General features: G+C 65.5%; 33 protein-coding genes (1 of these 33 running past the window's edge). 22 read left to right on the top strand and 11 right to left on the bottom strand.

Features of this window, described 5'->3' with window-relative positions:
- Positions 1-77: 77 nt before the first annotated feature.
- From MasN3_RS07005 to corA, 4 genes are all read left to right on the top strand, one after another.
- Entirely contained in the window at positions 78-599 is a 522-nt protein-coding gene (locus MasN3_RS07005; protein ID WP_281913216.1) for a DUF4124 domain-containing protein, read from the top strand.
- Positions 596-1,669 carry a nitrogen regulation protein NR(II) gene (gene glnL, locus MasN3_RS07010; protein ID WP_281913217.1) on the top strand — a complete coding sequence of 358 codons (1,074 nt, stop codon included), beginning with the start codon at positions 596-598 and terminating at the stop codon, positions 1,667-1,669. The genes MasN3_RS07005 and glnL overlap by 4 nt, the downstream gene beginning before the upstream one ends.
- 62 nt (positions 1,670-1,731) lie before the next feature.
- Positions 1,732-3,213, top strand: coding sequence for a nitrogen regulation protein NR(I) (gene ntrC / locus MasN3_RS07015; RefSeq protein WP_281913218.1), 1,482 nt, complete (start codon positions 1,732-1,734; stop codon positions 3,211-3,213).
- A 149-nt stretch (positions 3,214-3,362) separates the two neighbouring features.
- Complete coding sequence (gene corA, locus MasN3_RS07020; protein WP_281913220.1) at positions 3,363-4,331, top strand: magnesium/cobalt transporter CorA; 969 nt, start codon at positions 3,363-3,365, stop codon at positions 4,329-4,331.
- Positions 4,332-4,445: 114 nt separating this feature from the next.
- Here the strand turns inward: corA and MasN3_RS07025 are convergent, their stop codons facing one another.
- The gene (locus MasN3_RS07025; protein WP_281914446.1) at positions 4,446-5,246 is read right to left on the bottom strand and encodes an EamA family transporter; all 801 of its coding nucleotides are present in this window, start codon (positions 5,244-5,246) and stop codon (positions 4,446-4,448) included.
- A gap of 65 nt (positions 5,247-5,311) precedes the next feature.
- Positions 5,312-6,928 carry an NAD(P)/FAD-dependent oxidoreductase gene (locus tag MasN3_RS07030; protein WP_281913221.1) on the bottom strand — a complete coding sequence of 539 codons (1,617 nt, stop codon included), beginning with the start codon at positions 6,926-6,928 and terminating at the stop codon, positions 5,312-5,314.
- 860 nt (positions 6,929-7,788) lie between these two features.
- Between MasN3_RS07030 and MasN3_RS07035 the strand changes: the two genes are divergently transcribed.
- Both MasN3_RS07035 and MasN3_RS07040 read left to right on the top strand, forming a co-directional pair.
- Complete coding sequence (locus tag MasN3_RS07035; RefSeq protein WP_281913222.1) at positions 7,789-10,932, top strand: TonB-dependent receptor; 3,144 nt, start codon at positions 7,789-7,791, stop codon at positions 10,930-10,932.
- A gap of 775 nt (positions 10,933-11,707) precedes the next feature.
- Positions 11,708-14,686: a TonB-dependent receptor gene (locus MasN3_RS07040; RefSeq protein ID WP_281913223.1), complete on the top strand. Its 2,979-nt coding sequence runs from the start codon at positions 11,708-11,710 to the stop codon at positions 14,684-14,686.
- A 261-nt stretch (positions 14,687-14,947) separates the two neighbouring features.
- Here MasN3_RS07040 and MasN3_RS07045 read toward each other — a convergent pair whose 3' ends face one another.
- On the bottom strand, positions 14,948-15,673 hold the full coding sequence (locus tag MasN3_RS07045) for a 16S rRNA (uracil(1498)-N(3))-methyltransferase (RefSeq protein ID WP_281913224.1): 726 nt from the start codon (positions 15,671-15,673) through the stop codon (positions 14,948-14,950).
- Between the two features lie 120 nt (positions 15,674-15,793).
- Between MasN3_RS07045 and tkt the strand changes: the two genes are divergently transcribed.
- Both tkt and gap read left to right on the top strand, forming a co-directional pair.
- Complete coding sequence (tkt, locus tag MasN3_RS07050; protein WP_281913226.1) at positions 15,794-17,791, top strand: transketolase; 1,998 nt, start codon at positions 15,794-15,796, stop codon at positions 17,789-17,791.
- An 84-nt stretch (positions 17,792-17,875) separates the two neighbouring features.
- Complete coding sequence (gene gap / locus MasN3_RS07055) at positions 17,876-18,886, top strand: type I glyceraldehyde-3-phosphate dehydrogenase (RefSeq protein ID WP_027866900.1); 1,011 nt, start codon at positions 17,876-17,878, stop codon at positions 18,884-18,886.
- Positions 18,887-19,033: 147 nt separating this feature from the next.
- On the opposite strand, the gene map is transcribed toward gap, so the two are convergent.
- The 4 genes from map to glnE all read right to left on the bottom strand — a co-directional run bounded on the left by map (position 19,034) and on the right by glnE (position 29,119).
- The gene (map, locus tag MasN3_RS07060; protein ID WP_281913228.1) at positions 19,034-19,798 is read right to left on the bottom strand and encodes a type I methionyl aminopeptidase; all 765 of its coding nucleotides are present in this window, start codon (positions 19,796-19,798) and stop codon (positions 19,034-19,036) included.
- Positions 19,799-19,950: 152 nt separating this feature from the next.
- On the bottom strand, positions 19,951-22,866 hold the full coding sequence (locus MasN3_RS07065) for a TonB-dependent receptor domain-containing protein (protein WP_281913229.1): 2,916 nt from the start codon (positions 22,864-22,866) through the stop codon (positions 19,951-19,953).
- Positions 22,867-23,188: 322 nt separating this feature from the next.
- The gene (locus MasN3_RS07070; protein ID WP_281913231.1) at positions 23,189-26,086 is read right to left on the bottom strand and encodes a TonB-dependent receptor domain-containing protein; all 2,898 of its coding nucleotides are present in this window, start codon (positions 26,084-26,086) and stop codon (positions 23,189-23,191) included.
- A gap of 309 nt (positions 26,087-26,395) precedes the next feature.
- Positions 26,396-29,119, bottom strand: coding sequence for a bifunctional [glutamate--ammonia ligase]-adenylyl-L-tyrosine phosphorylase/[glutamate--ammonia-ligase] adenylyltransferase (glnE, locus tag MasN3_RS07075; RefSeq protein ID WP_281913233.1), 2,724 nt, complete (start codon positions 29,117-29,119; stop codon positions 26,396-26,398).
- 158 nt (positions 29,120-29,277) lie between these two features.
- Here glnE and MasN3_RS07080 point away from each other — a divergent pair, with 158 nt between their 5' ends.
- The gene (locus MasN3_RS07080; protein ID WP_307730408.1) at positions 29,278-33,504 is read left to right on the top strand and encodes a YhdP family protein; all 4,227 of its coding nucleotides are present in this window, start codon (positions 29,278-29,280) and stop codon (positions 33,502-33,504) included.
- Positions 33,505-33,511: 7 nt separating this feature from the next.
- Positions 33,512-34,309 carry a carbon-nitrogen hydrolase family protein gene (locus tag MasN3_RS07085; RefSeq protein WP_281913234.1) on the top strand — a complete coding sequence of 266 codons (798 nt, stop codon included), beginning with the start codon at positions 33,512-33,514 and terminating at the stop codon, positions 34,307-34,309.
- Positions 34,310-34,397: 88 nt separating this feature from the next.
- Here the strand turns inward: MasN3_RS07085 and MasN3_RS07090 are convergent, their stop codons facing one another.
- Positions 34,398-34,694, bottom strand: coding sequence for an antibiotic biosynthesis monooxygenase family protein (locus MasN3_RS07090; protein WP_281913235.1), 297 nt, complete (start codon positions 34,692-34,694; stop codon positions 34,398-34,400).
- A 226-nt stretch (positions 34,695-34,920) separates the two neighbouring features.
- Between MasN3_RS07090 and tldD the strand changes: the two genes are divergently transcribed.
- Positions 34,921-36,381, top strand: coding sequence for a metalloprotease TldD (gene tldD, locus MasN3_RS07095; RefSeq protein WP_281913237.1), 1,461 nt, complete (start codon positions 34,921-34,923; stop codon positions 36,379-36,381).
- A 76-nt stretch (positions 36,382-36,457) separates the two neighbouring features.
- Here tldD and MasN3_RS07100 read toward each other — a convergent pair whose 3' ends face one another.
- The 3 genes from MasN3_RS07100 to MasN3_RS07110 form a co-directional block, all read right to left on the bottom strand.
- Complete coding sequence (locus tag MasN3_RS07100) at positions 36,458-38,056, bottom strand: TonB-dependent receptor domain-containing protein (RefSeq protein WP_307730418.1); 1,599 nt, start codon at positions 38,054-38,056, stop codon at positions 36,458-36,460.
- Entirely contained in the window at positions 37,956-39,140 is a 1,185-nt protein-coding gene (locus MasN3_RS07105; RefSeq protein WP_281913239.1) for a TonB-dependent receptor plug domain-containing protein, read from the bottom strand. Before MasN3_RS07105 ends, MasN3_RS07100 begins: the two co-directional genes overlap by 101 nt.
- A gap of 196 nt (positions 39,141-39,336) precedes the next feature.
- Positions 39,337-42,213, bottom strand: coding sequence for a TonB-dependent receptor (locus MasN3_RS07110; protein ID WP_281913240.1), 2,877 nt, complete (start codon positions 42,211-42,213; stop codon positions 39,337-39,339).
- Positions 42,214-42,738: 525 nt separating this feature from the next.
- On the opposite strand from MasN3_RS07110, the gene aroG reads away from it, so the two are divergent.
- The 11 genes from aroG to infB all read left to right on the top strand — a co-directional run.
- Positions 42,739-43,797, top strand: coding sequence for a 3-deoxy-7-phosphoheptulonate synthase AroG (gene aroG / locus MasN3_RS07115; protein ID WP_281913241.1), 1,059 nt, complete (start codon positions 42,739-42,741; stop codon positions 43,795-43,797).
- A 104-nt stretch (positions 43,798-43,901) separates the two neighbouring features.
- On the top strand, positions 43,902-44,840 hold the full coding sequence (locus tag MasN3_RS07120; protein ID WP_281913243.1) for an ABC transporter permease: 939 nt from the start codon (positions 43,902-43,904) through the stop codon (positions 44,838-44,840).
- Positions 44,837-45,847 carry an ABC transporter permease gene (locus MasN3_RS07125; protein WP_281913246.1) on the top strand — a complete coding sequence of 337 codons (1,011 nt, stop codon included), beginning with the start codon at positions 44,837-44,839 and terminating at the stop codon, positions 45,845-45,847. Before MasN3_RS07120 ends, MasN3_RS07125 begins: the two co-directional genes overlap by 4 nt.
- A complete protein-coding gene (locus MasN3_RS07130) occupies positions 45,847-47,535 on the top strand; it encodes an ABC transporter ATP-binding protein (protein ID WP_281914449.1) in 1,689 nt (562 codons plus the stop codon). Before MasN3_RS07125 ends, MasN3_RS07130 begins: the two co-directional genes overlap by 1 nt.
- Positions 47,536-47,764: 229 nt before the next feature.
- Positions 47,765-48,673 (top strand): VTT domain-containing protein, encoded by a 909-nt coding sequence (locus MasN3_RS07135; RefSeq protein WP_281913247.1) that lies wholly within the window; start codon positions 47,765-47,767, stop codon positions 48,671-48,673.
- Positions 48,674-48,815: 142 nt separating this feature from the next.
- Positions 48,816-49,829, top strand: a complete 1,014-nt coding sequence (locus MasN3_RS07140; RefSeq protein WP_281913248.1) for a glucokinase — start codon at positions 48,816-48,818, stop codon at positions 49,827-49,829.
- Positions 49,830-50,175: 346 nt separating this feature from the next.
- On the top strand, positions 50,176-50,922 hold the full coding sequence (gene scpB, locus MasN3_RS07145) for an SMC-Scp complex subunit ScpB (protein WP_281913249.1): 747 nt from the start codon (positions 50,176-50,178) through the stop codon (positions 50,920-50,922).
- Positions 50,909-52,870 (top strand): 23S rRNA pseudouridine(2605) synthase RluB, encoded by a 1,962-nt coding sequence (rluB, locus tag MasN3_RS07150; protein ID WP_281913250.1) that lies wholly within the window; start codon positions 50,909-50,911, stop codon positions 52,868-52,870. The genes scpB and rluB overlap by 14 nt, the downstream gene beginning before the upstream one ends.
- A 348-nt stretch (positions 52,871-53,218) precedes the next feature.
- Positions 53,219-53,707 carry a ribosome maturation factor RimP gene (rimP, locus tag MasN3_RS07155; protein WP_281913251.1) on the top strand — a complete coding sequence of 163 codons (489 nt, stop codon included), beginning with the start codon at positions 53,219-53,221 and terminating at the stop codon, positions 53,705-53,707.
- Positions 53,704-55,269 (top strand): transcription termination factor NusA, encoded by a 1,566-nt coding sequence (gene nusA / locus MasN3_RS07160; RefSeq protein ID WP_281913252.1) that lies wholly within the window; start codon positions 53,704-53,706, stop codon positions 55,267-55,269. The genes rimP and nusA overlap by 4 nt, the downstream gene beginning before the upstream one ends.
- 46 nt (positions 55,270-55,315) lie before the next feature.
- Positions 55,316-57,671: the 5' portion of a translation initiation factor IF-2 gene (infB, locus tag MasN3_RS07165; protein WP_281913254.1), read on the top strand. The gene runs 500 nt beyond the window's last position; 2,356 of the gene's 2,856 nt are visible here — the first part of the coding sequence; the start codon lies at positions 55,316-55,318; the stop codon falls past the right edge of the window.

Consider the following 57,671-nt stretch of genomic DNA (forward strand, 5'->3'; position numbering starts at 1 on the left):
CCCCGCCTTTTTTCATCCTTCCTGTACACTCGCCCGGTCTACAATGCATGCACGTTTATTGTGCAGACTGATTTCTGATGGGAAAGACAACTCACTTCGTCAGCCGCTCCATGATTGTCCTGGCCGCCGCCATGGCGCTCCACAACGGGGCGCAGGCGCAGGGCGCCGTCTATAAATGCGTGGACGACCAGGGCCGCGTGGAATTCACCGACACCGCTCGCCGCGGCTGCAAGGCCCTCGACCTGCCGGGCTATGCACCGGCGCCGGCGCCGCGCGCTTCGGCGCCGATCCCGGCCGTGCGTCCGATGAACGGGGGGGCGGCGCCTGCCGTCAGCCCGGCCAGCTTCCCGCGCGTCGACACGGCCCAGCAGCGGGCGCGCGACGACGACCGCCGCGAGATCCTCAACGACGAGCTGCGCATCGAGCAGAAAAAGCTGCTTGATCTGCGCCGCGACTTCAACAACGGCGAGCCGGAGCGCCAGGGCAACGAGCGCAATTACGCCAAGTACCAGGAGCGGGTGGCCTCGATGCGCGACGAGATCGGCCGCACCGAGCGCAACATCGAAGCGCTGCAGCGCGAGATCAGCAATATCCGATGAGCGCTCCGGCTGCCGCGTCGCGTTTCGCCGGCCTCGACCTGCTGGCCTCGAGCGTGCTGCTGCTCGGACCCGCGGGCGAGGTGCGTTACGCGAACCCGGCCGCCGAGAACCTGCTCGAACTGTCGCTGAAATCGCTGCAGCGCGCGCCGCTGCCCGAACTGTTTACCAACGGCCAGGAGCTGGCCGCACTGTGCGGGCAGGCGCTGGCGCACCAGTACGCCGACCTGCGCCAGGACCTCGTCCTGCAGCGCAATGGGCGCGAGCCGCTGCACGTCAACAGCATCGTCAGCGCCCTGAGCGAGGACGAACTCCTGATCGAACTGCGCGAGAACGTCCAGCAGCTCAAGCTCGACCGCGAGGAACGCATCCTCGACCAGAGCCAGGCCAACAAGGAACTGATCCGCAACCTGGCGCACGAGATCAAGAACCCGCTGGGCGGCATCCGCGGCGCGGCCCAGCTGCTCGAGCTCGAGCTGCCGCCGCATCACCTTGCCGACCTGTCCGAATACACCCAGGTGATCATCAAGGAAGCCGACCGCCTGCAGACCCTGGTCGACCGCCTGCTGGCGCCGCACCGCAAGCCCCACATCGTCGGCGACGTCAACATCCACGAAGTGTGCGAGCGCGTGCGCAGCCTGATCCTGGCCGAGTTCCCCACCGGCCTTGCGATCCGCCGCGACTACGACGCCTCGATCCCCGAGTTCAGGGGCGATATGGAGCAGCTGATCCAGGTGGTGCTCAACATCGCCCACAACGCGGCCCAGGCCCTGCTCAAGCGCATCGCGGCGGGCGATGCCGAGATCGTGCTGCGCACCCGGGTGGCGCGCCAGGTCACCCTGGCCAAGGTCCGCTATGGGCTGGCATTAGATTTGCATATCATCGACAATGGACCGGGCATCGCGCCCGAGATCCGCGACCGCATCTTCTATCCGCTCGTCTCCGGGCGCGAAGGCGGCAGCGGCCTCGGGCTGACGCTGGCGCAGACCTTCGTGCAACAGCACCTGGGTGTGATCGAGTGCGAAAGCCGGCCTGGACTGACGGATTTCCGGATCCTGCTTCCCCTGCCATAAGCAGGCGCAGCAGCGTCCACCGTGAGTCCCCGAATTATCCATATTGCGGGAACCACGAACACATGAAACCAATCTGGATTGTCGACGACGACGCATCGATCCGCTGGGTACTGGAAAAAGCCCTGGCGCGCGAAAGCCTGGAGACCCGCAGCTTCGCCAATGCGCACGACGCGCTGGCCGCTTTCGAGACCGATACGCCGCAGGTGCTGGTGTCGGACATCCGCATGCCGGGCGAATCCGGCATCGAACTCCTCGGCGCCGTCAAGGCGCGCCATCCCGGCCTGCCGGTCATCATCATCACCGCGTTTTCCGACCTCGATTCGGCGGTGGCGTCCTTCCAGGGCGGCGCCTTCGATTATCTGGCGAAGCCCTTCGACATCGACAAGGCGGTGGCCCTGATCCGCCGCGCGCTGGAAGAAAGCCTGCGCGAAGCCAGCGTGGAAGCGGCTCCCGCCGAGACCCCCGAGATCCTCGGCCATGCGCCGGCCATGCAGGAAGTGTTCCGCGCCATCGGCCGCCTGTCGCAGTCGAACGTGACGGTGTTGATCACGGGCGAGAGCGGCACCGGCAAGGAGCTGGTGGCGCGCGCCCTGCACAAGCACAGTCCGCGCGCCCAGCAACCCTTCATCGCGCTGAACACGGCCGCGATCCCCAAGGACCTGCTGGAGTCGGAACTGTTCGGCCACGAGCGCGGCGCCTTCACCGGCGCCCAGGCGATGCGGCGCGGCCGCTTCGAGCAGGCCGAGAACGGCACCCTGTTCCTGGACGAGATCGGCGACATGCCCTTCGATTTGCAGACGCGTCTCCTGCGCGTGCTGTCGGACGGCCACTTCTACCGCGTCGGCGGGCACCAGCCGGTCAAGGCCAATGTGCGCGTGATCGCCGCCACCCACCAGAACCTGGAACAGCGCGTGCGCGATGGCCTGTTCCGCGAAGACCTGTATCACCGCCTCAACGTGATCCGCCTGCGCCTGCCTTCGCTGCGCGAGCGCAGCGAGGACATCCCGGTCCTGGCGCGCCACTTCCTGGTGCAGAGCGCACGGCAACTGGGCGTCGAGCCGAAGCGCCTGTCCGAACAGGCGATGCGCTTCCTGGCCGGACTGGAGTTGCCCGGCAACGTGCGCCAGCTGGAAAACCTGTGCAACTGGATCACCGTGATGGCCCCGGGCCAGACCGTCGAGGTCAAGGACCTGCCGCGCGACCTGACGCAAGTTGCGCCGATCGTGTCGCCGCTGCAGGAGTCGGGGCCGGCCGGGACCGCGCAGGCGCCGGCGCCGGCCGCGGCGGCGGCCACACCAGGCGCGCCGATGTCGCCCGAAGGCTGGATCGCGCTGCTCGAACAGCAGGCCGCCGGCATGCTCAGCGCCGGCCAGACCGACGTGATGGACACGCTCGGACGCCAGTTCGAATCGGCCCTGATCAAGACCGCCCTCAAGCACACGCACGGGCGCAAGAACGACGCCGCGATGCGGCTCGGGATCGGGCGCAATACCATCACGCGCAAGATCGTCGAGCTAGGGATAGATGGCGCACGTGACGAATAGCGCGCCTCACAAAACCCCGATGGCTGCGTTGCATCGTCTCGCCGTACTGGCGTACTGTCTTCGACGATGCGCCTTGCCCTCGGGGTGTTGTGAGGCGCGCAACGGTTGCAATGGTGTAAGCTGCGGCATCATGCACTTACACCATTGCCATGCTGATTAACTGTGTCGCCTACCAGGAAGGCAAGAAGCTCTCCGACATCCCGGTCGAGGACATCAGCGAATACCTGAAGCTGCCCGAGACCTTCGTCTGGGTCGCCCTGCGCGACCCGGATGCCGCGGAAATCGCCACCATGCAGGAGGAGTTCAAGCTGCATGAACTGGCGGTGGAAGACGTCATGCGCGGCCACCAGCGTCCCAAGATGGAGGAGTACGGCGACAGCGTGTTCGTCATCGCCCACATCGTCGAACTGGCCGGCGACGAACTGAACGCCGGCGAGCTGGCCATCTTCGCCGGTCCCAACTACGTGCTGTCGGTGCGGCGCGACGCCAACCAGGGTTTCCTCGGGGTGCGCGCCCGCGCCGAGCGCGAGCCGCACCAGCTCAGGAAGGGCGCCGGTTTCGTGCTGTATGCGCTGGTCGACGCGGTGGTCGACCGTTATTTTCCCGTGGTCGACGCCCTCGAATCCGAGCTCGAATCGATCGAGGAGCATATCTTCGGCCAGCAGGGCGGGCAGCGCGGCAACGTCGAGCGCCTGTATGCGCTCAAGCGCAAGTCGCAGGTGCTGCGCCACGCGGTGATTCCCCTGATGGATGCGGTCGGCCGCCTGCACGGCGGGCGCGTGCCGCCCGTGGTGCGCGAGACCCAGGACTACTTCCGCGACGTCCACGACCACCTGCTGCGCATCCTCGGACGGCTGGACGCGGTGCGCGACACCATCAATACCGCGATCCAGGTGACGCTGTCGATGGTGGCGATCGACGAAAACGACGTCAGCAAGAAGCTCGCGTCCTACGCGGCGATCTTCGCCGTGTTCACGGCCTTTGCCGGCATCTGGGGCATGAACTTCGAATGGATGCCCGAGCTGAAGTGGAAGTACGGCTACCCGGCGGCGCTGTGCGTGATGGCCGGGGTGTGCTTCTATCTGTACCGGCGCTTCAGGAAAGCCGGCTGGCTGTAGGGTGGTCGGCTCTGCCGACCGCGCGTTCAACTCTCGAATGATTTGCTTCGACGCATCCACTGTCTGGACGCGCGGTCGGCGAAGCGTGGTCCAGTCCACTGGACTGGACCACCCCTACGACTTACGCGCGGTGGCCGCGGCCCCGCCGCAGGCCAGGATCACCAGCAGAATCGCGAGCCACTGCATGCCGGTGAGGCGCTCGCCCAGCACTACCCAGCCGGCCAGCGCCGCGAAGGCCGGCCCGGCGCTGACCAGGATGCCGAACACGCGCCGGGGCAGGCGCGCCAGCGCCGCCATCTCGAGCGAATAGGGCAGGGCGCTCGACAGCACCGCCACCGCCAGGCCGCCGGCCAGCACGGTGGGCAGCAGCAGGCTCGCGCCCGCATGGGCGACGCCCACCGGCACCGTGAACAGCGCCGCCGCCAGCATGCCCCAGGCCACGGCGTGCCCGCCGTTCAGGGTCGATACACGCTTGCCGAACACGATGTACATCGCCCAGCAGAAGGCCGCGCCCAGCGCATAGGCCACCCCGGCGGGATCGAGCGGGGCAACGCCCTCGTGCACCGGCGCCAGCAGCCACAGGCCGAATGCGGCCAGCAGCACCCAGGCGACATCGCGCGCGCGGCGCGAGGACAGCACCACCACGGCGAGCGGGCCGACCACTTCGATGGCGACCGCGATGCCGATCGGGATGCGGGCAAAGGCGCCGTAGATCAACAGGTTCATGCAGCCCAGCATCAGGCCGTAGACGAGCAGGTTCAGCGCGTCGCGGCGCGCTGGCAGGCTGCGCCAGGGGCGCACCACGGCCAGCATGATGATCGCCGCCAGGCCGACGCGCACCGCGGTCACGCCCTGGCTGCCGACCAGCGGGAACAGGTGCTTGGCCCAGGCGGCGCCGGCGTTCACCGACACCATCGAGGCCAGGATCGCCAGGCTGGGCCCGAGCGTCCCGCCGCCCGCCTGCGCGCCGGCGCCGCCGTTCACGCGGCCATCGCCAGCGCCACGGCTTCCGCTACGCGGATGCCGTCCACCGCCGCCGACATGATGCCGCCGGCGTAGCCCGCGCCTTCGCCGGCCGGGAACAGGCCGCGCGTGTTCAGGCTTTGCAGGTCGCCGTCGTTGCGCTTGATCCGGATCGGCGACGAGGTGCGGGTCTCGACGCCGGTCAGCACCGCGTCTTCCTTGTAGTAGCCCTTGATCTGCTTGTCGAACGCCACGAAGGCTTCGCGCAGGGCGACAATCGCGTAGTCCGGCAGCGAAGGGGCCAGGTCGGTCAGGTGCACCGCCGGCCTGAAGGACGGGACCACCGCGCCGAATTCTTTCGAAGGGATGCCGCGCACGAAGTCGCCCATCAGCTGGCCCGGCGCGTCATAGTTGCTGCCGCCCAGGACGTAGGCGCGCGATTCCAGTTCGCGCTGGAAGGCGATGCCGGCCAGCGGGTGGCCCGGATAGTCATCGGGCGTGATGCCGACCACGATGGCGCTGTTGGCGTTGCGTTCGTTGCGCGAGTACTGGCTCATGCCGTTGGTGACCACGCGTCCTTCTTCGCTCGACGCCGCCACCACCGTGCCGCCCGGGCACATGCAGAAGCTGTAGACGGAACGGCCGTTGGAGGCGTGGTGCACGATCTTGTAGTCGGCCGCGCCCAGCAGCTTGTTGCCGGCGTTCGGGCCGAAGCGGCAGACGTCGATCAGGGACTGCGGGTGCTCGACGCGGAAGCCGATCGAGAAGGGCTTGGCTTCGACGTAGACGCCGCGCTGGTACAGCAGCTCGAAGGTGTCGCGCGCGCTGTGGCCGATCGCCATCACCAGGTGGCGGGTCGGGATCTCCTCCCCGCTCGACAGGCGCACGCCCTGGACCTGGCGCACGCCGGCCTCGTTGCTGACGTAGATGTCGTCGACCCGGGTCTCGAAGCGGATTTCGCCGCCCAGCGCAATGATCTCCGCGCGGATCTGCTCGACCATCTTCACCAGGCGGAAGGTGCCGATGTGGGGCTTGCTGACATACAGGATCTCTTCGGGCGCGCCGGCCTTGACGAATTCGGTCAGCACCTTGCGGCCGTAGTGCTTCGGGTCCTTGATCTGGCTGTACAGCTTACCGTCCGAAAAGGTGCCGGCACCGCCTTCGCCGAACTGCACGTTCGACTCGGTATTGAGCTTGCGCTTGCGCCAGAAGCCGAAGGTGTCCACGGTGCGCTCGCGCACGACTTTTCCGCGCTCGAGCACCAGGGGATTGAGGCCCATCTGGGCCAGGATCAGGGCCACGAACATGCCGCAGGGCCCCATGCCGACCACGACCGGACGCGGCGTGCCCGGCGCCGGCTTGGCGGCCGGGACGAACTTGTAGCCGGTGTCGGGCGAGGGGAAGACCTGCTGGTCCTTGGCGAGGCGCGCCAGCACGGCGGCCTCGCCGCGCACTTCGGCGTCGATCTGGTAGATCAGCACGATGGCCGATTTCTTGCGCGCGTCGTAGCTGCGCTTGAAGACCGTGAAATCGACCAGGTCGGCGGATGGGATGCCAAGGCGGGCAAGGATGGCTTCGCGCAGGGCGGATTCGGGATGGTCGAGGGGGAGCTTGAGTTCGCTGATTCGGAGCATAGGAGTCGAGAACGTGGTTGCTGGCAATGCAACAATGAAAAGGGAGGGGCCGGGCGCCGGCCAATCCGCTATTTTACCCAAGAGCCGCTCCGCATGAGGGGCCGAGCGATGCTGCCTGATGTTGCATAAAACAAACACTGATCTGCCCTGTCCCCGTCTCTTCAATTCCAGGGCGAATGCACGGTCCGCAAGCTGACGCCGTCCAATCCATGCCCTCAAACGGGGCCCTATCAAAGGGCAGCACCATGAGGATCGCTTAATTGCAGAAGCATACAGCGCTTTAATGAATGAATGATTGACGCACTACCGCAGTGCATAGATGAATTTTTCGTCAGTAGGCTATTCCAGAAAAAATCATTTCATCATTCTCGGACCAAATCCATACCAATTTACATAAATTTCCTGTGGGAATAATTGCTGCGTCTAAAGTTCATAAAATTTGGTATCGCTGCGTTGTCAAGGAGATCATTCTGTAATGACAGTATTTTCCATGCTTTTATCCGGATTTGGTGCTTTTCTTCGCATAATCTATGCTGCAATGCCACATGGGTGGCATTTTCATGCGTCAGGCATAAGGTCTCTACGTGAGTGTTGTAAGTATGCACATTTCCAACAGTTATTATTGACGCCACAACTTTGCCTATGATTCTATGTGGAAGTTGATCTGGCACAACCAGTGAAACGAGGAATGATTATTCTTCTTTTGCCTAATCGGGAGAAGAACTCAGCGAGTCAGGATGCGTGAAGCCAGCGGCAAGCAATGATGTGACTGGCAGCTTGTGACTTGCTGTCGGAGGTGCTCCCCTGTAACAACAATATTTAGGAATAACATGTTGAGAAAAACTGTAGTAGCACGTGCGTTGTCCATCGCTTTCAGTACTGCTGCGCTGACTGTCGCAGTTGTTCCGCCGGCGATGGCGCAGTCGAACGCAACCGGCGTGATCGCTGGCCGCGTGGATGCGGGAGCGGGCGCATCGGTCGTCGTTACCAACGTCGAGACCGGCCTGCGTCGTACCGTGACGGTGGAGACCGGGGGCACCTACCGCGCTACCGCTCTGCCGCCGGGGCGTTACCGCGTCGATCTGGTCCGCGGCGGCAACGTGGCAAACACCTCCGAAGTCGATGTACTCCTGGGCCAGACCGTTGATGCCTCGTTCGGCGGCGTGACCACCGTCCAGGTGACCGGCCGCCGTTCCCGCATCGACGTGACCAACGCCACCAACAGCACCGTGTTCACCGCCAAGGAACTGGCACAACTGCCGGTCCAGCAGAACCTGACCGCAGTCGTCCTGCTCGCACCGAACACCACCCAGGGCGATTCCGCATTCGGCAATACAGCCTCGTTCGGCGGCTCGGGCGTGTCGGAAAACTCGTTCTACCTGAACGGCTTCCCGATCACCAACCCGCTGAGCCAGCTCGGCTCGATGGAACTGCCATTCGGCTCGATCCAGCAGGCATCGGTCATGACCGGCGGCTTCGGCGCTGAATTCGGCCGTTCGATCGGCGGCGTGATGAGCATCACCTCGAAGAGCGGTACCAACACCTGGGAAGCGGGCGCGCTGTACAGCATCACCCCGTCCGAGCTGCGCGAAGACTACCGCAACTCGGTCTATCCGGTCACCGGCTCGAAGGCCAACGCCGGTACCGACGGCAAGCTGCGTATCCGCTACGATAACCGCAGCGTCGAAACCCACCAGTACGGCGCCTACGTCGGCGGCCCGATCATCAAGGACAAGCTGTTCATGTTCCTGTCGGCCGAACGCTATACCACCCGCGACGCCTATGCCGGCATGACCACCGCCGCCAACCCGGTCAACGTCAACCAGAGCGGCTGGAACGTCAACAAGGGCATGGATAACCGCTGGCTGGGCAAGATTGACTGGAACATCACCGACAACCATCGCCTCGAGTTCACGTCGGCCGGCAACGAAAACCGCAAGCGTTACCAGACCTACGGCTATGTGCTGAACCCGAACAATCCGAATGCGCTGGCGCAGATGGACGGCGTCCCGAACAGCCAGATCTACACCTCGGCGCTGACTCGCAACCTGGGCCCGACCGACCCGTCGTACACCGGCACTCCGGGCGCCAAGCTCAACATGGCGCGCTACGTCGGCAACATCACCGACGACCTGACCGTCACCGCCATGTACGGCGAGATGAAGACCGAGCGCGGCACCACCTACGAGAACCTGGGTGCGAACGCGGGCGGCATGGGCGGCCTGCCGGCAGGCGTGGCGTGGACGACCACTGGCCGCTGGCCGGCGATCAACCAGTCCCTGTACCGCCAGTACAACTTCTTCTCGGGCGGCCGCAGCCTGAGCGATGCGTCCGACACGGTGCGTGCCGGCCGTCTGGACATCGAGTACAAGCTGGGTGCCCATACCATCCGTGCCGGTGTCGACTCGGCCGAGCTGGACAGCACCGGCGCGGGCTATTCGACCAGTGGCGGTTCGAGCTGGACCTATCGTAACGTCAACAATCCGAACATCGCGAACCCGCTGTCGGGCGGCCGTACCGCGATCGTCGGGAACTACGGCGGTTCGGGCGCGGCTGGCTACTACGTGCGTCAGCGCGTGTTCAGCTCGATCACCGATGCATCGTCGACCCAGGACGCGGCGTACATCGAAGACCGCTGGCAGGCAACCAAGAACCTGCTGCTGACCATCGGCGTGCGTAGCGATTCCTACACCAACTCGAACGGCGACGGCGAGAAGTTCATCGACATGAACGACCAGATCGCTCCGCGCTTCTCGGCGGCCTGGGACGTGAACGGCGACGCCTCGTTCAAGGTGTTCGGTAGCGCCGGCCGCTACTACCTGCAGCTGCCGACCCAGGTGGCGGCACGCGCGGCTTCGCGCTCGACCTTCACCGACCAGGACTTCACCTACACCGGCGTCGATCCGACCAACGGTTCGCCGCTGGGCCTGCGCGCGATCAACACGCCGTACTCGGCAAACGGCGAATACGGCCAGAAGAAGAACCCGCTGTCGGTGGTGTCCCAGAACCTGAAGCCGAACTACCAGGATGAAATCACCCTGGGCTTCGAACGCGCATGGAGCGCCGACCTGAACTTCGGTGGCCGCCTGACCTATCGCAAACTGGGCGCCGGTATCGACGACAGCTGCGACTGGCGTGTCCTGTATGACCATGCTCGCAGGAACGGCATCCCCGTCGGCGACATGTACGCCATGGGCTGCTTTATCTATAATCCGGGCAAGGATGCTGTCGTCTTTATTGACGGCAATGATGAGTTCGCTCAACCGGTCGTGACCGGCAAGGGTCGCACTGTGACCATCACCGCTGCTGAACTCATGCAGCCGAAAGCCAAGCGTACCTACAAGGCACTCGACCTGTTCCTGGAGCACCCGATGCGCAACGGCTGGTATGGCCGCGTCAACTACACCTGGTCGCGCAGCGAAGGCAACATGGAAGGCCAGACCCGTTCGGATACCGGCCAGTCGGACGTCGGTACCTCGGCAGGTTGGGACTTCCCGGAATTTTCGGTGGGCGCCGACGGCCTGCTGCCGAACGACCGCGAGCACCAGCTCAAGGCATTCGGCTTCTATCAGCTGACTCCGGAAATCACCCTAGGTGCGAACGCGCTGGTCCAGTCCGGCCGTCCGAAGAGCTGCCTGGGCACCAACAATGCCTGGAACGAGGGCACGGATCCGGCATGGCCGCTGGGTTACGAGCTGGGTGGCCCGGGCTATGGTCCTGAGTTCTTCTTCTGCGGTGGCAAGTTCACGCCGCGTGGCTCGCTCGGCCGCATGCCGACCGAGAAACGCCTGGACCTGTCGGCAGCGTACTCGCCGGCACTGCTCAAGGGCCTGCAGATGAAGGTGGACGTGTACAACGTCTTCAACTCGCAGACCCCGCGTTCGCAGACCGCCACCTATGACGCCGGCGATCAGAACCAGGTGTCGCCAACCTACGACATGCTGGGCCAGTTCATGGCGCCGCGTTCGGTGCGCTTCACGGTCGAGTACAACCGCCGCTTCTGATCGGTTCCTGGACCGCCAATCACCGCCTTCAGGCAATGCCAGTCAGTTGAGGCATTGACCTGTCGGCGGCCTGGATGAAACGGATTCACGTTTTGCGTGAATCCGTTTTTTTATTGTCCGTACCAGCTCGACCGGCACGGCGCCAGCGCCTCTCTCTGTATATAACGTCGTCCTTCTTATTTATTGGAGAAAAATTGAACCGATCGCGGATCGTAGATGAATTTTTCGTCAATAAGCGATTGCTGGAAAAATCCATTTGAGGCCTTGCGGCCTCATTCAAACATATTCTTAACTATTTTCTATAGTCAGCATTGACGCGTTATAGCTTCATAAAATTCGGCGGCTCACTATTTTCTCACAAGAAATTTTGTAATTACAAATATTTCCGTATTTTATGTGGTTTCTACCTATTTTGTCGGATAATCTATGTTGAACTGCCATAGAAACTGCAATTTCATGCGGCGTCATGGAAAAGAGCGCAGCAGTGTTGTAAGTGTGCACACCCTCGGAAGTTATTATTGACGCCACAACTTTGCGTATGATTCTATGTGGAAGTTGAGCTGGTTAAACCAGTGAAACGAGGAATATATATTCCTCTTTTGCCAGTCGGGAGAGAAGTCCGATTCCGGGACAGGCAAACGCCGGCCGTGCATGCAACAACGTGGCTGGTGCGTCGGGGCGCTGCGCTTTTACATTGCTCTAATTTTAAAAAATTAGTTTCTATAGGAATGGGAGAGTTATGTTGCATACGGTAAAACAAACCTCGAAGGCGACCATGTTGCGTCGTTCGGCGATTTCGGTGGCGATCGGCATGTGCTTCATGGGCGCCGCCCTGGCAGCTGAAACCGGCGGCCTGCGTATTGCCATTACCGGCGCTGGCGGCAAGCCGGTCGCTGGCGCAACGGTGCGCGTGAGTTCGCCGAGCAGCCTGGTGACCAAGACCGGCACGACCGAAGCGGACGGTACCGTCCGTATCGCCGGCCTCGACCCGGCCACCGACTACAAGGTCGAAGTCGTCGCACCTGGCTATTCGAACTTCTCCGCCACCGGCGTCGCCGTGGTCTCGAACCAGAATCCGCTGGTGAGCTACGCGATCGGCGCAGATGCGGCCACGCAACAGGTCGTCGTGACCGGCTCGCGCCTGGTACAGGTCGACACCACCTCGGCTACCGTGGGCACCATCCTCAACCTGGGCGTCGTGGAATCGCTGCCGACCGGCCGCAGCTACCAGAGCTACCTGCAGCTGGTCCCGGGCGTCAAGCCTTCGGCAGGCGGCAACCCGTCCTCGAAATCCGGCGTGAACTATTCGGACATCGACGGCGCCACCGGCTCCTCGTCCGACAACGTGTACATCCTGGACGGCGTCGACGTCACCGACCCGAGCACCGGCACCTTCGGTTCCAACATCAACTCGGAAATCATCCAGGAACAGCAGATCCTGACCGGTGGCATTCCGGCCGAGTTCGCCGGCGGTTCGGGCCTGGTCTCGAAGGTGATCACCAAGTCGGGCGGTAACGAGTTCCACGGCTCGGTCAACTATTACTTCCAGAACGACAACCTGGTCGCCGACTACAAGAACACCATTGCCTCCGGCTTCTCGACCTATGACGCGGCCGTGACCCTGGGCGGCCCGATCATCAAGGACAAGCTGTGGTTCTTCGGTTCCTACCAGAAGAAGGCGCGCGAGACCGACGTGGTCAACTCCGATACCGGCGACTTCATGCGTACCGTCAACCGCGACGACCGCCTCGGCTTTCTGAAACTGACCTGGCAGGCGACCGAGAACGACCGACTGGTCGCCTCCTTCTTCAACGACCCGACCAAGACCACCGGCAGCACGGACCCGAGCATCCTGAACAACCGCGACCGTCGTCGCAAGCAGGGCGGCGACAACTACAACATCCAGTACTCGCGCGACATGGATAACCTGCGCGTGACCGCGTACGCTTTCCGCCACATCGGTGAAGTGTCGGATTTCGCGACCAGCCCGGAATCCCCGAACACCGTCATCTTCCAGGGCATGAGTCCCACCCTGGCGCAGGTCCAGCTGGGGGGCTATGGCACTGCCTTCATCTCGGAACGCAACCGTGACGAAATCGGCCTGAGCGCGGAGTACTTCCTCGAGACCGCCACCGCCGGCACCCACACCTTCAAGGGCGGCTTCCTGACCTCGAAGAACGAATATTTCGAGGACTCGCGCTACGTCGGTTCGGACAAGTCGCAGTACACCTCGATCAACATCGGCCAGCGCAACGCCACCTACGCCCAGGCCGCCGGCTCGGGCTGGACCAGCCGCCCGATCGTGGCCGGCGACATCCCGCGCGTGATCGACGCCATGAACGCCGCTCCGGCCGCCGACCGCGCCTACTTCTACAACCTGCTCGACACCGACCGCAACGGCGTCATCACCGATCCGGAAGTGCGCGCGCTGCGCTTCAACAGCACCGCCGGCAACCCGGGCGGCCAGATCAACCTGTACCGCGCGCTCGAAACCGTGGTCGCGCCCTACAGCGTGGAAGCCACCGGCAAGGCGGCCTACCTGCAGGACACCTGGACCAAGGACAAGCTGACCATCAATGCCGGTATCCGTGCCGAAGAGTGGGTGCACAAGGATTCGAAGGGCGGCGAGTCGGCCAGGTTCGACTGGAAGATCGCGCCGCGCCTGAGCGTGGTGTACGACCCGACGGGCGAAGGCCGCAGCAAGGTCTGGGGCTTCCTGGGCCGTTACTACGACCCGATCCGCACCAACATGTCCGACTTCGCCGGCAACCTGACCGGTCCGGTGCAGGAAGAGCAGATCTTCGTCGGCGACCGCTGGCTGACCTTCCGTACCCGCGGTGGCGAAAAGACCCCGGATGCGATCTTCTCGCCGTCGACCAAGACGCCGTACACCGACGAGTTCATGCTCGGCTACGCGACCAACATCGGCCGCGACTGGACCGCGTCGATCGCCTACACCAAGCGCCGCACCCGCGACATCCTGGAAGACTACGACCTGCACCTGTACTCGGATCCGAGCAACACGGTTGCCGATGAAGGCTACGCCTCGCCGGGTTCCGCCTTCTACCTGCCGTACTCGTACTTCGGCTTCTCGTCGGCGCCGAACGCCAACTACGTGCTGGGCACGCTGGCCGGCGGCAAGCGCGACTACCAGGGCGTGGAAGTCAGCCTGACCAAGGCCAAGCGCGACAACTGGATGGCGTCGGCGTCGTATACCTGGAACGAAGCCAAGGGCAACACCAACTCGGATAGTAACGCCGACTTCCAGGGCGACTGGATCGCGCTGGATCCGCGTGCGCCGAACGCCTATGGCCCGCAGCCAGGCAACATCAAGCACCAGTTCAAGGGCTACGGCACCTACTACTTCGATAACGGCCTTGAGCTGAGCGGCGTGTTCAACTGGAACAGCGGCCTGCTGTATACCCGTGCGCAGCTGGTCCAGCGCCGCTACCTGCCGGTGATGGACGAGGCCTACGTGTACGGCGGCGTACTGGATACCTGGATCAAGCCGGGCACCATCGGCAGCCAGACCGGTCCGTCGTACTACACCCTGGACATGCGCCTGAAGTACACCTACAAGCTGGCCGGCAGCCAGAAGCTGGAATTCTTCGTCGACCTGTTCAACGTGCTGGACAAGCAGTCGGGTACCGTGGCGCAGGCGCTGGTGGAAACCCCCGGCAAGTACAAGTTCGGCCAGGCCAAGGAGTTCGTCGAGCCACGCCGCCTGTACCTGGGCGCACGCTACTCGTTCTGATCCAGCGAGATTTAAGCGCATGAAACCGGCCCCGCAAGGGGCTAATGCCGTTCAGTTAAGCGTAGGGTGGCCGGGTTTCCCGGCCACGCGTTCAACTCCATTTTGCTCTGCCACAGTGCATTGGTGACTTGGACGCGCGGTCGGCGAAGCCGACCACCCTACATTTTTACGCTAACTGAACGGTATTACCCGCAAGGGGCTGGTTTTTTTTATCTCTCTCTATATAGGTGAGAAAGGCTTTTTTTTACCAAACGGTAAAAACTACATGCCGTTCCAGAGCCCGTTCAGCATCGCCACCGCCGCCAGCGCCGCGGTCTCGGTGCGCAGCACGCGCGGGCCGACCGACAGGGCGATCGCCCCGGCCGCGATGGCCGCGTCTTCCTCCTCGGCGGTGAATCCGCCTTCCGGACCGACCATCAGGGTGAGCGCCTGCGGACCCTGGGCGCGGGCCCAGTCGGCCAGCGAGCCGCCGGCGCGCGGGCTGAGCAGGATGCGCGGCGCGGGGCAGGGCGTGGCGATCCAGCGCCCGACGTCGGTGACCGGCGCCAGCTGCGCCAGCCGGTTGCGCCCGCACTGCTCGGAGGCGGCCACGATCACGCCTTCCCAGTGCAGGTGCCGTTTTTCGGCGCGTTCTCCTTGCAGGCGCACCACGCTGCGGCGCGCGGCCAGCGGTTCGATGCGCGCCACGCCCAGCTCCACCGCCTTCTCGATGATCCAGTCCATTTTCGCGCCTTCCGGCAGGCCCTGGGCCAGGGTGAGGGCATAGGGCAGCTCGACGTCGAGCGGGTCGTGCTCGCCCAGCAGCGCGCTGGCGCGCCGCTTGCCGATGTCGGCCAGGGTGGCGGCATACTGGCCGCCGCGGCCGTCGAACAGGGTGAGGGCGTCGCCCGGCTGCATGCGCAGCACGTGCAGGTGGTGGGCGACGGTCTCGGGCAGGTCGATGCTGGCGCCGGTCGCGAGCGGGGCGGGGCAATAAAAGCGGGGCATGCGGCTCTTTACGGAGAGGGAAAACCTGCATTTTAATTCGGCAGCCCCCTGGTCTGCTAAAATACAGGGTTACGGCCTAGCTGCACGCCACCGCTTTCCAATCCAGACCACCGTAAGCTCATGAAATCTACGCAAACCACCACCCTGATGGCCAACGCGATCCGCGCGCTGGCGATGGACGCTGTCCAGAAAGCCAACTCCGGCCACCCGGGCATGCCGATGGGCATGGCCGAGATCGGCGTCGCGCTGTGGGACAAGCACTACCGCCACAATCCGGCCAATCCGGGCTGGTTCAACCGCGACCGTTTCCTGCTCTCGAACGGCCACGGCTCGATGCTGCACTACGCGATGCTGCACCTGGCCGGCTACGACCTGACGATGGACGACCTGCGCGATTTCCGCCAGCTGCACTCGAAGACCGCCGGCCACCCGGAAGTGGGCATCACCCCGGGCGTGGAAACCACCACCGGCCCGCTGGGCCAGGGCATCGCCAACTCGGTTGGCATGGCGCTGGCCGAATGGCTGCTGGGCTATGAATTCAACCGCCCTGGCTACGACGTGGTCGACCACTACACCTACGCCTTCCTGGGCGACGGCTGCCTGATGGAAGGCATCTCGCACGAAGTGGCCTCGCTGGCCGGCACCCTGCGCCTGAACAAACTGATCTGGCTGTACGACGACAACGGCATCTCGATCGACGGCCGGGTGGAAGGCTGGTTCACCGACGACACCCGCAAGCGCTTCGAAGCCTACGGCTGGAACGTGATCGGCCAGATCGACGGCCACAGCGTCGCCGACGTGTCCGCCGCCATCGAGCAGGCCAAAGGCTCGGACCGTCCGACCCTGATCATGTGCAAGACCATCATCGGCAAGGGCGCCCCGAACCTGGAAGGCGGCGACAAGGTCCACGGCGCCCCGCTGGGCGACAAGGAAATCGCGGCCGTGCGCCAGCACCTGCTGTGGGATCCGATCCCGTTCGACATCCCGGGCGAGATCTACGAAGCCTGGGACGCGAAAGCGCGCGGCGCACAGATGGAAGCCGAATGGAACGCCAAGTTCGCCGAATATCGCGGCGCGCACCCGGAGCTGGCCGCCGAATTCGAGCGCCGCATGCAGGGTGAGCTGCCAGGCAACTTCCAGCAAACCCTGGATGCCGCCATCGCATCCTGCGTGGAAAAGAAGGAAACCATCGCCACCCGCAAGGCCTCGCAGAACGCGATCCAGGCCCTGGCGCCAAGCATGCCGGAATTCCTGGGCGGCTCGGCCGACCTGACCGGCTCGAACCTGACCAACTGGAAGGAATCGGTGGCGGTGCGCTCGGGCATCCCGGGCAACCACATCAACTACGGCGTGCGCGAATTCGGCATGGCCGCGATCCAGAACGGCGTCGCCCTGCACGGCGGCTTCATCCCGTTCGGCGCGACCTTCCTGACCTTCTCGGACTACAGCCGCAACGCCCTGCGCATGGCCGCGCTGATGAAGATCCGTTCGCTGTTCGTGTTCACCCACGACTCGATCGGCCTGGGCGAAGACGGCCCGACCCACCAGTCGATCGAGCACGTCTCGTCGCTGCGCCTGATCCCGAACCTGGACAACTGGCGTCCGTGCGACACCGTCGAATCGATGGTGGCCTGGGGCGCGGCAGTGCAGCGCAAGGACGGCCCGAGCACCCTGATCTTCTCGCGCCAGAACCTGCCGTTCATGGAGCGTGACGGCGCCGCCGTCGCCAACGTCGCCAAGGGCGGCTACGTGCTGCGCGACGCGCTTGAGCCGAAAGTCGTGCTGATCGCCACCGGTTCGGAAGTCGAACTGGCGGTGAAAGCGGCCGACGCGCTGGCCGGCGAGGGCATTGCCGCGCGCGTGGTCTCGATGCCGTCGACCGACGTGTTCGAGCGCCAGGAAGCGAGCTACAAGGCAAGTGTGCTCCCGCGCGGCATCCCGCGCGTGGCCATCGAAGCCGGCGTGACCGACTTCTGGTACAAGTACGTGGGCCTGGAAGGCGCTGTGGTCGGCATCGACACCTTCGGCGAATCGGCGCCGGCGCCGGTGCTGTTCAAGCATTTCGGCTTCACCGTCGAGAACGTCGTGGCCAAGGCCAAGGGCGTCATCGCGGCGTAAAGCGTTCCAGCGGGCTGCCTCTTGGCGGCCCGTTGTCCATCTGCGGTACGAAAAAAGTTTTTTTCTATAATCAGGAGCAAAGCAATGACGATCAAAGTTGCAATCAACGGTTATGGCCGCATCGGCCGCAACATCCTGCGCGCCTTCTACGAAGGTGGCAAGAAGCAAGACATCCAGATCGTGGCGATCAACGACCTCGGCAACGCCGAATCGAACGCCCACCTGACCCGCTACGACACCGCTCACGGCAAGTTCCCGGGCACCGTCACGGTCGAAGGCGACAACATGATCGTCAACGGCGACAAGATCCGCGTGTTCGCGCAGCGTAATCCGGCCGAGATCCCATGGGGCGAGCTGGGCGTGGACGTGGTGCTCGAGTGCACCGGCTTCTTCACCACCAAGGAAAAAGCCTCGGCCCACCTGAAGGGCGGCGCCAAGAAGGTCATCATCTCGGCGCCGGGCGGCAAGGACGTCGACGCCACCATCGTGTTCGGCGTGAACCAGGACGTGCTGAAGTCGACCGACACCGTGATCTCGAACGCATCCTGCACCACCAACTGCCTGGCCCCGCTGGTCAAGCCGCTGCACGATGCCATCGGCCTGGAAACCGGCCTGATGACCACCGTGCACGCCTACACCAACGACCAGGTGCTGACCGACGTGATGCACGAAGACCTGCGCCGCGCCCGTTCGGCCACCCAGTCGATGATCCCGACCAAGACCGGCGCCGCCGCCGCGGTCGGCCTGGTGCTGCCGGAACTGAACGGCAAGCTGGACGGCTTCGCGATCCGCGTGCCGACCATCAACGTGTCCATCGTCGACCTGTCCTTCATCGCCAAGCGCGACACCACCGTCGATGAAGTCAACCAGATCATGAAGTCGGCCTCGGAAGGCGCCCTGAAAGGCATCCTGACCTACAACACCGACCCGCTGGTCTCGGTGGACTTCAACCACAACCCGGCATCGTCGAACTTCGACGCGACGCTCACCAAAGTCTCGGGCCGCCTGGTCAAGGTCTCGTCCTGGTACGACAACGAGTGGGGCTTCTCGAACCGCATGCTGGACACCACCGTCGCCCTGATGAACGCCAAGTAATTCCTGGCGCAGCAGCACGAAAAAAAACCGGCCTCGGCCGGTTTTTTTATGGGGGTCAGGTCTGACATTCAGACACGAACTCGACCGTTATCCGCTTGTATTGCTCAGCTCGTGTCCAGATGTCAGACCTGACCCCGGTCGTGGTGTTCAGGCGTCTGGCCAGGGCGTCAGGATCTCGAAGCCGTTCTTCGTCACCACCACCATGTGCTCCCACTGGGCCGACAGCGAGCCGTCGGCGGTGACCACGGTCCAGCCGTCTTCCAGTTGGTCGACGTCGGCGCCGCCCAGGTTGATCATCGGCTCGACGGTGAAGGTCATGCCTTCCTTGAGCAGCAGGCCGGTGTTCGGACGGCCGTAGTGCAGCACCTGCGGCTCTTCGTGGTAGACGCGGCCGATGCCGTGGCCGCAGTATTCGCGTACCACCGAGAAGCCCGCGCCTTCGGCCAGCTTCTGGATCGCATGCCCGACGTCGCCCAGGCGCGCGCCCGGGGCCACCTTGCGGATGCCGGCCATCATGGCCTGGTAGGTGGTGTCGACCAGCTTCTTCGCCTGCGGCGAGGGCTCGCCCACGAAGTACATGCGGCTGGTGTCGCCGTGCCAGCCGTCCTTGATCACGGTGACGTCGATGTTGACGATGTCGCCTTCCTTCAATACTTCCTTGTCGCTCGGGATGCCGTGGCAGACCACGCCGTTCACCGAGGTGCACAGGGTCTTGGGAAAGCCGTGGTAGCCGACGTTGGCCGGGGTCGCTTTCTGCACCTTGCGGATGTATTCGTTGCAGCGGCGGTCGAGCTCCTCGGTGGAGACGCCCGGCACCACGTATTCCTTGATCATCGCCAGCACTTCGGCGGCGAGGCGGCCGGACACGCGCATCTTGGCGATGTCCTTGTCGTTCTTGAGTTTGATTGCCATCGTATGGTTCTGCTGTCTGGGTAATCCGCCATGATACCCGATGAAGAAACGTCCGCCAGGCGAGCCTGCCGGAGGACGAAAAAATGCCCGCCAGGCTAGCCTGGCGGGCATTGTCGTCACGGGAACCCTTACGGGTTCCGCGCGTTACCCCATCAGAAGTTCTGGGTGTAACGGACGTAGATGAAGCGGTCCAGCAGCTGGTCGACGTCGACCGACGCGCCGCTAGCCTGGGTGCTGTAGGCGATGCGCGGCTTCTTGTCGAAGACGTTGTTCACGCCCAGCAGGATGCGGCCGTCCCACGCGGTCTTGTAGCCGACGCTCAGGTCATGGATGGTGACCGAGCCCAGCTTGTTGGCGCCGGTGCCGAAGGAAGCGGTTTCGACGTTAGGCATGTTGCACTCGACGGTCGGAGTGAAGCACTGGTCCTTGACCGGGCTGAAGTAACGGAAGCCCCAGGTGGCGCTCCAGTTGCCCATTGCCCAGTCAACCGAGTTGTTCGACTTCACGCGGTTGTAGAAGTAGTCGCCGGCGTACTCGTTCCACTCGTTGGCCGAGCTGCTGCGGGTGCGGAACTTGTCGACGTACGAGGTTTCGCTGCGCAGGCCGAACTGGCCGTAGGCGCTACGCGGGAAGCGGTAGTTGATCGCCAGGTCCAGGCCTTCGGTTTCCATCTGGCCCAGGTTGGCGTTGCCGCGCGACAGCTGGTTGATCTGGCCGGTGACCGGGTCACGCTGGATCACGCTGCAGTAGTTGGCATCGCCCTGGATGTAGCACTGGTTGGCCACGTAGGATGCGCCGATCGCGGTGATGCGGTTGGCGACCTTGATGTTGTACCAGTCCAGGCCCACGCTGAAGCCGCTCAGGTACGACGGGCTGTACACGAAGCCGGCGGTCTTGGTAACCGCGGTTTCCGGGGTCAGGAACGCGTTGCCTGCGCCCGAAGCGAACGCGACCAGCGACTGGTCGCCACCGGAGCTGGTGATCGGGGTGCCTGCCTGGCGCAGCTGGCGGAAGCCGGCCGGGGTCGGACGCACGCCGGCGAAGCCGCTGACGCAGCGCGCTGCCACTGCCGAGTTACGCGCGGCTTCGCCGAAGCTGGTGTCGCACGGATCCAGGAAGGTGTCGAAGGACTGCGAACCGCCGCCCGACAGGTCGTCCAGGGTCGGTGCACGGAAGCCTTCTGCCCAGGTGCCGCGGACCAGCAGGTCCTTGACCGGCTTGTACATGAAGCTGGCCTTGCTGTTGTTGGTGACGCCGAAGTTGCTGTAGTCCGAGTGGCGGGTGGCCAGGTTGAAGCTCAGCAGCTCAGCGAAAGGCTGGGCCTTGAGCACCGGAATGTTCACTTCAGCATACGCTTCGCGCACGGTGTAGCGGCCGTAGGTCGGCAGGCCCGACAGGTTGGTCGAGTAGCCCGACTGCGAGAACTGGTCAGGCACGTCCGAGCCCTTGACTTCGCGGTGCTCGACGCCGACTGCCACGCCCAGGGCGCCGGCAGGCAGCTGCCAGATTTCGCCGCCGATGTTGGCGGTGGCGCTGTTGATGGTCGAGCCGTAGGTCTTGGCGCCCGAGGTGTTGACGTAGGCCAGAGCCTGCGGGGTCGATGCCGACGGGCCGCCCAGGATGTTGAACGGGACGCAATCAGCCAGCGGGATCGGCGAGTTTGGGGTGCCGCACTGGACCACGCCCGAGGCGTTCATGAACGACGGGCCCAGGGCTTTCTTGAGCGTCAGCAGGTTGATGTTGCCGCTGTCGCGCGAGGTGCCCGAGACCTTGTTGTGGTTGTAGCCGACGTCCCAGTTCCAGGCGGTGTCACGGAAGTTGAATTCGCCTTCCAGGGTCGCATCGATGTGCAGGGTGCGGTTTTCGTTCTCGGTGACGCGCTTGAGCTCGATCGTGCGACGGGCGAAGAACAGGTCCTGGCCACGGCCGGCGCCGGCAACCTGGTTGCCGTACGGGTTGTAGTAGCTGTCCTTGTCGATGTAGACCGGGTACTTGGCCTGGCTGGTCGAGCTCAGCGGATAACCGGCGATGGTGCGGGTCGACTCGCGCTGGGAGTACATCGCGGTGGTCTTGAAGCGCATGTCTTTCGGCAGCGCGACTTCACCCTTGATGAACAGGGTGTCGAGCTTGTTCGGCGACAGCAGGTCCATGTCCTGCGACGAGTTGTACTTGTCCTCGTTCAGGCCGGTGTAGGCGTGGTAGCTGTTCGGGTCGCGCGAGTTGGCGCCGACACCCTTGCCGTCCCAGTTGCCGGTGTGGTTCAGGATGCGGTTGAAGCCGCCGTTGGCTGCGCTGGTGTTCGAGCCGCCCGATGCGCTGACCGGGGTGATGCGGCCCCAGGGAGCGGCGCCGAAGCCGTCGCCGAAGTGGCCCGGGCCGTAGGAAGTCGCGGTGATCTCGCGGGTCTGGGTGTCGACGCGGCCCTGGGTGGTGTGCGCCAGGCCGAACATCAGCGACGCCTTGTCGTTGCCGGCGCCGTAGGTCAGCGAGAAGTCCTTGTTACGGCCATCGCCTTCTTCGAAGGCGCCGGTGTACAGGTTCAGCTGGCCGCCTTCCATGTTCTTCTTCAGGATGATGTTCACCACGCCTGCGATCGCGTCCGAGCCGTAGATCGACGAAGCGCCATCCTTCAGGATTTCCATGCGCTCGATCATGGCCGACGGGATGGTCGACAGGTCGGTGTAGCCGGCAACGGTCTGGGTCCAGCGCTTGCCGTCCACCAGCACCAGCAGGCGGTTCGAACCGAGGTTGCGCAGGCTGACGTACTGGCCGCCGGCTTCGGTGTTCGAGATCAGCGAGCCGCTGCGGCTGAAGTCAGGCGCGCCGGCCGACGACAGGTTGTTCAGGATGTCGCCGACGGTAACGAGGCCGGTTTTCTGAATCTGTTCCTGGTTCAGGATCTGGACCGGCTGTGCCGTTTCCAGGTCAACCTGGCGGATGCGGGAACCAGTCACTTCAACGCGCTGCAGCGGCTGCGAAGCTTCCTGTGCGATTGCGGCGGTCATGCCGAGGGTCATGCCGCCCAGGCAGATCACGCGGATCGACTGGGACAAGATTTTTTCCATCATGTTGCCAAACTCCTTGGGTGAAAACGCAGCCGTGCCGTTTTGCAGCAAAGCCACCGGGAAGGTCTATCGACCACCTGAAAGTAGTCAATGTTTTAACTGGAATTACTTTCAAGTCAGCAATCAAAGCATTCGATATGCATCACTGTCAACGGAATCTGGGTTGTTAATACCTCAATTGTTGCTAAATTGTGTACTTACGCGCACGATTGAATTTACTATTGACACGTTCTTATCACTTGTTCAAATGCAAAAAAGCCCGCCCGGCTTGCGCCGGGCGGGCTCGCTACGCAATTAAATTGCGCTGATACCGCTAACTACGTGATCAGAACGACTGGTTGTAGCGCACGTAGATGAAGCGGTCGATCGGCAGGTCGGCGTCCACATAGGTCGAGGACGCTGCGCCGAGGACGGTGAAGCGTGGCTTCTTGTCGAAGGCGTTGTTCACGCCGACGCGCACGTTGCCGTTCCAGGCGAACTTGTAGCCGACGCTGATGTCATGGAAGGTCAGCGACGACAGGCGGTTCGCGCCATCCGAGGTTGCGCCAGGGCGACGGGTAGTCAGTTCGTTGCACTGCCAGCGATTCGGGATGCTCAGGCAGGTGTCGGTGACGTCGCTCAGGAAGCGGACGCCCCAGGTCGCGCTCCAGTTGCCCAGCGACCAGTCGGTGGTGAAGTTCGACTTCCAGCGGTGGAAGTCGTAGTCACCCGAATAGTCGATCCACTGGGCGGTCGGGCCGCTCTTGGTCGAGTATTCGTCCAGGTAGGTGGTTTCGCTGCGCAGGTTGATCTGGCCCCACGAGAAGCGCGGCAGGCGGTAGCGCAGTTCGACGTCCACGCCTTCGGTCTTGATCTGGCCCAGGTTGGCATTGCCGCGGCGCAGGTCGACGACCATGCCGGTTGCGTCACGCGTGATCAGCGAGCAGAAATTCGCCTGGCCCTGATTGTAGCATTCGCCGAGAATGTAGTTCGACGACACGCCCACGATACGGTTGCTGATCTGGATGCTGTACCAGTCGATCGCGGCCGAGAAGCCCGGGACGAACGACGGGTTGAATACCGTGCCGAGGGTGCGGGTGACTGCGGTTTCCGGCTGCAGGGTGGCATTGCCTGCGCCCACGTTGAACGGCACCGAGCTTTGCACGCTCGAGCTCGAGGTGATGTTCGCGCCGGTCTGGGTACGCTGGCGGAAGCCCGCCGGCGTGCCGACGACGCCGCCGAAACCGCTGTTGCAACGGCCCAGCACCGTGGTATTGCGCGCTGCGTCGCCGTAGACGGTATCGCATGGGTCGAGGTAGCTGTCGAAGCTCTGCTGGCCGCCACCGAAGCTGTCGCCCACGGTCGGGGCGCGGAAGCCCTCGGCCCAGGTACCGCGGAACATCAGGTCCTTGGTCGGGCGGTAGGTAAAGCTGAACTTGCTGTTATTGGTCGAACCGAAGTTGCTGTAGTCCGAATAACGGGTGGCCAGGTTGAAGGCCAGCGATTCGACGAACGGCAGGTTCTTCAGCACTGGGATGTTCAGCTCGGCATATGCTTCGCGCACGGTGTAGCGGCCGCTGGTCGGGTTGCCGGCCAAGTCGGTCGAGTAGCCGGAACGGTTGAACTGGCCCGGCAGGTCCTTGCCTTCCACGGTGCGGTGTTCGATACCGGCCGCCATGCCCAGGGCTCCTGCCGGCAGCTGGAACAGTTCACCACTGATGTCGGCGGTGGCGCTGTCGACCTTGCTGCTGTAGTTATAGCCACCAACCGACATGACGTAGTTCAGCGCTGCCGGGGTTGCCGCCGTCGGGCCGCCGAGGATATCCCATGGGACGCAATCGGCCAGCGGGATCGGGTTCGCCGCGGTGCCGCACTGGATCGTGCCTGCTGCGTTGCGGAAGGACGGGCCAAGGGCGCGCTTGAGGTTCAGCAGGTTGAGGTTGCCGGTATTTTGGGTATCGCCGTCGACCTTGCTGTGGTTGTAGCCCACGCTCCAGTTCCACGGCAACGAGCGCAGTTCGAAGCTGCCTTCGAGCGTCGCGTCGATGTGGAGGGTGCGGTTGCTGTTGCGGGTTTCGCGTGGCACCTCAATGGTGCGACGATAGAAGAACAGGTCCTGGCCGAGACCGGCGCCGGCCACCTGGTTGCCGTACGGGTTATAGTAGCTGTCCTTGTCGATATAGACCGGGTACTTGCTCTGCGAGGTCGAGCTCAGCGGATAGCCGGCCACGGTCGACAGGCTCTTGCGCTGCGCGTACATCGCCGTGCTCACGAAGCGCATGTCGTAAGGCAACTGCAGTTCGCCCTTGGTAAAGATGGTGTCGAGCTTGGACGGCATCGCGAACATCATCTGGCTGGTGGTGTTGAAGTTGTCGGCCGCGATCGGCGCGCCGCCAACGACATTGTGGTAGTTGGCCGGATTGCGCGAATCTTGGCCGATACCGGGATTGTTCTGGTCGCCGGTATGGTTCAGGATGCGGTCGAAGCCGGTGGCGCCGCCGCTAGCGCTGACCTGGCGGATGCGGCCCCATGGACCGCCGCCCAGGCCTTCCAGCGGAAATTCATTGGTGCGCGAGTAGGCGGTGAACTCGCGGTCACGCGACCAGACCGCGCCGGACTCGGTGTGCGACAGGCCGAACATCAGCGAAGCCTTGTCGTTCCCGGCGCCATAGCTCAACGAGAAATCCTTGTTGCGGCCGTCGGCGACGGACTCGTTGCGGCCGGTGTACAGACTCAACTGGCCGCCTTCCATCGACTTCTTCAGGATGATGTTGACCACCCCTGCGATCGCGTCGGAACCGTAGATCGACGAAGCGCCGTCCTTCAGGATTTCCATGCGCTCGATCATCGACGACGGAATGGTCGACATGTCAGTGAAGCCGGCCACGGTCTGGGTCCAACGCTTGCCGTTGACCAGCACCAGCAGGCGCTGCGAACCAAGGTTCCGCAAGTTGGCATACTGGCCGCCATTTTCGCGGTTCGAGGTCAGGGTGCCGCCCTTGCTGAAGGCCGGGGAGCCGGCCGAGGACATGTTGGCGATGATGTCGCCCACGGTGACGAGGCCGGTCTTCTGGATCTGTTCCTGGGTCATCACCTGGACCGGCTGCGACGTTTCCAGGTCAACCTGGCGGATACGCGAGCCGGTGACTTCCACGCGCTGCAGGACCTCTTGAGCCTGAGCGACGGAAACCATGGACTGGAGGGCGACGGCGACTGCCAACGCGATCTTGGTTCGTTGTTGCATGTGTTCTCCATCTTTGCGTTTTGGACGAAACGCGATTTATGTTTTCAAAAGTTGCAACTTGTGTGGCGCGGCATGCCACGGGTAGGCAGCAATGCCGATGTGCATACACACCTGTATCAAAGCATTGTATGTTGATCAATGTCAATATACGGGGCGGTCACATCTGAACAAAAAACAACAATTACTCCATGTAAATCTCTGACTCGAAAGTCAATAGAGAAATGGCGCACGATGACTGTGCGCCATGGGTAAAAATTGCATGGGGATGGAGCGCCTGCACCAGTCTGGCGCAGGCATGCGAGAGGGCATTTAGTCGCCGAAACAGGCCTGCCACAGGCGCCGCACCGCATCCGGGTGGCCGCCCAGCAGCTGGGGATCGACGCGCGCCTTTTCCTGCCCCTGCAGGCGCACCTGGTGCTGCAGGCGCCGCATTGCGCGATAGGCGCTTGCCGCCTCCGCGGCCAGGCCGGGGTCGATCAGGCCGAGCTCGCCGGAAAGCTTCAGCAGTGCGATGTTGCCGGAGTTCGCCGTCAATTGCGGATACTGGGAGGCATGACGCAGCACCAGGTACTGGACGATGAACTCGATGTCGATCATCCCGCCTTCGTCCTGCTTGAGGTCGAACAGGGCGCCGGGATTGACGTTGGCGTCGCGCATGCGCTTGCGCATCGCGCGCACCTCGTCCTTGAGCTGCTGTTCCTGGCCGCTCCTGTCCTTGCGCAGCACCGCGTCGCGGATGCGCTCGAAGCGGGCGCCGATGGCGGCGTCGCCGGCGCAGAAGCGGGCCCGGGTCAGGGCCTGGTGTTCCCAGATCCAGGCCGATTCGTGCTGGTAGCGCTCGAAGGCGGCCACGGTGGACACCAGCATGCCGCTGGCGCCGTCCGGGCGCAGCGCGGTGTCGATGTCGAACAGGATGCCGGCCGCCGTGTGGGCGGTGTTCCAGGTGATGAAGCGTTGCGCCAGCTTGGCGTAGTTGGACGGCGCCATCTCGTCCTCGTCGTCGAACAGGAAGATGACGTCGAGGTCGGACACATAGCCCAGCTCCTTGCCGCCCAGCTTGCCGTAGGCGATGACGGCGAAGCGCGGTTCCTCGCGGTGGCGGCTGGCCACCGTGCGCCAGGCGTGGCGGACGGTGGCGCCGACGATGGTGTCGGCCAGCAGGGACAGGTGGTCGGCCAGGCGCTCGACCGAGAGTTCGCCGGCCAGGTCCAGGGCCAGCAGCCGGAACAGCTGGGCATGGTGGGCTTCGCGCAGGATGTCGAGCTGGCGCTCGGTGTCGCCGGCGGCGGCATTCAACTGCTCGTCGAGCTCAGTTGCCAGCACGGCGAGCTGGCCCATGTCGCCAACGCCCGAGTTGCGGTCGTCCAGCAGTTCATCGAGCAGGATCGGGTGTTGGGTCAGGAAGGTGGCGGCCCAGCCGCTGGCGTTCATCATCCGGATCACGCGCTCGAGCGTGTGCGGGTATTCGGTCAGCAGCGACAGGTAAGCCGAGCGGCGCGCGATCGCCTCGAAGAAGTCGAGCAGGCGCCCGAGCGTGGCGGCGTGGCTGCCGACCCCGGCCTCAACCACCACGGTGGCGATCTGGCCGAGGGCGGCGTCGCCCAGCGCCAGCAGCCTGGCGCGGCTGGCTTCGGGCAGGCTGGTCAGGCGCGGACCCTGGAGGGTGGCGACCAGGCGTGCGGCCGCCCCCGGCGGGTCGTCGTAGCCGAGCTCGAGCAGGCGGGCGGCGATCGCCTCGCGGTTTTCCGGATCGTCCGCCAGCAGGCTGGCCTCGGAATCGGCGGGCTCGGCCTTGTCAGCGAAGATCGCGTCGAACTGGGCGGCCACGTAGGTACGCTGTTCCTCCATCCGCCCCAGCAGGGCCGCCACGTCGGGCAGGCCCATCATCTGCGCCACCAGCAGGCGGTCTTCCTCGCTGGCCGGCAGGGTGTGGGTCTGGGCGTCGTCGAGGTACTGCAGTCGGTGTTCCAGGTTGCGCAAGAAGGTATAGGCCTCGAGCAGGCGCGCTACCGTGTCCTCGGGCAGCAGCTCGCGCTCGGCCAGCAGGCGCAAGGTAGCCCGCGTAGAGCGCTCGCGCAGCGCCGGGTCGCGCCCGCCGCGGATCAGCTGGAAGACCTGGGCCAGGAACTCGATCTCGCGGATCCCGCCGCGGCCCAGCTTGACGTTGTGGCTGCGCTCGGGGTGCAGGCGCTCCTGGCGCTTGACCTCGGCGCGGATCTGGGCGTGCATGTTGCGGATCGCATCGATCACGCCGAAGTCGAGATAGCGCCGGAACACGAAGGGACGCACGATCGCGTCCAGCGCCGCGATGTCTTCCGGGTCGCCGGTGACCGCGCGCGCCTTGACCCAGGCATAACGCTCCCATTCGCGGCCCTGCACAATGAGGTATTCCTCGACCATCGCCAGGCTGGCCGCCAGCGGGCCCGAATTGCCGTTGGGACGCAGCGCCATGTCGACGCGGAAGGTGAAGCCATCCTCGATGATTTCCGACAGGGTGGCAATCAGGCGGCGGCCGAGGCGCACGAAGAATTCGTGGTTGGACAGCTGGCGCTGGCCAGGGCCGGCAGCAGTCTCGCCATCCTCGGGGTAGACGAAGATCAGGTCGATGTCGGAGGAAACGTTCAGCTCGCCGCCGCCGCCCTTGCCCATGGACAGCACCATGAGCTGCTGGGGCCGGCCCGATTCATCGCCCATGGGCATGCCGTGGGCGGCGACCAGTTCCGCGCCCAGGGCCTCGGTATGGGTCCGGATGGCGAAGTCGGCGAAGCGGGTCATGGCCGTGACCACCTCGTCCAGGTCGGCCAGGCCTTCCAGGTCGCGCCGGATCAGGCCGCACACCAGCAGGTTGCGCAGGCGCCGCATGGCGCGCGGCAGCGGCAGGCCAGCGTCCAGTTCGCGTGCCAACAAGGCGCCGAGGTCGACGCTGGACAGGGATAATCGGCAGGCCTCGTCGAGCAGGGCGGGGCGGGCAGGGTCGGCGCCGAGCCAGCGCTGGAGGAAGCGGGAACGTACAGACGGCGAAGCTGGGTGCATGGTGTCGATCCGGTGTGGTTTTTGCCGTCCGGCAGGCGTCGTGCGGTAGAATTGCCCGCCGTGCTGCTGGGAGACGAGAGGTCAGTACGATGGTAAGGTAGACGCCGCGACTGTTGCAACTATCTGTTATTAGAGAATCAAATTTACGGCGAGCCTTTTTGAGCAGCTTGATGGACAACCAGGACCTGCAGGCGACGGCCGTGCACCGGCCGGCGATCGAGGAAGCACGCGTGCGCTGGCATCGGCTGCGCGCGTGCTATCGCTATGCAAACCTGGCCTCGCACCATTTCCTCGGCTTTGCCATCAAGCTGGTGCTGCTGCTGTATTTCGGGCTAGCGCTGCTGTTCCTGGCGCTGCGCTACGCCATCCTGCCCAATATCGACCTGTATAAAGGCGACATCGAAGCCGCCGCCGGGCGCGCGCTCGGCAACCGCGTCAGCATCGCGCAGCTGGAAGCCGGCTGGCAGGGCATCCATCCCGTACTGACGCTCGGCGACGTGCGCCTGATCGACCGCGGCGGGCGCCAGCTGCTGACCCTGCCGAAGGTCACGGCCTCCCTGTCCTGGTGGAGCCTGGTCGCCCTGGAGCCGCGCCTGCAGGCGCTCGAAGTGAACGGTCCGCAGCTGGACGTGCGGCGCGGCCGCGACGGCATCATCAGCGTGGCCGGGGTGCGGCTCGACCCGAATAAAAAGGACGACGGGCGCGGCGCCGACTGGCTGCTGCGCCAGCGCGAGATCGTGATCCGCGGCGGCCGGGTCGACTGGACCGACGAGCTGCGCGGCAGGCCGACCCTGGTCCTGAACGACGTGACCCTGGCGCTGCTGAACCGCTTCGGCGGCGGCCACCGCTTCGCGCTGCGCGCCACCCCGCCGCGCGCGCTCGGCCGGCCGCTCGACGTGCGCGCGCGCTTCCGCCACCGTTTCGGCGCGCGTCCCTCGGACATCGCGCGCTGGAAGGGCGAGCTGTATGCCGACCTGCGCGATGCCGACCTGGTGGCCTGGGAGCGCCACATCGACCTGCCGATCCGGATGGCCAGCGGACGCGGTTCGGTGCGCGCCTGGCTGAATGTCGACCAGGCCAGGGTCGCCGGCTTCACCGCCGACCTGGCCCTGGCCGACGTCAATGCGCGCCTGGGCGCGACCCTGGCGCCGCTCGAGCTGGCGCGCATCTCCGGACGCCTGGCAGCACGCGAGGAAATGTTGCCGGGTAAGGACGAAGGCAAGCCGACCTTCGGCGCCCACGGCCACACCATCAGCCTGACCGATTTCTCCGTCACCACCCGCGACGGCCACACGCTGCCGCCCGCCACGCTCGCACAGACCTGGCGCCCGGCGCGCGAGGGCAAGCCGGAATACGGCGAGCTGAGCGCGCGCCAGCTCGACATCGGCGCGCTGGCCGCCCTGGCCGGCTACCTGCCGCTGCCGCCCCAGCAGCGCCAGATGCTGCTCGACTACGCCCCGCGCGGCCGCCTGCTCGACGTGGCGGCCGAATGGGAAGGACGCTATCCGGCGCTGCGCAGCTACCGCCTGCGCGGCATTGTTGCCGGCCTGGCCATCAATGCGCAGCCGGCGCGTCCGGCTCAGCCGGCGCGGGACGGCCAGCCGGCCATGCCGCCCCGCCCGGCCACGCCCGGTTTCCAGAACCTGAGCGGCAGCATCGACGCCAGCCAGAACGGCGGCAGCCTGACGGTCGATTCGACCGCGCTGGTCCTGCACATGCCGGCCTGGTTCGCGCAAAGCGCGATGCCGCTCGACCGGCTCGACCTGAAGGCGCGCTGGAATTTCGACCCGGGCAAGCAGCTGCTGGTCGAGGTCGAACGCCTGGCCTTCGCGCAGGGGGCGCTGTCCGGCACGCTGTCCGGACGCCACAGCCTGCCGCTGCTGCCCGATGGCGGCCGGGCAGGGCCGGGCACGTCCGACATCAGCGCCACGCTGGACGGCTTCGCGATCGGCTCGGTGGGGCGCTTCCTGCCGCTGGCCACCCCCGAGCACCTGGGCCACTGGCTGACCGACGCGCTGCAGGGCGGCACCCTGCGCGATGCGCGCCTGCGCCTGCGCGGCGACCTGGCCGCTTTCCCGTTCCGCGCCAATAATGTGCTGGAGCGCGCCCGCGGCGAATTCCACGTCGCCGGCCGCCTCGAGAATGCGCGCCTCGAATACGCACCCGGCCACCGCCACCCCGACGGCACCCCGCAATGGCCGCTGGCCGAGAACATCAACGGCCGCATCGAGTTCGACCGCGCGCGCATGGAAATCCGCGGCGACACCCTGCGCACCATGGGCGTGGCGCTGTCCAACGTCAAGGCGGTGATTCCGGACCTGGGTGCGCACGAGAAGATGATGCTCGAGATCGACGGCGTTGCTGCCGCGCCGATGCAGGAATTCCTGCGCTACGTGGCGGCCAGCCCGGTGCCGGAATGGATCGGCCACTTCACCGACGAGACCCGCGCCGGCGGCAATGCGCGCCTGGGCCTGCGCCTGCGCATGCCGCTGGCGCACCTGCCGGAAACCCGCGTGCAGGGCAGCCTGCAACTGCTGGGCAACGACATCAGCCTGTTCCCGGAACTGCCCCCATTGCAGGCCGCGGAAGGGAAGATCGAATTCTGGGAGCGCGGCGTCGCCCTGAACGGCGTGGGCGCCAGCTTCCTGGGCGGGCCGCTGGGTCTGTCCGGCGGCACCCAGAAGGACGGCAGCATCGCGATTCGCCTGCACGGCACCCTGGACGCCGAGGGCATGCGCCGCACCGCGCCGGCGCCGGCGCTGGGCCGGCTGGCGCAGCGCCTCTCGGGCAGCACGCCCTATACCGGCAGCGTGGTGGTGCGCGAAGGCCGGCGCACCGTCACCCTCGATTCGAACCTGGCCGGCCTGGGCCTGGAACTGCCGGCGCCGCTCAACAAGCCGGAGGCGGACAGCCTGCCGCTGCGCTTCGTGCTGGCGGGCGAACCGACGCTGGGCGGGGTGGCGCGCGACGAGATCCGCGTCGCGCTGGGCGAGGGCGTGGCGGCGCGCTACGTGCGCGAAAAGACCGGACGCGCGCCCTGGACCGTGCTGCGCGGCGGGATCGGCGTCAACGTGCCGGCGCCGGCGCCGGACCGCGGCATGATGATCCACGTGAACATGCGCGCGCTGAACGCGGACGGCTGGATCGCGGCCGGCAAGGCGATCGCGGGCGAGGACAGCGGCGCCGCCGAGGGGAGCAGCGGCGCCGGCTTTGCCCAGTACGTGATGCCGACCCTGATCGGCGGCCGGGTGGGCGAACTGACCATCGGCGAGCGGCGCCTGGCCGACGTGGTGCTGGGCGCCACCCACCTGCGTGACACCTGGCAGGCCAACCTGCATTCGCGCCATGCGAGCGGCTACGTGACCTGGGCCGAAGCAAGCGGGAGCCAGGGGGGGGGCAAGGTTACGGCGCGCCTGGCCTCGCTGGTGATCCCGGAGTCGAGCGAAGCCGAGGTCAAGCATTTGCTGGAATCGAACCGCGGCGCCAGCGCCACCATCCCCTCGCTTGACATCGTCGCCGAACAGTTCCAGTTGGCCGACAAGCGCCTCGGCCGCCTGGAACTGCAGGCCAGCAATGTGCAGGCGCTGGCCGGCCGCGAATGGCGCATCAACCGTCTCAGCCTCGACAACCCGGACGGCCAACTGAAGGCCAACGGACGCTGGTTGTTCAAGGATGGGCGCAGCAACACCAGCCTGAATTTCATGCTCGACATCATTGACGCCGGCAAGCTGCTCGACCGGCTCGGCTTCCCCGAGACCCTGCGCCGCGGCAAGGGCAAGATGTCGGGCGATATCTCCTGGAGCGGACTGCCCTACGACCTGGACATCCCGAGCCTGTCGGGCCAGATCGAGATGAACGTGGAATCGGGCCAGTTCCTGAAGCAGGACCCGGGCGCGGCCAAGCTGCTCGGGGTGCTCAGCCTGCAGGCCTTGCCGCGCCTGCTCAAACTCGATTTCCACGACGTGTTCTCGGAAGGACTGGCCTTCGACGGCATTAGCGCCAACGCCCTGATCCAGCGCGGCGTGGTGCGCACCGACAACCTCAAGATGCACGGGGTGGCGGCGACCATCCTGATGGACGGCACTGCCGACATCGCCCACGAGACGACCAACCTGCGGGTGGTGGTGATCCCGGAGTTCAACCTCGGCACCGGTCCGCTGGTGTACGGCCTGGCGGTCAACCCGATCGTCGGCATCGGCAGCTACCTGGCGCAGCTGTTCCTGCGCGCGCCGGTGATGAAGGCGCTGACTTACCAGATGCAGATTTCGGGACCGTGGCGGTCCCCGACCATCACCAAGATCGACAATCCCACGCCGGCGCCAGATCAGGCCAAGGCACAGGCCCAGGCCCAGGCTGGCGGGCGCCCCAATGCGAAGAAGGAGTGACAAGGACATGAGCAAGGTAGCCGCAGTGCAGATGGTGTCCACCCCGCGGGTGGAAGACAACCTGGCGACCGCGCGCCGGCTGGTGGCGCAAGCCGCGAGCGAGGGCGCCCAGCTGGTGGCGCTGCCGGAATACTGGCCGATCATGGGCATGAGCGACAGCGACAAGGTGGCCCATGCCGAACCGCAAGGCAGTGGCCCGATCCAGGACTGCATGGCGCAACTGGCGCGCGAGCACGGCATCTGGCTGGTGGGCGGCACGCTGCCGCTGGTGTCGCAGGTGGACGGCAAGGTGCTCAATACCACCCTGGTCTACGACCCGCAGGGCAGGCCGGCCAGCCGCTACGACAAGATCCACCTGTTCGGCTTCAACAAGGACAGCGAATCCTATGACGAGGCGCGCACCATCGTGCCGGGGGAAAGCGTGGGCAGCTTCCAGGCGCCGTTCGGCCGGGTCGGCCTGTCGGTCTGCTACGACCTGCGTTTTCCGGAGCTGTTCCGGGCGATGGGCGAGTGCGCCCTGATCATCGTGCCGGCCGCCTTCACCCATACCACCGGGCTGGCGCACTGGGAAATCCTGCTGCGCGCGCGCGCGATCGAGAACCAGTGCTACGTGCTGGCCTCGGCGCAAGGAGGCCTGCACGCGAACGGCCGCCGTACCTTCGGGCACAGCATGCTGGTCGACCCATGGGGTGAAATCAAGGCGGTGCTGCGCGAGGGCGAGGGCGTCGTCAGTGGCACTCTCGACGAGGAGTTCCTGGCTAGCGTGCGCGAGAGCCTGCCGGCGCTGAAGCACCGCAAGATGTAGGCATTCGCCGGCATGTCCGCTCCGGCCTGCGATGCCGGGGCGGGGCCGACCTGAACGTGTGCAACGGGCTCACAGCCGCCATTGCTGGCTATTGTAGAAAATCCGCTCGGGAATCCAGCACGACTTCCTGAAAACTTTCCAGGATGGCGGCGTTCATGCGTTCGCGTGCTTCGGCGTCGACAGGGCCTTGTGCGAATGCCTGTTGACGAACTTCGGCCGACGGCCATTGGGCATAGCTATACCAAATGCCATCGCTACCGAGATGCAGGCGCGAACCCAGCGAACCGCGCTCCTTCAGCAATAAATCCGACACGCGTGACCATGCCTCGACAAACGCATTTTCATGCCCGGGGCGAAGTTTCCATCTGTAAAGCACGACAAACATTTCTTTTTCCTATGAAGACTTGCCGCAATAGCTGGAGCACGCATTGGTGTCTCCGCTTGCGGCCGGTTGCGGAGCTTCGTTAGAGGGCAGTGTACGGGGCATGTTGTTCTGCCGGCAAGCAGGTTTTTGCCGGATGCACCGAGCCCCCTGTTGGGCTGGATCGCGTCCGATACGAAGTGGGCAGATATGGCACAATGATCTTTCCACACGAACGACCGAACGCAAAATGAAACCATTCGAACCGAACCTTTCCTCCCTGGCTGTCGCGCGCGACGTGCTGCTGACGCCATTCGGCCTCGACGAGGGCAAGCTGCTCAATGCGCTGGGCTCGATGTTCACGCACAAGGTCGATTACGCCGACCTGTATTTCCAGTTCACCAAGAGCGAAGGCTGGAGCCTGGAAGAGGGCATCGTCAAGACCGGCAGCTTCTCGATCGACCAGGGCGTTGGCGTGCGCGCCGTGTCGGGTGACCGGACGGCCTTTTCGTATTCCGACGACATTTCCGAAGCGGCGCTGCTGGATGCGGCGGCCGCCACCCGCACCATTGCCCGCGCAGGCGCCGGCAAGGTGAAGATCGCCAGCGCGGCGCGCCCGACCGGCGGCCGCTCGCTCTACCTGCCGCACGATCCGCTCGCCTCGCTCGACGCGACGGCGAAAGTGAAGCTGCTCGAGCGCGTCGAAAAAATGGCGCGCGCCAAGGATCCGCGCGTAGTGCAGGTGATGGCCGGCCTAGCCGGCGAATACGACGTGGTGCTGGTGGTGCGCAGTGACGGCGTGCTGGCGGCCGACATCCGCCCGCTGGTGCGCGTGTCCGTCACCGTCATCGCCGAGCAGAACGGCCGCCGTGAAGTCGGCTCCTCGGGCGGCGGCGGGCGTTACGACTATGGCTATTTCAGCGACGAGCTGCTCGACAAGTACGCGACCGAAGCGGTGAAGTCGGCTTGCGTCAACCTGGAAGCGCGTCCGGCCCCGGCCGGCCCGATGACCATCGTGCTCGGCCCGGGCTGGCCCGGCGTGCTGCTGCACGAGGCGGTGGGCCACGGCTTGGAAGGCGACTTCAACCGCAAGGGTTCCTCGGCCTACGCCGGCCGCATCGGTGAACGCGTCGCGGCCAAGGGCGTGACCGTGGTCGACGACGGCACCTTGCAGGACCGCCGCGGCTCGCTCAACATGGACGACGAAGGCAACCCGACCCAGTGCACCACCCTGATCGAGGACGGCATCCTGAAGGGCTATATCCAGGACACGATGAACGCGCGCCTGATGAAGATGCCGGTCACCGGCAATGCGCGCCGCGAGTCTTTTGCCCACCTGCCGATGCCGCGCATGACGAATACCTACATGCTGGCCGGCGACAAGGATCCGGAAGAAATCCTGGCCTCGGTGAAGAACGGCCTGTATGCGGTCAACTTCGGCGGCGGCCAGGTCGACATCACCAACGGCAAGTTCGTGTTCTCGGCCAGCGAAGCCTACATGATCGAGAACGGCAAGATCAGCTATCCGGTGAAGGGCGCGACCCTGATCGGCAATGGCCCGGAAGTGATGAACAATATCTCGATGATCGGCAACGACATGCGCCTCGATTCGGGCGTGGGCGTGTGCGGCAAGGAAGGCCAGAGCGTGCCGGTCGGCGTCGGCCAGCCGACCCTGCGTATCGAGGGCGTCACCGTCGGCGGCACCGCCTGACGCGCAGCGCCCGCAAGAACAGGCCGGCCCGCGGATAGCGCGGGCCGGCTTTTTTTTCGTCCATGCGCCTGCGCCGTCAGAAGCGATAGGTCACTCGCGCGTAGACCGTGAAGCCGAGCGGGTCCGTGTAGCGCGGGTCGTAGCCCAGCTGGAAGTTGGTGACCTGGTTGGTGAAGGGCGGCTCTTCGTCGAACAGGTTCTTGATGCCGGCCGTCAGCTCGGCCTTCTTGTTGCCGGTGTAGGTGGCCGAGAGCGACCAGATCGAGTAGTGCCCGACCTTGTTGAAGAACTCCGGCGCCACTGCCGTGTTCTGGTCGGTGTAGTGCGACATGAAGCGGTTGGCCAGGTTGAAGCTCCAGTCGCCGCGCGCCAGGGTGAACAGCAGGTTATGGCGCCAGCGGAAGACCGGGGTGGCGTCGGCATAGCGCCCCGCATTCTCGGTGAACGGTCCGCCCGGCTCGTTCTGGTAGTCGTACTTGTTGACGTAGGTGCCGTCCAGGTTGACGCTGAAGTTGCCGAAGCGCGTGCGCGGCATGCGGTAGGCCACCGACAGGTCGAGGCCGCGGGTCTTGACTTCGCCGAGGTTGTCGGTGATGTCCAGCACGTACAGCAGGCTGGTGCCGGCCGCGTTGTAGACGAACAGGTTGCGGTACTTCTCGTAGTTGCCGAAGATGGTCTGCTCGGCAAGCTCGCTGATCTGGTCCTTCAGGCGGATGTTCCAGTAGTCGAGCGAGAGCGTGAGGTTTGGCAGCGGCTCGACCACGATGCCGGCGCTGTAGGTGCGCGAACGTTCCGGCGACAGGTCGGGATTGCCGCCGCCGCGCACGAACTGCTGCTGGCCGCAGGCGATGTTCGGGTTGGCGCCGGGCGCCGGCACACCGTTCGGGCACAGCACCGGATCGTCATAGGTGTCCGAGCTGTTGGTGGTGGTCTGCGGGCCGAACAGGTCGAACAGCGTCGGCGCGCGGAAGCCCTTGTTGAAGGAGCCGCGCAGCAGCAGTTGCGGGGTCGGCTGCCAGCGCAGCGCCACCTTGGGGTTGAAGCTGCCGCCGACGTCGCTGTAGTGGTCGTAGCGGGCCGCCACGTTGAGTTCGAGGTCCTTGACGATCGGTACGTTCACCTCGCTGAACAGGGCCCAGATGCTGCGCGCGCCGGACTGGTCCTGCGCGTCGGCCGAGCCCGAGCTGGAGGCCTGCGAGGCCAGTTCGCGGTTGACGAAATACTTGGCGCGGTCGCGCCGGAATTCGGCGCCGATGGCGAAGCCGAGCGGGCCGCCGGGAAGCGTCATCAGCTCGCGGCTGGCGCGCGCGTCCACCGCCGCGCTGTGGATGCGCGCATGCAGGTATTCGCCGGACAGGATCGCGTTGCGCAGGTACTCGGCCCCTTGCGCGTTCTGCGGGCCGAAGGGATTCAGGATGCCGGCGGCGACGCCGTCGATGATGCGCTGGTCGATGACGTAGCCGCCGTTGAAGATGCTCTTGGCCTTGCCCAGCGAGTAGGAAACCGCCGTGTTGTAGTCCCAGCCGGCCAGCGAGCCCTCGAGGCTGGCCAGCAGGCGGTCGGTGATGCTGGAATCAACATTGTTGCGCCGGCCGGTCTCGAGCGGCCGCCAGGAGATGTCGAGCGCTTCGCCCGTCAGGCCGGGGGAAGGCCGGCACGATGCCGTTGCCGGGATAGAAGGGGCTGTCGCCCGTCATGATCACGCCGATGCCCGACAGCGGCGGCGGCGCGACCTGGGCCTCGTTGGTGCTGCGGCCGTGCACGAATTCCAGGCCGGCCGTGTGCGCGCCGAATTTCTTGTTGAGCCGGGCCATGGCGCTGAACTGGCGCGTCTTGGGGATGTTGTCGACGAAGCGCGTGTAGTCGAAGGCACACAGGGGCTCGCCCGGCAGCGCCACCGAGTCGGGCGGCTGGCAGGCCGGGGCGTAAGGGTTGCCGGTCACGCCGAGGTCGGAAAAGAAATTGGCGGGGAAGGTCGTGCCGCTGACCTCGAACATGCCGCGTTCGGGCCGGATGCCGGTGCTGGAGAAGCGGCGGTCGGTGGCGCGCAGCGCGCTTTGCTGGTGCCAGTCGACTACGCCCCACATGCTCAGGCCGTCGCGCTCGAGCTCGCCCCAGCCGCCCGACAGGTTGATGCGCTGCTCGTTGCCGCCGCCCTGGGCGTAGGGTTCATAGGCCTCGACCACCAGCGCCGTCCCTTCCACCGAGCGCTTGGTGATGAAGTTGATCACGCCGCCGATGGCGTCGGTGCCGTAGACCGCGGAGGCGCCGTCGCGCAGCACCTCGACCCGCTCCAGCGCGGCCACCGGGATGATGTTGAGGTCGACCGAATCGGCGAAGTAGGGGTGGTTCGCCAGGCGGCGCCCGTTGAGGAGCACCAGGGTCTTGTCGCCGCCCAGGCCGCGCAGGTCGGCGGTGGCGCGCCCGCCGGTGCCGGACCCGACCGCCGCCGTCGAGCCCTCCGAGGACTGGTTCATCGGGATCGCGTTCAGCACCTCCTGTGCCGTGGACAGGCCCTGCTTGGCGAAATCGGATGCGCGGATCGTCGTGATCGGTAGCGAGGTCTCGGTGGCCAGGCGCCGGATCGACGACCCGGTGATCTCGACGCGCTGCATCGGCGCCGCCGTCGGGGTCGGGGGTGGCTGCAGGGCAGGGGGCGAAGTCTGGGCCAGCAGGGGCGGCGCGCACAGCGCGAGGCCGGCCGCCGAGCCGCAGGCGAACAGCCGGCGCAGGGCGCGGGACAGGATGGTTTCGGTCATCTTGGGCTCCGGATCGGGAATGGCGCGCAGCAGCGCCCGGGCAGGGCGCGATCGCGCGCCCTGCCGCTGGCCGCCGCCGCTTGCCGCGGGTTTAGAGCGCCGAACAATTCCCCCGATGGCTGCGTTGCATCGTCTCGCCGTACTAGCGTACTGTCTTCGACGATGCGCCTTGCCCTCGGGGTTTTGTTAGGCGCTCTTAGAAGGTGTAGCGCGCTCCCAGGGTGAACAGACGGCCGACCGCGCCGGCGTAGTCCAGCGGGTTGTACGACACGGCGCCGTAGGTCAGGGGATCGAGCGGCGCGATCTTGTCGAACACGTTCTGGACCGAACCGAACACTTCCCATTTCTGCTGCGGCTTCCAGCGGAACACCAGGTCGACGGTGGTGAACGAGGCCAGTTCGCAGTCGCTCGGGGCGTCGTTGCCATTGGCAAAGTGGCTGGCGCAACCTTCCGGATCGTCCTTGAACAGGGTGTTGTCGATCTTGCCGCGGTAGTTCACGTTGGCCGACAGGCGGAAGTTGCTGCGCTCCCAGGTGGCGCGCAGGTTGACGCGGTTGTCGGGCGTGCCGATGCAGTTGGTCACGTCGCAGTTGCCGTGGGTGCCGGCGAAGTCCTGCGAGGTGCCGTCGCGCTCGGTGCGTACCCACTTGAACAGGTGGGTCCACTTGGCGTCGAACACCAGGTTGCCGTAGTCGCGCGGCAGGGGCATGCTGTGGCGCGCGTCGAGGTCGAGACCACGCACCTTGGTCTGGGCCGAGTTGACGTAGCTGGCCAGCACCGCCGTGATGGCGCCGGGATCGCCCGGAATGCCGGCCTGGGCGGTCGTGGGATCGCGCGAGACGCGCCCGGCAAGGATGGCCGCAGGGATCTGCTCCTGGTTGATCTCGTTCTTGCGCTTGATCTGCCAGTAGTCGAGCGAGAAGCTGGTGCGCGGCAGCGGATCCCAGATCACGCCCACGTTATAGCTCTTCGAGCGCTCGGGATCGAGGTCCGGGTTGGGCGAGGTGATCAGCGCGATGTTGGCCGGGTTGCAGGCCACCTGCACGCCCAGTGCGCAGCGCACCGGGTCGGAGGCATTGGTGAAGGCGGCCAGGCCGCCGACCCCGTTCTCCGCCGGGCTCGGCGCACGAAAGCCGCGCGCCCAGGTGGCGCGCAGGGCGAGCTGGCGCGCCGGGGTCCACTTCACGCCGAGTTTCGGCGTATAGGCATTGCCCACGTCGGTGAAATGGTCCCAGCGCATGGCACCGGTCACTTCGACGCCGGGCCAGACCGGCGCCAGCACTTCGCCGTACATGGCGAACACGTTACGCTGGCCGTCGTAGGCTGAATAGCCGAGGCCGATGATGTTGCCGCGTTCGGTGCCGGTGGTGGGCTCAAGCCTGGCCATTTCGTGGCGGAATTCGGCGCCGACCGCCACCCCGAGCGGGCCGCCGGCCAGCCGGCCGAATTCGCGCGTGGCCTTGAAGTCGATCTGGGCGATCTCGGTCTTGGCGTCGTTCGAGATTTCGGGCGACAGCGCGGCATACACGGCCGGGGAATTCAGGGAGGCGTTCTCGCCGATGCGCCATACGGTGCCGACCGGCAGCGCGCGGTAGCCGGGGTTGTTGGCGATGGCGGTGGCGATGTTGGCCGGCGTGGGGTTGAGCAGGGCGAAGGTGACGTCGCGCTGGAGGAAGCCGTTGCGATCGTTGCCGACCCGGCTGCTGGAATAGAGCAGCGAGCTGTCCCAGTCCCAGCCGATATGGCTGCCGCGCACGCCGACCAGTGCCCGGGTGAAGGTCGATTCGATGTCCGAACGGCGCGGGCCGACGTCGCCTGCCAGGTAGCGCAGGCGTGCCTCGCGCCCGAAATACGGGTTGTCGGGGTGGGTCGGCCCGAAGGCGGCGCCGGCGCCGCTGACCGGACCGCCCGGATAGCCCTGGTTGGCGCTGATGGTCGAGGGCGTGGTCGCGGTCCGGGTCAGGCTGTTGTAGAGGTTGATTTCGGTATACGCCTCGACCTCGTTGTTCAGCTTGAAGGTGCCGCGCCCGAACAGGGAACCGTATTCCTGGTCGGGCTGGATCTGGTTGTACAGGAAGGGGGCATCGATCAGGCAGCCGCCGCCCGGATCGCCCTGCGGGTGGTTGGTGAAGTTGCTGCAGGCCGCCGCCGGGAAGAAGCGGGTGAAGCCGACCCCGGCCGGGTTGCCGCGGTTGTAGTAATCGAGCGTGTCGGGGTTGCGCACGTTGCCGTTGATGGCGCTGCCGGAGGCGTTGTTGCCGGTGATGGCGCCGGTGCCGCCCAGCCCCTCCTGGGCCGAGTAGCCCCATGGCCGCAGGTCGGCCTTGCCGACCCAGTCGCGGTTGCCGCGCTCGCGGTTCCAGATCTGGTCGGTCTTCTTGTATTCGAAGTTGAGCAGCACGTTGTAGCGGTCGGTGTCGAGATCGCCCTTGCCCCAGGTGACAGCGACATTGTATTGCTGGCCGTCGCCGCCGGTGGCGGTGCCGGCCAAGGCGCGCACGGTGCTGCCCGTGAAGTCGCGCCGCAGGATGATGTTGACTACGCCGGCGATGGCGTCGGAACCGTAGATGGCCGAGGCGCCGTCCTTGAGGATCTCGACCCGCTCGACGGCGTCGGTGGGGATGACGTTGAGGTCGGCGAACACCTTCTGGCCGTCGTCGGCGAGCCCGTAGGGCGCCATGCGCCGGCCGTTGAGCAGCACCAGGGTCGAGGCGGTACCGAGGCCGCGCAGCGAAATGCCGGACGCACCGGCGGCGAAGCCGTTGCCGAAGCTGGTGGGGACCGAGCCCGAATTGTCGACCGCCAGCGTCTGCAGCAGCTCGGCGACCGTGGTCTTGCCCGAACGTTCGATGTCGGCCCGGTTCACGGTCTGCACCGAGGAGGCGGTTTCGGCCTGGGCGCGGCGGATGTTCGAACCGGTGATCTCGACGCGGGCAATCGGTTTTGGCGCCACTTCCTGTGCCGCCACGTGCGGCGCCGCCGCGAGCAAGGGAAAGCCGACTGACAACAGGCCGACGGCGCCGCCGCCGGCAAAAATGCGCCGCAGGGCGCGCGAAAGCAGGGTTTCAGTCATGTCCAGACTCCAGTGGTTGGGATTGTTCCCGCCGCCTTCGCGCCTTCCTTGAGTGCAATCAAGTTCCTAAATGACTTTTCTTGCGGGAACGCAAGAACGGCGCGAAGCGATCGGGGGCTTGAACCGACTTTTGCACCGCTGGATGAACGGCGACTGATCCGAATCAAGGTGTGCGGAAAGGCAGGGAACAGCTGTAGGATTCCCGCAACCAGTCGACAAATCCGCTGATCCCAGCCGGCAGGCCGGGCCGCAGCAGCGGCGCAGGGACGCAATCAAGCCTCCCGGAAAAGGCTTGCCAAGCGTTACACAATGGCGTTATAGTCACTCGACCAGGTCTCCGGACCATCACGGATTTTCCATGCGCCAGCACGTTTTCTTTACCTGCTACTTTTACTTTAGCCATTCCAGCCCCTTGGCGGTGGAGTAGCGGCAGGTTCACGCGATTCAAGAACAGTCCGACGCAAATCCAGACAAACCGCCATCGATGGCGGTTTTTTTTATTTCTGAAACATCACGGAGTACAGCATGCCTCGCACCGACGATTTACGCATTCGCGAAATGAAGGAACTGACACCGCCCGCGCACTTGATCCGCGAGTTCCCGGTCACCCCCGCGGCCGAGCAGACCGCGGCCAGCGCGCGGGTCGCCCTGCACCGCATCCTGCACGGCCAGGACGACCGCGTCATGGTGGTGGTCGGCCCGTGCTCGATCCACGACCCCAAGGCGGCGCTCGAGTATGCGCGCGGCCTGGCCGAGCAGCGTTTGCGCTTTGCCGGCGAACTCGAGATCATCATGCGGGTGTATTTCGAGAAGCCGCGCACCACGGTCGGCTGGAAGGGCATGATCAACGATCCCTACATGGACAATAGCTTCCGCATCAACGACGGCCTGCGCATGGCGCGCGAGCTGCTGCGCGACGTCAACGAGATGGGGCTGCCGGCCGGCACCGAATTCCTGGACGTGATCAGCCCGCAGTACATCGCCGACCTGATCAGCTGGGGCGCGATCGGCGCCCGCACCACCGAATCGCAGGTGCACCGCGAACTGGCCTCGGGCCTGTCCTGTCCGGTCGGCTTCAAGAATGGCACCGACGGCAACATCAAGATCGCGGCCGACGCGATCAAGGCGGCCTCGCAGCCGCACCATTTCCTGTCCGTGACCAAGGGCGGGCATTCGGCGATCGTGTCGACCGCCGGCAACGAGGATTGCCACATCATCCTGCGCGGCGGCAAGACGCCGAACTACGACGCGGCCAGCGTGGACGACGCGTGCAGGAAGCTGGCGGCCAACGGCCTGGCCGGCCGCCTGATGATCGATGCCTCGCATGCCAACAGCAGCAAGAACCCGCAGAACCAGGTGCCGGTGTGCGCCGACATCGCGTCCCAGATCGCGGCCGGCGACGACCGCATCGTCGGCGTGATGATCGAGTCGCACCTGGTGGGCGGCCGCCAGGACCTGGTGCCGGGCAAGGAACTGACCTATGGCCAGTCGGTCACCGACGGCTGCATCGACTGGGACACCAGCGTCAAGGTGCTGGAAGGATTGGCCGCGGCCGTGAAGCAGCGCCGCCTGCGCCGGGAATGAATCGTTGCCAGGTTATGACGAGGCAATGAAAAGGAATGGCCGGTCCCCGACATGGCAAGCCGACATGACGGCAAAATAGACGGATTCAACCATCCAGGAGTCACATGCTGAGTTTTATCGTCCGCCGGCTGTGGCAGATGCTGCCGACCATGCTCGGGGTGGTGGTGCTGGTGTTCTTGCTGTTCAACTGGGTCGGCGGCGACCCGGCCTACCTGCTGGCGGGCAAGATGGCCGATACCGCCGCCATTGAGAACATCCGGCGCCAGCTCGGCACCGACCAGCCCTGGCCGGTGCAGCTGTGGATCTTTATCAAGCAGATCCTGACTTTTGACTTCGGCAATGCGTGGAGCACGGGCGAACCGGTCTCGCACATCATTTCCAGCCGGCTGGGACCTTCGCTGACCGTGCTGGTGCCGCTCACCATTCTGGAGACCGTGCTGGGCATCGCCCTGGCCCTGGGCATCGCCTTTGTGCGCGGCTCGCTCACCGACCGCGCGGTGATGGTGGCCTGCACGGTCGGCATGTCGATCTCGATCCTGGTCTACATCATCGTGTTCCAGTACCTGTTCGCCTACAAGCTCGGGCTGTTCCCGGTGCAGGGCTGGGGCAACAGCCTGGGGGAAAACCTGCTGCATTACGCGCTGCTGCCCATCTTCATCGGCCTCGCTGTGTCGATCGCGCCGACCTTACGCTTGTATCGTAGTTTTGTGCTCGACGAAGTGGGGCAGGACTACGTGCGCACCGCGCGCGCCAAGGGACTGAGCGAGCGGCGCGTGGTCTGGGTGCACGTGCTGCGCAATGCGGCGATCCCGATCATCACCCACGTCATGGCCAACCTGCCGGCCTTGCTCATCGGCGCCTTTCTCCTGGAACGCTTCTTCGGCATCCCGGGCATCGGGCGTGAAGTCATCCTGGCGGTCGAGCGCAGCGATTTCCCGGTGATCAAGGCGATCACGGTCTACGTGGCCGCCGCCACCATGGTGTTCAACCTGCTGGCCGACCTGCTGTACCAGGCCGTCGATCCGCGGGTGCAACTGACATGAACGCGACCATGCAATCGCCTGGCCTGTGGGCCCTGGCCTGGCGCCGCCTGCGCGCCGACCGCGTCGCCATGGGCGCGCTGGCGGTGGTGCTGGCTTTTCTCCTGATGCTGGTGCTGTCCGGCGCCGGCCTGATCGCCGCCGACTGGGAAGAGGAGGTGGCGGTCAACTACGCACCGCCGAGCTTCATCGGCGCCGACGCGGGCGCGCGCGCGCTGGCCGCGGCCCAGCTGCCGCGCGAGACGCCGCCGAACGCCTTCGACCCGCTGGCGCAGGAGCTGGCCGAGCTCAAGGCGCAAGTCCGCGCCAGCCATCCGCCGGTGGAAAAAGCGACCACGCTGCCCTTCGGGGCCGACAAGTGGGGCCACGACGTCCTCAAGAAGACCATCAAGGGCGGCGAGACCTCGATCGTGGTGGGCCTGGTGGCGGCTTTCGTGGCGGTGGCGCTGGGCACCCTGTTCGGGGCGCTGTCGGGTTTCTACGGCGGCGTCGTGGACGACCTGTTCAACTGGTTCTACAGCATCTTCACCTCGATCCCCTCGATCCTGATGATCCTGACCGTGGCCGCGGTGCTGCAGCAGAAGGGGGTGATGACCATCGTCCTGATCCTCGGCCTGACCGGCTGGACCGGGCCCTACCGCCTGATGCGCGCCGAGTACATCAAGCACAAGGCGCGTGAATACGTGATGGCGGCCGACGCCATCGGCGCATCCGCCTGGTCGCGGATGTTCGGCCACATCCTGCCGAACGTCTCGCACGTGGCCCTGGTGCAGATGTCGATCCTGGTGGTCGGCTTCATCAAGGCCGAGGTGATCCTGTCCTTCCTCGGCTTCGGCGTGCCGGTCGGCGTGGTGTCCTGGGGCAGCATGTTGAACGAGGCGCAGAACGAACTCATCCTCGGCAAATGGTGGCAGCTGGCCGCCAGCGCGAGCGCGATGGCGCTCCTGGTGACGGCCTTTTCCCTGTTCGCGGACGCCCTGCGCGACGCCCTCGACCCCAAGCTCAAATGATGGACGACCACGATCCCCTGTTGCGGGTGCGCGACCTGCGCATCGCCTTCCGCGTCGACAAGAACAACACGGTCGAGGCGGTCAAGGGCATTTCCTTCGACGTGCCGCGCAACAGCACGGTGGCGCTGGTGGGCGAATCCGGCAGCGGCAAGTCGGTCAGTTCGCTGGCCGTGATGGGCCTGCTGCCGCCAAACACCACCGTTATCGGCCCCGGCTCGCGCGCGCACTTCGACGGCCGCGAGCTGCTTGCGCTCGCGCCTGCGGAGCGCCGGGCGCTATGCGGCAAGGACATCGCGATGATCTTCCAGGAGCCGATGTCCTCGCTCAACCCGGTGTTCACGGTGGGCTACCAGATCGGCGAAGTGCTGCGCCGGCACCTGGGCATGAACGCGAAGCAGGCGCGCGCCCGCACGCTCGCCTTGCTGGAAGAGGTCGGCATTCCCGACCATGCGGTCAAGATCGATGCCTACCCGAGCCAGATGTCGGGCGGCCAGCAGCAGCGCGTGATGATCGCGATGGCGATCGCCTGCGAGCCCAGGCTCCTGATCGCGGACGAGCCGACCACGGCGCTCGACGTGACCATCCAGAAGCAGATCATCGATCTGATCCGGCGCCTGCAAAAGAAACACCAGATGTCGGTGCTGTTCATTACCCACGACCTTGCTCTGGTGGGCGAGATCGCCGACCGCGTGATCGTCATGCGCCACGGCGAGGTGCGCGAAGAAGGGCAGGCGGCCCAGGTGTTCGGCGCCCCGCGCGACGCTTATACGCGCGCGCTCCTGCATTGCCGGCCGAAGCTGGACGAGCGTCCGCTGCGCCTGCCGGTCATCGACGACTATCTGAGCGGCCGGACCAGCCCGGAACAAGCACTGCCCCAGCGTACGCGCGGCACGGCGCCGGACGACGCGCCGGTGCTGGTGGTGAAGAACCTCGCCAAGAGCTTCTGGCTGCGCGACGGCCTGTTCAGGAAGCGCGAGTTCAAGGCGGTCAAGGATGTGTCGTTCACCCTGGCGCGCGGCAAGACCCTGGGCGTGGTGGGCGAATCCGGCTCGGGCAAGACCACGGTCGGCCTGACCCTGCTGCGCCTGCACCGCGCCACCGGCGGCAGCGCCATGTTCGACGGCCAGGACCTGTTCAGCATGCCGGAGCGCGACTACCAGGCCTACAAGCGGCGCATCCAGATCATCTTCCAGAATCCGTATGCCTCGCTGAATCCGCGCTTCACGGTGGGGCAGATTCTGCTGGAACCGATGCGCATCCACCGGATCGGCCTGGACGACGGCGAGCGGATCGGCATGGCGCATGAGCTCCTGAGGCGGGTGGGCCTGCCGGAACAGGCCTTCCACCGCTACCCGCACGAGTTCTCCGGCGGCCAGCGCCAGCGCATCGCCATCGCGCGCTGCCTGACCATGAAGCCGGAGATCGTGGTGTGCGACGAATCGGTGTCAGCGCTCGACGTGTCGGTGCAGGCCCAGGTGCTGAATCTGCTGCAGGACCTGCAGGACGAGTACGGCATGAGCTACATCTTCATCTCGCACGATTTGTCGGTGGTGAAGTACATTGCCGACCAGGTGATGGTGATGCACCACGGCAGCGTGGTCGAGATGGCGGATTCGGACGCTTTGTACCGCAATCCGCAGCACGACTACACGCGCAGCCTGCTGGCGGCGATTCCACGGGGTACGTAGGGTGGGCGGGTCTCCCGCCCACGCGGTGATGGCCAGTGGCTCCGCTGTCGTGCCGGATGATCTTGCTGCCAACTCTCACCGCGTGGGCGGCATTGACGTCGCGGTTTGGCACCTTGGCAGGTAGAGCCGCCCACCCTACGAAAAACAACAGTGGTAATCAGCGACGCTTACTAAACTCGGCTACACTAGCGCGATGTCCCAACTCGTCGAACTGCTCCAGGTTTAAGGTGTGCTGATCGTGTTCGGCATCGTCCTTGTCGAGCAGTTCGGCCTGCCCATTCCCGCCTTCCCGATCCTGGTCGTGGCCGGCGCGCTCTCGGTCGACGGCGAGCTCAGCTGGCAGCTGTGCCTGCTGTCCGCGGTCGTTGCCTGCCTCATCTGCGACATGTTCTGGTTCCGCGCCGGGCGCTTCTATGGCAAGCGGGTCCTGCGCCTGCTCTGCAAGATCTCGCTGTCGCCCGATTCCTGCGTCAACCAGACCGAGGACCGGTTCCGCCGCTTCGGCGCCAAGTCGCTGCTGGTGTCGAAGTTCGTCCCCGGCTTCAATACCATCGCCGCGCCGCTGTCGGGCGCCATCGGCACCCGTACCCGCCAGTTCCTCGGCTATTCCGTGACCGGGGCGGCCTTGTGGAGCGGCACCGGCATCCTGATGGGCATACTGTTCCACGACGGCGTCGAAGAGCTGCTCGGCTGGCTCGAGACCATGGGCGGCACCGCGCTCATGGTGCTGGCTACCTTGCTGGTCCTGTTCATCGCCGTCAAGTACCTCGAGCGGCGCCGCCACCGCGCCCGCATTGGCATGGCGCGCATCGAGATCGGCGAACTCCTGGCGCTGATCGACGGCGGCCACGACCCGCTCATCGTCGATGCCCGCAGCCTCACGGCACTGGCGCTGGAAGCGCCGATTCCCGGCGCGCTGGTATTCCAGGCCTGCGCCCCGGACCAGCTGATGGCCACCATCGACAAGGACCGCCACGTCGTCGTTTATTGCAGCTGCCCGAACGACGTCACGGCCGCCGAGGTCGCCAAGCAGTTCCTGGCCAACGGCTTCCACCGTGCCCGGCCGCTGCGCGGCGGCCTGGATGCCTGGAATGCCCGCCGCGGCGCCGAGCCGGAGCTGCGTCCGGCAGCATGCTGAGGTAGCTCGACTACTTCGCGTTGCTCGTATTGTCGTGCGCATGTAGCAGTAGGGGTCCTATGCTGTACCTAAACTACAGAATCTACTTGTAAGAACACTACAAAGTTGTGTAAGCTTGGTCATCGCTCTTCTATTAGCTGCAATGACCGCCTTTCCCTCCAGCCTCGATTCCGCCTCCCTGACCCTTGCTGGCAGCGCTCGCCTGCTTGCCGACGTCGGCGGCACCAATGCCCGTTTTGCGCTGGAGACCGGGCCTGGCCGCTTCGAAGCGATCGAGGTGTTGTCCTGCCAGCAGCATGCGAGCCTGGGCGAGGCCATCCGCGCTTATCTGGCGCTGCCGCAGCTGGCCGGCCTCGGCGCCGGCATCCGCCATGCAGCGATCGCGATCGCCAATCCGGTCACCGGCGACCAGGTGCGCATGACCAACCACCACTGGGCCTTTTCGATCGAGGCGCTGCGCCAGGAGTGCGGTTTCGATACCCTGGTGGTCGTCAACGATTTTTCGGCGCTGGCGCGTTCGCTGCCGCACCTGGGCGGCCAGAAGCGCCAGGTGGGTGGCGGCACGCCCGTGCCTGACGCCCCGCTCGGCCTGCTGGGCGCCGGCACCGGTCTCGGCGTGTCCGGACTGATCCCCTGCGGGAACAGCTGGACCGCCCTGCGCAGCGAAGGCGGCCACGTCGGCTTTTCCCCGGTCGACGAGCGTGAAGTCGCCATCCTCCAGTACGCCTGGCGCGAATTCGCGCACGTCTCCAGCGAGCGCCTGCTGTCCGGCGCCGGCGTGGAACTGATCTACCGCGCCCTGAGCGAGCGTGCCGGCCGTCCCGACAGCCTGCCCGCGCCCGAGATCTCGCGCCGCGCCCTGGACGGCGAATGCGCGCTGTGCGACGAGGTGCTGGAAGCCTTCTGCGGCATGCTCGGCACCGCCGCCGGCAACCTCGCCATCACCCTCGGCGCCCAGGGTGGCGTCTACATCGGCGGCGGCATCGTGCCGCGCCTGGGCGAGCGCTTCGACCGGTCCTCGTTCCGCCGCCGGTTCGAGCAGAAGGGCCGGTTCAGCGGCTATCTGGCCCAGGTCCCGACCTACGTGATCACGGCGGACTACCCGGCCTTCCTGGGTGTGTCGGCGATTTTGTCGGAAAAACTGGCTGCGGCTTGATCAAATAAGGCCTTCCTGCACCTTCGACCCTGCCGGCTTGTCCGTTCCCGGGTTTTATCGGTTACAATGGCCGTCAGTTGTCGGAAACGATGTCGTCAGTTCGCGCCTTGCGCAGCCCCGCGTTTCCCCTGAAAGACCAACGTTGATCGCCCGCCTGGCACGCGGGCAGCAGTGACCGGCGCCAAGCCAGCCACTTAGTCAGCCCGGCGCATTGTCGGCCCGGGCCCCACGGATTCCAGAGTATTGCGCAGCACCTTCGCACCGCGGCCGGTCTCGGCCCCGCGGCTGGCATCCGTTAAACCAGTTTTGTTTGATCTGTGCATTCGAAGCGTGACGACACCGCGATATGAATACTGACGAGGCCAAGCGCGTCCTCGAGACCGCCTTGCTGTGCGCGCGCGAGCCGCTGACGATCCACGGCATGAAGAAGCTGTTTGCCGAGGCCGACGCGGGCGGGCGCCAACTGGTTGCCGGTGTCGGTAGCGACACGATCAAGATTCTGCTGGAAGAATTGCGCCAGGACTGGCAGGGGCGCGGCATCGAGATCGTCAGCCTGGCTTCCGGCTGGCGCTTCCAGAGCCGGCCCGAGATGAAGCCTTACCTCGACCGCCTGGCGCCCGAGAAGCCGCCGAAGTATTCGCGCGCGACGCTGGAGACGCTGGCGATCATCGCCTACCGCCAGCCGGTCACGCGCGGCGACATCGAGGAGATCCGCGGCGTCGCCGTGAACTCGCAGACCATCAAGCTGCTCGAAGACCGCGGCTGGATCGATGTGGTCGGCCACCGCGAAGTGGTGGGGCGCCCGGCGCTGCTGGGCACCACCAAGGCTTTTCTCGACGACCTTGGCCTCGCCTCGCTGTCGCAACTGCCGCCGCTGCAGGCGGTCAGCGAAGGGCCGGACAGCCGCAGCCTCGAGGCGCTGGAGGCGGCACTGAAGGACAATTTTGACAGGGCGGACGCTGCGGCGCCGGCCGACGAGACAGACACCGAAGCGGACGCCACGTCCGTCGAAGTCCCCATTCTTGACCAGGAGACGGCGGCCGCCGCTGGGCCGGGTCAGCACAATAAAGATACGAACGATGAACCCAACTGAACCGAACGAAAAGCCCGTCGAGGCCGAAGGCACGCCCGCCGCCAAACCTAAGCGCACCCGCAAGACCGCGGCTGCGAGCGAAGCCGCCACCGAGGCGGCGCCCGTGAGCGGCGCCGAACAGCCGGCCGCCGCCAAGCCGAAGCGTACCCGCAAGGCGGCCGGCGCAGGCGCGACCGAGGCGCCGGTGGAAGGCGCAGGCGCAGGTTCGGCGGCCGAAGCGGCCGACAAGCCGGCCGCCAAGTCACGCAAGCCGCGCGCCGCCAAGGCGCTTGCCGCGGAGGCCCCGGCCGCAGCGCCGGCGCCGGAAGCAGCGCCGGCCGAAGCTGCGTCGGTCCCAACCAACGCCGAGCAGCGCAAGCCGCGCGGCCCGCGCCAGATGCGTGAGAAGCGCCAGGAACGCGAAGCGCGCCAGCACGAGCAGGCGGCCGCCGCCGCTGCCGCGGCGCCCGAGTCCGCGCCCGCCGAGGCGGCGCCGGCCGAGTCCGCGCCAGCCGAGGCTGCGCCACAGCCGCAGGCCGATGGCAAGCGCGAACAGCGTGGCCGCAACCAGAAGGGGCGCGGCCAGCAGAGCCAGCGCGGCCAGCAGGGCCAGGCGGGCCAGGCGGGCCAGCAGGGCGGCCAGCCTGCGGCCAAGCAGCAGGGTAAACAGCAGGGCAGGCAGCAACAGAAGCAACAACAGCAGGGCAAGGGCGGCAAGGCCAATGACGCCGACGCCGTGTTCTCCTTCGTCACGTCAAGCGACTTCGATGCCAACGAAGGCGGCCGTGGCAAGGGGCAGGCCAAACCGGTGCGCCGCGACCTGACCGCGGACGACGACGCGCCGAAGCTGCACAAGGTGCTGGCCGAGGCCGGCCTGGGCTCGCGCCGCGACATGGAAGAGCTGATCATCGCCGGCCGCGTGTCGGTCAATGGCGAGCCGGCCCATATCGGCCAGCGCATCCTGCCGACCGACGCGGTGCGCATCAACGGCAAGCTGATCCAGCGTCGCGTCAATAACAGCAAGCCGCCGCGCGTGCTGGTGTACCACAAGCCGGCCGGCGAGATCGTCAGTCACGACGATCCGGAAGGCCGTCCGTCGGTGTTCGACCGCCTGCCGGCCATGAAGACCGGCAAATGGCTGGCCGTGGGCCGCCTCGACTTCAACACCGAGGGCCTGCTGCTGTTCACGACCTCGGGCGACCTGGCCAACCGCCTGATGCACCCGCGTTACAACATCGACCGCGAATACGCGGTGCGCACCCTGGGCGAGCTGGAAGAAGGCATGCGCCAGAAGCTGCTGGCCGGCGTCGAGCTCGATGACGGCGTGGCCTCGTTCTCGAAGGTGCAGGACGGCGGCGGCGAAGGCATCAACAAGTGGTACCGCGTGGTCATCGGCGAAGGCCGCAACCGCGAGGTGCGCCGCATGTTCGAGGCGGTCGGCCTGACCGTCTCGCGCCTGATCCGTACCCGCTACGGCGCCATGACCCTGCCGACCGGCCTCAAGCGCGGCCGCTGGGAAGAGCTGCAGGAAAACGACGTGCGCGCCCTGATGGCCGCCTTCGGCGTCGACAAGAAGGGCGGCGGCGAGGCGCCCAAGGGCAAGGGCGGCGCCAAGGGCCAGGGGCGCGACGAGGCGCGCCGTGCCGACGGTAACCGCATCGACCGCGCCGACGCCAACCGCAACGTCGATCCGTTCGGCCCGCCGGTGGTGCGCGCCGGCGCTGCGCGCCAGCAGGGTCCCGGCGGTTTCGCCGGCGGCCGTCCGCAGGGACAGGGGGCGAAGGGTGGCAAGGGCCGTGGCGGCAACAGTGCCAGCCCGTTCGGCGGCGGCAAGACCAGCAACCGTCCGAAGCAGCCGGACCCGCTGCAGACGACCTTCGGCTTTGCCGGCACCGGTGGCGGCCGCCGTGGCGGCCAGGGTCCGCGCGGATCGGAGCACGGCCTGCCGCGCCGCGGCCGCCGCGGCTAGGTCGCCGTCGCCGGCCGCGAACATCCGCTTGAAAGCCCGCTTTTCGGACCAACATCGGATAAATTCGCGCGCCGCCGGGCACGCAATGCTGCAATGCCGTAGAATGCGGCCCATGCCCCGCTATGGCCATCCTGCCAACTGTTGCTTTTCTCGCTAGTCGCCCGCCATTTTTGCCCCGGCGATTGCGAGAGAGGCGGGATGGCTGTATAATTTGCAGCCTAATCAAAGTTCTTCCCAGTATTTTCTTGGTGCAAGTGCTTTCATCTGGTTGGGTTGTGAATACAAAAAGATGGGCAGATGCCCATTTTTTTTTTGGTAAATCGTTTATTAAAGCCTCGGAGAAGCGCCGTGCAGCAGTTTGAACTCATCTCGAAAACAGTCGGTGGCCTCGGCTACGAACTCGTGGACGTCGAACGGGGCGAGCGCGGGATCCTGCGCGTGTATATCGATTTCCCCGCCGACGTCGTGGAAGAGAAGGGCCCGATCACGGTCGAGGACTGCGCCACGGTCAGCCACCAGTTGTCGCACGTGCTCACCGTCGAGAATGTGGATTACGAACGGCTTGAGATATCGTCGCCGGGCCTCGATCGCCCGGTGCGGACCCTGGCCGACTTTGCGCGCTTTGCCGGACACGAATGCACGGTGAAGCTGCGCGTCGCCATGCCGGGCACCGCGAACCGGAAAACCTTTACCGGTATCCTGCGCGGCGTCGAGGGCGAGAAGGTCGGTCTGGAATTTGAAAATAAAGATGGCGCAGCGTTGTTGGAATTTACGCTGGCCGAATTGGACAAGGCACGCTTGGTGCCACAGGTGGATTTTAGGAGTCGCAAAGCATGAGTCGCGAAATTTTATTGCTGGTGGATGCGCTCGCGCGCGAAAAGAACGTCGATAAGGAAGTGGTTTTCGGGGCGCTCGAATTCGCGCTCGCGCAAGCCACGAAAAAACGCTATGAAGGCGATGTCGACATTCGCGTGAGCATCGATCGCGACTCTGGCGAATTCGAGACCTTCCGCCGCTGGCACGTCGTTCCCGACGAAGCCGGCCTGCAGCTGCCCGACCAGGAAATCCTGCACTTCGAAGCCAAGGAACAAATTCCTGACATCGAAGTGGACGAATACATCGAAGACCCGATCGAATCGGTCGAGTTCGGCCGCCGCTTCGCCCAGGACACCAAGCAGGTCGTGCTGCAGCGCGTGCGCGATGCCGAGCGCGAGCAGATCCTGCAGGACTTCCTCGAGCGCGGCGATTCGCTGGTCACCGGCACCATCAAGCGCATGGAGCGCGGCGACGCCATCGTGGAATCGGGCAAGATCGAAGCGCGCCTGCCGCGCGACCAGATGATCCCGAAGGAAAACCTGCGTATCGGCGACCGCGTCCGCGCCTACATCCTGCGCGTGGACCGCAACATGCGCGGCCCGCAGGTGATCCTGTCGCGCACCGCGCCGGAGTTCATCATGAAGCTGTTCGAGCTGGAAGTGCCGGAAATCGAACAGGGCCTGCTGCAGATTAAATCGGCTGCCCGTGACGCCGGCGTGCGCGCCAAGATCGCGGTGTTCACCGCCGACAAGCGCATCGACCCGATCGGCACCTGCGTCGGCATGCGCGGTTCGCGCGTGCAGGCCGTGACCGGCGAGCTGGGCGGCGAGCGCGTGGACATCGTGCTGTGGTCGGACGATCCGGCCCAGTTCGTGATCGGCGCCCTGGCTCCGGCTAATGTCTCCTCGATCATGGTCGACGAAGACAAGCACGCCATGGACGTGGTGGTCGACGAAGAGAACCTGGCGATCGCAATCGGCCGTTCGGGCCAGAACGTGCGCCTGGCCTCCGAGCTGACCGGCTGGAAGATCAACATCATGACGGCCGAGGAATCGGCCAACAAGGTGGCCCAGGAAACCGCCGCGATCCGCGCGCTGTTCATGGAAAAACTGGACGTCGACCAGGAAGTGGCCGACATCCTGGTGGATGAAGGCTTCTCGAGCCTTGAAGAAATCGCGTACGTCCCGATCTCCGAAATGCTGGAAATCGAGTCGTTCGACGAAGATACCGTCAACGAACTGCGCACCCGCGCCCGTGACGCGCTGGTGACTGAAGCGATCGCTTCCGAAGAAGGCCTCGAAGGGATGGAAGAAGCCCTCGTGACCCTGGAAGGCATGGACCGCAGCACCGCCGGCAAGCTCGGCCTGGCTGGCATCAAGACGGTCGAAGCATTCGCTGGTCTCGCTTACGACGAATTCGGCGCCATCCTGGCGTTGTCGTCGGACCGTGCCCGCGACCTGATCAAGAATGAATTTAGTGATGTGACCGACGAAGAGATGAAGCTGGTCGACAGCAAATACGATGACCGCGCCAAGGCGCTGCAGGCGAAGGCCTGGAGCCTGGCAGAAACGGCCAAGGCGTAATTTGCAAATCTTTATCATCTCAGCGACACATAGAAAAGAGGACTGAATGGCGAGTAACAACGTAGCCCAATTTGCCACCGAACTGAAGATGCCTGCAGACCTGCTGCTGACACAGCTGCGCTCGGCCGGCGTCGAAAAAAGTTCGACGTCAGATCCCTTGTCGAAAGATGATAAGGACAAGCTGCTGAACCATCTCCGCCGTACCCACGGTGCGACCGAAACCGGCGAGAAGAAGAAGATCACGGTGACCCGCAAGGAGACCACCGAGATCAAGCAGGCTGACGCTAGTGGCAAGTCGCGTACCATCCAGGTCGAAGTGCGCAAGAAGCGTACCTTCGTGCAGCGTGACGACCTGGTCACCCCGAAAGCCGCCGAAGCCGCCGCCCCGGTCGTCGACGCAGCCGAGCAGGCGCGCCGCGACGAAGAGGCGCGCCGCCAGGCCGAGCTGATCGCCCGCCAGGAAGCGGACCTGCGTGAAAAGCAGGAACGCCTGGCCAAGCTCGAGGCGGAAGAGGCCGCCCAGGCCAAGGCCGCCGAAGAGCAGGCCAAGCGTGACGCGGCCGAGAAGGCCAAGCGCGAAGCCGCCGAGGCTGCCGCAGCGGCGAAGGCCGCCGCGAGCGCCCCTGCGCCTGCGGCCCCGGTCTCCGCCGCCGCGGAAGAAGCTGCCCAGGCTGCTGCTCTTGAAGCCAAGAAGCGCGCCGAGGAAGCTGCCAAGGAAGCGGCCGAACGCGCTGCCGCCACCGAGCGTGCACGCAAGGCCGTGGCCGACGAAGTGGCCCAGATCAAGGCCATGATGAGCCAGCCGCGTCGCGTCATCAAGGCGCCGGAACCGGCACCGAAGCCGGCTGCTCCCGCAGCGCCGGCGGGCACCCTGCACAAGCCTGCCGCCAGCGCCGACAAGAAGCCGGGCGAGGCCAGGCCGGGCGACAAGAAGCCGGGCGACAAGAAGTCGATCAAGTCGGCCAATGTCTCCTCGACCTGGTCGGACGACGCCAAGAAGCGCGGCGCACCGAGCGGCCCGAAAGGCCGTGGCGGTCCGGGCGGCGGCACCGGCCGTGACGGCTGGCGCGCCGGCGGCCGCAGCGGTGGCCGTCGTTCGCACAGCGACGACCGCGAATCCAATTTCCAGGCCCCGACCGAGGCGATCGTGCGCGAAGTGCACGTGCCGGAAACCATCACCGTGGCCGAACTGGCCCACAAGATGTCGGTAAAGGCATCGGAAGTCATCAAGCAGCTGATGAAGCTGGGCCAGATGTGCACCATCAACCAGGTGCTGGACCAGGAAACCGCGATGATCCTGGTGGAAGAGATGGGCCACAAGGCCTTCCCGGCCGCCGTGGACGATCCGGAAGCGCTGCTGGCCGACCAGGGCGAGCACGCCGAGTTCGAAGCGACCTCGCGCGCCCCGGTGGTTACCGTCATGGGCCACGTCGACCACGGCAAGACCTCGCTGCTGGACTATATCCGCCGCGCCAAGGTGGCGTCGGGCGAAGCCGGCGGCATTACCCAGCACATCGGCGCATACCACGTGGACACCCCGCGCGGCATGATCACCTTCCTGGATACCCCGGGCCACGAGGCGTTCACCGCCATGCGTGCCCGCGGCGCCAAGGCCACCGACATCGTCATCCTGGTGGTGGCGGCGGACGACGGCGTGATGCCGCAGACCAAGGAAGCGATTGCCCACGCGAAAGCTGCCGGCGTGCCGCTGGTGGTGGCGATCAACAAGATCGACAAGCCGAGCGCGAATACCGACCGCGTCACCCAGGAACTGGTGGCCGAGGGCGTGGTGCCGGAAGAATACGGCGGCGATTCGCCGTTCGTCCCGGTGTCGGCCAAGATCGGTACCGGTATCGACGACCTGCTGGAGCAGGTGCTGCTGCAGGCCGAAGTGCTGGAACTGAAGGCGCCGGCTGAAGCACCGGCCCGTGGCCTGGTGGTCGAAGCCCGTCTGGACAAGGGCCGCGGCCCGGTCGCGACCATCCTGGTGCAGTCGGGTACCCTGAAGCGCGGCGACGTCGTGCTGGCGGGTTCCTCCTTCGGCCGCGTCCGTGCGATGCTCGACGAGAACGGCAAGCCGGTGGCAACCGCCGGCCCGTCGATCCCGGTCGAGATCCAGGGCCTGACCGAAGTGCCGAGCGCCGGTGAAGAAGTGATGGTGATGGCCGACGAGCGCAAGGCGCGCGAAATCGCCCTGTTCCGTCAAGGCAAGTTCCGCGACGTCAAACTGGCGAAGCAGCAGGCCGCCAAGCTGGAGAACATGTTCGACCAGATGGCCGAAGGCGAAGTCAAGAACCTGCCGCTCATCGTCAAGACCGACGTGCAGGGTTCGCAGGAAGCGCTGGTCGGTTCGCTGCAGAAGCTGTCGACCTCGGAAGTGCGCGTGCAGATCGTCCATGCGG

Source organism: Massilia varians, from assembly GCF_027923905.1.
In the GTDB taxonomy this organism is placed as follows: Bacteria; Pseudomonadota; Gammaproteobacteria; order Burkholderiales; family Burkholderiaceae_D; genus Telluria; species Telluria varians_B.

Coding starts and splice junctions, on each gene's coding strand:
- MasN3_RS07025 (WP_281914446.1), bottom strand. CDS start 5,246: ATGGTGTCGGTGAACGCCGGCGCCGCCTGGGCCAAGCACCTGTTCCCG.
- nusA (WP_281913252.1), top strand. CDS start 53,704: ATGAGTCGCGAAATTTTATTGCTGGTGGATGCGCTCGCGCGCGAAAAG.
- MasN3_RS07030 (WP_281913221.1), bottom strand. CDS start 6,928: ATGCTCCGAATCAGCGAACTCAAGCTCCCCCTCGACCATCCCGAATCC.
- MasN3_RS07105 (WP_281913239.1), bottom strand. CDS start 39,140: ATGACCGAAACCATCCTGTCCCGCGCCCTGCGCCGGCTGTTCGCCTGC.
- map (WP_281913228.1), bottom strand. CDS start 19,798: ATGGCAATCAAACTCAAGAACGACAAGGACATCGCCAAGATGCGCGTG.
- scpB (WP_281913249.1), top strand. CDS start 50,176: ATGAATACTGACGAGGCCAAGCGCGTCCTCGAGACCGCCTTGCTGTGC.
- MasN3_RS07065 (WP_281913229.1), bottom strand. CDS start 22,866: ATGATGGAAAAAATCTTGTCCCAGTCGATCCGCGTGATCTGCCTGGGC.
- MasN3_RS07040 (WP_281913223.1), top strand. CDS start 11,708: ATGTTGCGTCGTTCGGCGATTTCGGTGGCGATCGGCATGTGCTTCATG.
- glnL (WP_281913217.1), top strand. CDS start 596: ATGAGCGCTCCGGCTGCCGCGTCGCGTTTCGCCGGCCTCGACCTGCTG.
- MasN3_RS07005 (WP_281913216.1), top strand. CDS start 78: ATGGGAAAGACAACTCACTTCGTCAGCCGCTCCATGATTGTCCTGGCC.
- MasN3_RS07130 (WP_281914449.1), top strand. CDS start 45,847: ATGGACGACCACGATCCCCTGTTGCGGGTGCGCGACCTGCGCATCGCC.
- MasN3_RS07110 (WP_281913240.1), bottom strand. CDS start 42,213: ATGACTGAAACCCTGCTTTCGCGCGCCCTGCGGCGCATTTTTGCCGGC.
- corA (WP_281913220.1), top strand. CDS start 3,363: ATGCTGATTAACTGTGTCGCCTACCAGGAAGGCAAGAAGCTCTCCGAC.
- tkt (WP_281913226.1), top strand. CDS start 15,794: ATGAAATCTACGCAAACCACCACCCTGATGGCCAACGCGATCCGCGCG.
- MasN3_RS07045 (WP_281913224.1), bottom strand. CDS start 15,673: ATGCCCCGCTTTTATTGCCCCGCCCCGCTCGCGACCGGCGCCAGCATC.
- MasN3_RS07070 (WP_281913231.1), bottom strand. CDS start 26,086: ATGCAACAACGAACCAAGATCGCGTTGGCAGTCGCCGTCGCCCTCCAG.
- ntrC (WP_281913218.1), top strand. CDS start 1,732: ATGAAACCAATCTGGATTGTCGACGACGACGCATCGATCCGCTGGGTA.
- MasN3_RS07120 (WP_281913243.1), top strand. CDS start 43,902: ATGCTGAGTTTTATCGTCCGCCGGCTGTGGCAGATGCTGCCGACCATG.
- tldD (WP_281913237.1), top strand. CDS start 34,921: ATGAAACCATTCGAACCGAACCTTTCCTCCCTGGCTGTCGCGCGCGAC.
- rluB (WP_281913250.1), top strand. CDS start 50,909: ATGAACCCAACTGAACCGAACGAAAAGCCCGTCGAGGCCGAAGGCACG.
- MasN3_RS07125 (WP_281913246.1), top strand. CDS start 44,837: ATGAACGCGACCATGCAATCGCCTGGCCTGTGGGCCCTGGCCTGGCGC.
- gap (WP_027866900.1), top strand. CDS start 17,876: ATGACGATCAAAGTTGCAATCAACGGTTATGGCCGCATCGGCCGCAAC.
- MasN3_RS07085 (WP_281913234.1), top strand. CDS start 33,512: ATGAGCAAGGTAGCCGCAGTGCAGATGGTGTCCACCCCGCGGGTGGAA.
- MasN3_RS07090 (WP_281913235.1), bottom strand. CDS start 34,694: ATGTTTGTCGTGCTTTACAGATGGAAACTTCGCCCCGGGCATGAAAAT.
- aroG (WP_281913241.1), top strand. CDS start 42,739: ATGCCTCGCACCGACGATTTACGCATTCGCGAAATGAAGGAACTGACA.
- MasN3_RS07140 (WP_281913248.1), top strand. CDS start 48,816: ATGACCGCCTTTCCCTCCAGCCTCGATTCCGCCTCCCTGACCCTTGCT.
- glnE (WP_281913233.1), bottom strand. CDS start 29,119: ATGCACCCAGCTTCGCCGTCTGTACGTTCCCGCTTCCTCCAGCGCTGG.